The 57,671-nt window shown below is 54.6% G+C and carries 47 protein-coding genes (2 of these 47 only partly in view); 20 read left to right on the forward strand and 27 right to left on the reverse strand.

The genetic code is table 11. The features are described 5' to 3' along the window. Positions 1 to 18, forward strand: partial view of a GMP reductase gene (locus FDP13_RS12470; RefSeq protein WP_033575436.1) — the end only. The gene continues 1,023 nt to the left of window position 1, outside the view; 18 of the gene's 1,041 nt are visible here — the last part of the coding sequence; the start codon falls outside the window, past its left edge; its stop codon occupies positions 16 to 18. A 25-nt stretch (positions 19 to 43) separates the two neighbouring features. Here FDP13_RS12470 and hofC read toward each other — a convergent pair whose 3' ends face one another. The 5 genes from hofC to FDP13_RS12495 all read right to left on the reverse strand — a co-directional run bounded on the left by hofC (position 44) and on the right by FDP13_RS12495 (position 5,420). Continuing rightward, a complete protein-coding gene (gene hofC, locus FDP13_RS12475; RefSeq protein ID WP_143839558.1) occupies positions 44 to 1,249 on the reverse strand; it encodes a protein transport protein HofC in 1,206 nt (401 codons plus the stop codon). Between the two features lie 8 nt (positions 1,250 to 1,257). Continuing rightward, positions 1,258 to 2,679 carry a type II secretion system protein GspE gene (gene gspE, locus FDP13_RS12480; protein WP_143839559.1) on the reverse strand — a complete coding sequence of 474 codons (1,422 nt, stop codon included), beginning with the start codon at positions 2,677 to 2,679 and terminating at the stop codon, positions 1,258 to 1,260. 5 nt (positions 2,680 to 2,684) lie between these two features. Then, on the reverse strand, positions 2,685 to 3,128 hold the full coding sequence (gene ppdD, locus FDP13_RS12485) for a prepilin peptidase-dependent pilin (protein ID WP_012768390.1): 444 nt from the start codon (positions 3,126 to 3,128) through the stop codon (positions 2,685 to 2,687). Positions 3,129 to 3,391: 263 nt separating this feature from the next. Further along, the gene (nadC, locus tag FDP13_RS12490) at positions 3,392 to 4,282 is read right to left on the reverse strand and encodes a carboxylating nicotinate-nucleotide diphosphorylase (RefSeq protein WP_143839582.1); all 891 of its coding nucleotides are present in this window, start codon (positions 4,280 to 4,282) and stop codon (positions 3,392 to 3,394) included. Between the two features lie 274 nt (positions 4,283 to 4,556). Continuing rightward, positions 4,557 to 5,420 carry a nucleoside-specific channel-forming protein Tsx gene (locus FDP13_RS12495; RefSeq protein ID WP_033575439.1) on the reverse strand — a complete coding sequence of 288 codons (864 nt, stop codon included), beginning with the start codon at positions 5,418 to 5,420 and terminating at the stop codon, positions 4,557 to 4,559. Positions 5,421 to 5,823: 403 nt separating this feature from the next. Between FDP13_RS12495 and ampD the strand changes: the two genes are divergently transcribed. Both ampD and ampE read left to right on the forward strand, forming a co-directional pair. Beyond that, positions 5,824 to 6,384, forward strand: a complete 561-nt coding sequence (gene ampD, locus FDP13_RS12500; RefSeq protein WP_027710907.1) for a 1,6-anhydro-N-acetylmuramyl-L-alanine amidase AmpD — start codon at positions 5,824 to 5,826, stop codon at positions 6,382 to 6,384. A 6-nt stretch (positions 6,385 to 6,390) separates the two neighbouring features. After that, the gene (ampE, locus tag FDP13_RS12505; protein WP_012768394.1) at positions 6,391 to 7,245 is read left to right on the forward strand and encodes a beta-lactamase regulator AmpE; all 855 of its coding nucleotides are present in this window, start codon (positions 6,391 to 6,393) and stop codon (positions 7,243 to 7,245) included. Positions 7,246 to 7,293: 48 nt separating this feature from the next. Here the strand turns inward: ampE and FDP13_RS12510 are convergent, their stop codons facing one another. Next, complete coding sequence (locus FDP13_RS12510) at positions 7,294 to 8,640, reverse strand: amino acid permease (protein WP_143839560.1); 1,347 nt, start codon at positions 8,638 to 8,640, stop codon at positions 7,294 to 7,296. Positions 8,641 to 9,289: 649 nt separating this feature from the next. On the opposite strand from FDP13_RS12510, the gene pdhR reads away from it, so the two are divergent. From pdhR to FDP13_RS12535, 5 genes are all read left to right on the forward strand, one after another. Further along, on the forward strand, positions 9,290 to 10,054 hold the full coding sequence (gene pdhR / locus FDP13_RS12515; protein WP_012768396.1) for a pyruvate dehydrogenase complex transcriptional repressor PdhR: 765 nt from the start codon (positions 9,290 to 9,292) through the stop codon (positions 10,052 to 10,054). Positions 10,055 to 10,186: 132 nt separating this feature from the next. Beyond that, positions 10,187 to 12,850: a pyruvate dehydrogenase (acetyl-transferring), homodimeric type gene (gene aceE, locus FDP13_RS12520; RefSeq protein ID WP_033575440.1), complete on the forward strand. Its 2,664-nt coding sequence runs from the start codon at positions 10,187 to 10,189 to the stop codon at positions 12,848 to 12,850. A gap of 13 nt (positions 12,851 to 12,863) precedes the next feature. Then, positions 12,864 to 14,744, forward strand: coding sequence for a pyruvate dehydrogenase complex dihydrolipoyllysine-residue acetyltransferase (aceF, locus tag FDP13_RS12525; protein ID WP_143839561.1), 1,881 nt, complete (start codon positions 12,864 to 12,866; stop codon positions 14,742 to 14,744). Positions 14,745 to 14,958: 214 nt separating this feature from the next. Beyond that, positions 14,959 to 16,383, forward strand: coding sequence for a dihydrolipoyl dehydrogenase (gene lpdA / locus FDP13_RS12530; protein WP_033575457.1), 1,425 nt, complete (start codon positions 14,959 to 14,961; stop codon positions 16,381 to 16,383). A 189-nt stretch (positions 16,384 to 16,572) separates the two neighbouring features. Further along, positions 16,573 to 17,751 carry a dienelactone hydrolase family protein gene (locus tag FDP13_RS12535; protein ID WP_143839563.1) on the forward strand — a complete coding sequence of 393 codons (1,179 nt, stop codon included), beginning with the start codon at positions 16,573 to 16,575 and terminating at the stop codon, positions 17,749 to 17,751. 61 nt (positions 17,752 to 17,812) lie between these two features. Here FDP13_RS12535 and FDP13_RS12540 read toward each other — a convergent pair whose 3' ends face one another. Next, a complete protein-coding gene (locus FDP13_RS12540) occupies positions 17,813 to 19,144 on the reverse strand; it encodes an MmgE/PrpD family protein (RefSeq protein ID WP_143839564.1) in 1,332 nt (443 codons plus the stop codon). Between the two features lie 443 nt (positions 19,145 to 19,587). Here FDP13_RS12540 and acnB point away from each other — a divergent pair, with 443 nt between their 5' ends. The 3 genes from acnB to FDP13_RS12555 all read left to right on the forward strand — a co-directional run bounded on the left by acnB (position 19,588) and on the right by FDP13_RS12555 (position 24,481). Next, positions 19,588 to 22,185 (forward strand): bifunctional aconitate hydratase 2/2-methylisocitrate dehydratase, encoded by a 2,598-nt coding sequence (gene acnB, locus FDP13_RS12545; RefSeq protein ID WP_012768402.1) that lies wholly within the window; start codon positions 19,588 to 19,590, stop codon positions 22,183 to 22,185. A gap of 100 nt (positions 22,186 to 22,285) precedes the next feature. Continuing rightward, complete coding sequence (gene yacL / locus FDP13_RS12550) at positions 22,286 to 22,648, forward strand: protein YacL (RefSeq protein ID WP_012768403.1); 363 nt, start codon at positions 22,286 to 22,288, stop codon at positions 22,646 to 22,648. A 231-nt stretch (positions 22,649 to 22,879) separates the two neighbouring features. Continuing rightward, complete coding sequence (locus FDP13_RS12555) at positions 22,880 to 24,481, forward strand: methyl-accepting chemotaxis protein (RefSeq protein ID WP_231578062.1); 1,602 nt, start codon at positions 22,880 to 22,882, stop codon at positions 24,479 to 24,481. Between the two features lie 22 nt (positions 24,482 to 24,503). On the opposite strand, the gene FDP13_RS12560 is transcribed toward FDP13_RS12555, so the two are convergent. The 6 genes from FDP13_RS12560 to FDP13_RS12585 form a co-directional block, all read right to left on the reverse strand. Next, positions 24,504 to 25,187, reverse strand: a complete 684-nt coding sequence (locus FDP13_RS12560; RefSeq protein WP_033575446.1) for an SDR family NAD(P)-dependent oxidoreductase — start codon at positions 25,185 to 25,187, stop codon at positions 24,504 to 24,506. Between the two features lie 5 nt (positions 25,188 to 25,192). Continuing rightward, entirely contained in the window at positions 25,193 to 25,666 is a 474-nt protein-coding gene (locus FDP13_RS12565) for a YhcH/YjgK/YiaL family protein (RefSeq protein ID WP_033575447.1), read from the reverse strand. A 167-nt stretch (positions 25,667 to 25,833) separates the two neighbouring features. Next, positions 25,834 to 27,012: an exo-alpha-sialidase gene (locus tag FDP13_RS12570; protein WP_033575448.1), complete on the reverse strand. Its 1,179-nt coding sequence runs from the start codon at positions 27,010 to 27,012 to the stop codon at positions 25,834 to 25,836. Between the two features lie 6 nt (positions 27,013 to 27,018). Then, positions 27,019 to 28,437, reverse strand: a complete 1,419-nt coding sequence (locus FDP13_RS12575; RefSeq protein WP_143839565.1) for a sodium:solute symporter family protein — start codon at positions 28,435 to 28,437, stop codon at positions 27,019 to 27,021. A 37-nt stretch (positions 28,438 to 28,474) separates the two neighbouring features. Beyond that, a complete protein-coding gene (locus FDP13_RS12580) occupies positions 28,475 to 29,359 on the reverse strand; it encodes a dihydrodipicolinate synthase family protein (protein ID WP_012768409.1) in 885 nt (294 codons plus the stop codon). A 95-nt stretch (positions 29,360 to 29,454) separates the two neighbouring features. Continuing rightward, on the reverse strand, positions 29,455 to 30,591 hold the full coding sequence (locus FDP13_RS12585) for an iron-containing alcohol dehydrogenase (RefSeq protein ID WP_012768410.1): 1,137 nt from the start codon (positions 30,589 to 30,591) through the stop codon (positions 29,455 to 29,457). Positions 30,592 to 30,807: 216 nt separating this feature from the next. Here FDP13_RS12585 and FDP13_RS12590 point away from each other — a divergent pair, with 216 nt between their 5' ends. The 3 genes from FDP13_RS12590 to FDP13_RS12600 are packed head-to-tail and all read left to right on the forward strand — an operon-like array spanning position 30,808 to position 33,922. Continuing rightward, positions 30,808 to 32,094 carry a four-carbon acid sugar kinase family protein gene (locus tag FDP13_RS12590; RefSeq protein WP_027710921.1) on the forward strand — a complete coding sequence of 429 codons (1,287 nt, stop codon included), beginning with the start codon at positions 30,808 to 30,810 and terminating at the stop codon, positions 32,092 to 32,094. After that, a complete protein-coding gene (locus FDP13_RS12595; RefSeq protein ID WP_012768412.1) occupies positions 32,087 to 33,067 on the forward strand; it encodes a D-threonate 4-phosphate dehydrogenase in 981 nt (326 codons plus the stop codon). Before FDP13_RS12590 ends, FDP13_RS12595 begins: the two co-directional genes overlap by 8 nt. Positions 33,068 to 33,091: 24 nt before the next feature. Beyond that, entirely contained in the window at positions 33,092 to 33,922 is an 831-nt protein-coding gene (locus tag FDP13_RS12600) for a DeoR/GlpR family DNA-binding transcription regulator (RefSeq protein WP_033575450.1), read from the forward strand. 471 nt (positions 33,923 to 34,393) lie between these two features. Here the strand turns inward: FDP13_RS12600 and FDP13_RS12610 are convergent, their stop codons facing one another. The 7 genes from FDP13_RS12610 to FDP13_RS12640 form a co-directional block, all read right to left on the reverse strand. Next, a complete protein-coding gene (locus FDP13_RS12610; protein WP_234424406.1) occupies positions 34,394 to 35,803 on the reverse strand; it encodes a 4-hydroxyphenylacetate 3-hydroxylase N-terminal domain-containing protein in 1,410 nt (469 codons plus the stop codon). Positions 35,804 to 36,399: 596 nt separating this feature from the next. After that, positions 36,400 to 37,278 carry a metal ABC transporter substrate-binding protein gene (locus tag FDP13_RS12615; RefSeq protein WP_033575539.1) on the reverse strand — a complete coding sequence of 293 codons (879 nt, stop codon included), beginning with the start codon at positions 37,276 to 37,278 and terminating at the stop codon, positions 36,400 to 36,402. 41 nt (positions 37,279 to 37,319) lie between these two features. Next, positions 37,320 to 38,174, reverse strand: coding sequence for a metal ABC transporter permease (locus FDP13_RS12620; RefSeq protein WP_027710926.1), 855 nt, complete (start codon positions 38,172 to 38,174; stop codon positions 37,320 to 37,322). Next, complete coding sequence (locus FDP13_RS12625; protein WP_199886330.1) at positions 38,171 to 38,890, reverse strand: metal ABC transporter ATP-binding protein; 720 nt, start codon at positions 38,888 to 38,890, stop codon at positions 38,171 to 38,173. The genes FDP13_RS12620 and FDP13_RS12625 overlap by 4 nt, the downstream gene beginning before the upstream one ends. 343 nt (positions 38,891 to 39,233) lie before the next feature. Then, complete coding sequence (locus FDP13_RS12630; RefSeq protein ID WP_199886331.1) at positions 39,234 to 40,163, reverse strand: BadF/BadG/BcrA/BcrD ATPase family protein; 930 nt, start codon at positions 40,161 to 40,163, stop codon at positions 39,234 to 39,236. Then, positions 40,160 to 40,708 (reverse strand): glucosamine kinase, encoded by a 549-nt coding sequence (locus FDP13_RS12635; protein WP_143839569.1) that lies wholly within the window; start codon positions 40,706 to 40,708, stop codon positions 40,160 to 40,162. The genes FDP13_RS12630 and FDP13_RS12635 overlap by 4 nt, the downstream gene beginning before the upstream one ends. A gap of 31 nt (positions 40,709 to 40,739) precedes the next feature. Beyond that, positions 40,740 to 42,047: an ABC transporter substrate-binding protein gene (locus FDP13_RS12640; protein ID WP_033575560.1), complete on the reverse strand. Its 1,308-nt coding sequence runs from the start codon at positions 42,045 to 42,047 to the stop codon at positions 40,740 to 40,742. A gap of 499 nt (positions 42,048 to 42,546) precedes the next feature. Between FDP13_RS12640 and FDP13_RS12645 the strand changes: the two genes are divergently transcribed. From FDP13_RS12645 to FDP13_RS12670, 6 genes are all read left to right on the forward strand, one after another. Beyond that, positions 42,547 to 45,027 (forward strand): hypothetical protein, encoded by a 2,481-nt coding sequence (locus FDP13_RS12645; RefSeq protein ID WP_143839570.1) that lies wholly within the window; start codon positions 42,547 to 42,549, stop codon positions 45,025 to 45,027. A 1-nt stretch (position 45,028) separates the two neighbouring features. Continuing rightward, complete coding sequence (locus FDP13_RS12650) at positions 45,029 to 46,138, forward strand: glycoside hydrolase family 105 protein (RefSeq protein WP_143839571.1); 1,110 nt, start codon at positions 45,029 to 45,031, stop codon at positions 46,136 to 46,138. A gap of 47 nt (positions 46,139 to 46,185) precedes the next feature. Further along, the gene (locus FDP13_RS12655) at positions 46,186 to 47,286 is read left to right on the forward strand and encodes an ABC transporter ATP-binding protein (protein WP_033575544.1); all 1,101 of its coding nucleotides are present in this window, start codon (positions 46,186 to 46,188) and stop codon (positions 47,284 to 47,286) included. Between the two features lie 121 nt (positions 47,287 to 47,407). Beyond that, complete coding sequence (locus tag FDP13_RS12660) at positions 47,408 to 48,409, forward strand: carbohydrate ABC transporter permease (RefSeq protein ID WP_143839572.1); 1,002 nt, start codon at positions 47,408 to 47,410, stop codon at positions 48,407 to 48,409. A gap of 12 nt (positions 48,410 to 48,421) precedes the next feature. Continuing rightward, on the forward strand, positions 48,422 to 49,474 hold the full coding sequence (locus FDP13_RS12665; RefSeq protein ID WP_033575545.1) for a carbohydrate ABC transporter permease: 1,053 nt from the start codon (positions 48,422 to 48,424) through the stop codon (positions 49,472 to 49,474). Next, complete coding sequence (locus FDP13_RS12670) at positions 49,475 to 50,506, forward strand: LacI family DNA-binding transcriptional regulator (RefSeq protein ID WP_027710936.1); 1,032 nt, start codon at positions 49,475 to 49,477, stop codon at positions 50,504 to 50,506. Between the two features lie 183 nt (positions 50,507 to 50,689). Here the strand turns inward: FDP13_RS12670 and FDP13_RS12675 are convergent, their stop codons facing one another. The 7 genes from FDP13_RS12675 to FDP13_RS12705 all read right to left on the reverse strand — a co-directional run. Then, positions 50,690 to 51,475 carry a PhzF family phenazine biosynthesis protein gene (locus FDP13_RS12675; protein ID WP_143839573.1) on the reverse strand — a complete coding sequence of 262 codons (786 nt, stop codon included), beginning with the start codon at positions 51,473 to 51,475 and terminating at the stop codon, positions 50,690 to 50,692. Further along, positions 51,472 to 52,047 carry a pyridoxamine 5'-phosphate oxidase family protein gene (locus FDP13_RS12680; protein WP_033575547.1) on the reverse strand — a complete coding sequence of 192 codons (576 nt, stop codon included), beginning with the start codon at positions 52,045 to 52,047 and terminating at the stop codon, positions 51,472 to 51,474. The genes FDP13_RS12675 and FDP13_RS12680 overlap by 4 nt, the downstream gene beginning before the upstream one ends. After that, positions 52,040 to 53,269, reverse strand: coding sequence for an MFS transporter (locus FDP13_RS12685; protein ID WP_143839574.1), 1,230 nt, complete (start codon positions 53,267 to 53,269; stop codon positions 52,040 to 52,042). Before FDP13_RS12685 ends, FDP13_RS12680 begins: the two co-directional genes overlap by 8 nt. Further along, positions 53,269 to 54,519, reverse strand: a complete 1,251-nt coding sequence (locus tag FDP13_RS12690) for an ATP-grasp domain-containing protein (protein WP_143839575.1) — start codon at positions 54,517 to 54,519, stop codon at positions 53,269 to 53,271. Before FDP13_RS12690 ends, FDP13_RS12685 begins: the two co-directional genes overlap by 1 nt. Beyond that, positions 54,516 to 55,514 (reverse strand): cysteine synthase A, encoded by a 999-nt coding sequence (gene cysK / locus FDP13_RS12695; protein ID WP_072033774.1) that lies wholly within the window; start codon positions 55,512 to 55,514, stop codon positions 54,516 to 54,518. Before cysK ends, FDP13_RS12690 begins: the two co-directional genes overlap by 4 nt. Before the next feature lie 17 nt (positions 55,515 to 55,531). Next, positions 55,532 to 56,221 carry a TenA family transcriptional regulator gene (locus tag FDP13_RS12700; RefSeq protein ID WP_033575550.1) on the reverse strand — a complete coding sequence of 230 codons (690 nt, stop codon included), beginning with the start codon at positions 56,219 to 56,221 and terminating at the stop codon, positions 55,532 to 55,534. A 706-nt stretch (positions 56,222 to 56,927) separates the two neighbouring features. Continuing rightward, a protein-coding gene (locus FDP13_RS12705; protein ID WP_143839576.1) for a hypothetical protein crosses the window boundary here: on the reverse strand, positions 56,928 to 57,671 show its final stretch. It continues 1,716 nt past the right edge of the window; 744 of the gene's 2,460 nt are visible here — the last part of the coding sequence; the start codon falls outside the window, past its right edge; its stop codon occupies positions 56,928 to 56,930.

Consider the following 57,671-nt stretch of genomic DNA (forward strand, 5'->3'; position numbering starts at 1 on the left):
CCCGTATTTAATGGTTGATCGGCATGGTTATGTACTGACGGGCTCAGGTGGCTGCCAGTACATTGCCCAACTGGAAAATAGGCAGATACATGGCGATAACCAGTGTGCCCACCAACCCGCCAACGATGACCAGCAACAATGGCTCCAGTGTCTGCGTTAGCGTATCTGCAAATTGTCGTGTATGACTTTCATACCAGTCTGCCAGCCGGGCAAATAACTGATCGAGAGCCCCGGTTTCCTCACCAACACTGATAAGTTGGTGGCAGGGGGCGGGATAAAGCACCGGATAGTTATGGATGGCTTGCCCCAGCGGAATGCCTTGCTCAAGTTGCTTTTGGATTTCCGTTAGCGATTGCCGATATACCGGGTTGTTCAAGGTGGCTGCGGCGCTGAGACCCGATAAGAGCGTCAACCCCGCTTGCTGCGTCATCGCCAGTGTATGAAAGATCTGGCTTAGGCAATGGCCTTGTATCAGTGTGGAGAGCAACGGTAGCTTCAGTAATAGTCGCTGTTCTCGTTTTTGCCATTCGACTTGCCGCCGCCGCAATTTTCGGTAAGCCAGTAATATTACGCCGCTAAGGGAGATAAATAACACGCCATAGCGGCCCAAGACATCCGATAACGCCAGCAACGTTCGTGTTAGCCAGGGAAGCGGCGCGTCAAAAGAGGCGTATAGCTCAGCGAATTCAGGCAATACCAACATCAGCATAAGTAATGTAACCATCATCCCCACCGCAATCACAAACGCGGGATAGCGTAAGGCTTTTATCACTGCTCCCGTCAACTGGCGTTGCATGTCCTGATAGTTTGCCAATCTGGCGCAGCATTCATCCAGTTTTCCCGTTAATTCGCCAACGGAGATGAGTGAACTGCACATGACCGGGAAGGCGGCGGGATAATCCGATAGCACTTCCGAGAGTGCGCGCCCCTGGCTGACTTGCAGGCGAATTTCCTGTAACAGGCAGCGCCAGCCGGCCTTCTCGTGCTGGCGCCCAAGCAAGTCTAATGCATCCAGTAAGGGCAATCCGGCTTGCAGCAAGGTCGCCAGTTGCCGGATGATGATAGCGAGCTGGGGGCCTTGCCAGTAACGCTGGGTCAGGTATTGCCCGGTTTTCAGCCGTAGCGGCTGGTAGCCCAGTTCCAGCAGATACTGGTAAATCTCACTTCGTCCGGTACCGATACGTTCGCCTGAGCAGTGTTCGCCATTGCTGCGTAGCGCTTGCCAGTAGTAGAGCTTTTGTACTGCCATAAACGTCCCTATTCAATGTGATTGCCTACAACACGGTAGAGTTCTTCCAGTGAGGTGATACCTTCGTGAACCAACGCTAACCCGGCGGAGAGTAACCGGTTTTCCCGGTGCAAAGAGTGTGTCGGGTTGTTATCAGATGGCGATGGAGAACAAGATAAAGCCTGCTGAAGCTCAGGTGTGATCGGCAATAAATCATAAATGGCCGCCCGGCCGTAGTAACCGGAAAAACAGTGTTCACATCCTGTTGCCCGCCAATGTTGCAGTGGGCCTTGCCATAGACTGTCCGGCAGGGTTGTAACGTCTGCCACCCACTGCCGACAGTGTGGGCACAATCTTCTTACCAGCCGTTGGGCTATCACCAGTTTGAGTGCCGCAGCCAGCAGATAACCGGGAATGCCGAGGTGTCCTAGCCTAATCAGCGTATCAAGAGCAGAGTTGGTATGCAGGGTGGAGAGTACCAGGTGACCTGTTTGAGCGGCCTTAACGGCGATTTCGGCGGTTTCGGCATCACGAATTTCGCCGATCATGACAACATCGGGATCCTGGCGTAGTAGCGCGCGTAATACCCGGGCGAAATCCAACTGTCCCTGTGTATGGATAGCCGTTTGATTGATGCCGGCTAATGGAATCTCTACCGGGTCTTCCACACTGCAAATATTGCGGGTGACGTCATTTAGCCAGCGAATGGCGCTATACAGCGTAAATGTTTTACCGCTACCGGTAGGGCCGGTAACCAGAATCAGACCTTGCGGCAGGCTGAGTGTTTGCTTGACGTGTTGCAGCCATTGCTCAGACAGGCCGAGTTCGTCCAGTTCCAGCGCCTGTTGCTGAGTCTGCAATATCCTGAGCACAACTTTCTCACCGTTCTGGACCGGCAGGGTGGCAATGCGCAGCGAATAGGTATCTGTCTCCAGTCGGAGAGTGAATTGGCCATCCTGCGGCAAACGCCGTTCGGCGATATTGAGTTTCCCCAGGATTTTCAGCCGAGCGATCATACGGTTTGTCGGCAAATCCTGCTCGGATGGAATTTCATGCAACACCCCGTCGATACGCAACCTGACGCGATAACCGGCAGGCAGCGGTTCCAGATGGATATCGGAAGCACGGCGCTGGATCGCCAGTTTCAGCGTTTGATTGATAAACTGGACAACCGGCGCATCATCCTGTTCTTCGTATACTGCCGTATTGGTTTGATAAGGTGCCGTCGTTTCTTCGGCCTGTGGTGACGTCAACTGTTGTTCCAGTCGTGCAGCGGGCCATTGTTCTACCAGAACCCGCCGGTGGCTGGCGAAACGTAGCGCGGCGACCAGCTCTTCTGCAACCGACCCGGCTACGGCAACGGAAATTACTTGCTCGTCCATATCCAGCAGTAAGGCATGATAGCGACGGCAAAGTCTCTGTAGCTCCTGGTGTTGTTTATCTTGCGTCATGTTTATCACCCGGCCGTCGCATCAAAACGGAAGACATCTTCACATGCCTGCCGCAGGCTATCGGACTCGGTGCCGGTACGGCAGGTTCTTGTCCAGCGGGATGCTCCGTTTTGAGTATCCAGCGTCGGCGTCATAACCACGCTCAGCCCTTGCAAGGTCGACTGGCCGGTGAGGGTAATCACACCCTGGTTGATGGTGACAGCGCTGACATAACGAGATGTCGCCGGTGTGGGAATGCCCTGGTTACCGGCGTTGCATTCGCCCAATCCCGCATTGCTGAGGCTGCAAAGATCGACTGCGGTCTTATAGGCGCTCATAGTTTGCAGCATGTCGGTCATGGCGGCTTTTTGCAGATAGCCCTGATAGGCCGGAATACCTAGTGCACTCAAAATAGCGATGATGACGATCACGACCATCAGTTCAATCAGTGAAAATCCTTGTTGTGTCATGTTATTGGTTCCCTGGTGTGGCTTGGTGTCGGCAGGATAATGACCATCGACATGGCTGGCGATAGTGATGTTTTTAATCAGGAATCCGCTTGGTAAACGGCAGTGTTCAGCGGTATGTTGTTACAGAAAACAGGCGAGCCGGCTCGCAAAATGCGTGGTGCAAAGTGAACGGTGCTGGCGGAAAAGCAATAACGGCGCAAGGATAATCATCAACCCGGGCGAGGCCGGGCTGATGGAGCGAAATGATGGTGGAGCGGGAAGGATTAACTGAAGCGCATCGACAAATCGAGCGCCTGGATATGTTTGGTCAGCGCGCCTACCGAGATGTAGTCGACACCGGTGGCGGCGTAATCCGGCAGCGTTTGCAGCGTCACATTGCCGGATACTTCCAGCAACGCACGGCCATTGGTCAAGGTTACGGCTTCGCGGATAGCGGCCAGCGTGAAGTTATCCAGCATGATGATGTCTGCACCGGCGTTCAGTGCCTGTTGCAGTTCCTCCAGCGTTTCTACCTCGACTTCTACCGGTACGTCGTTGCGCAATTGGAGGGCGTTTTCAACGGCCTGTTTGATGGAGCCGGCGGCAATAATGTGGTTCTCTTTGATCAGAAACGCATCTGCCAAACCAAGGCGGTGATTGCTGCCACCACCGCACAGTACCGCGTATTTAAGCGCAGTACGCAGACCCGGCAGCGTTTTTCGCGTGTCCAGCAATCGGGTTTTGGTCCCTGTCAGTTGTGCGACATAGCGGCTGACTTCGGTTGCCACACCGCAGAGCGTTTGCAGGAAATTCAGGGCAGTGCGTTCACCGGTGAGCAGTTGGCGGGAGGGGCCTTGCAGCCGGCACAGCGGCTGGTTTGCTGTCAGGGCCTCGCCGTCACGGACCAGCCAGTCGATGGTCACGCCATGACCCAACTGACGGAAAACTTCCTCCACCCAGCGCCGGCCACAGAAAACACCAGCTTCCCGGGTAATAATAACCGCGTTGGCGACGGTGTCCGCCGGCAATAACTGGGCGGTAATGTCGTGTTCCGGGTTGAGTTCGCCCCCCAGATCTTCACATAAGGCCAGATGTACGTTGGCTGGGATATCTTGCTCAATACGGCTGAGCAGTTCGGCTTGGCGCTGTTCCTGACTATAACGACGTGTTGTCATCATGCTACTCCGACGGAAATCCGGAATGTCTATTATCCCGTTTAGTGAGTGATATCTTTTTAACGTTATTGTAATTCAGTGTGTTGTGTTTTTTCGGCGTTTGCCCGGCGTAACTGGCACCGCCGTTCAACCGGAGCGTACAGGCGTCGGCGGGGATGTCGAGCACAACCCTGTTTCCGGATGGCAAGTAACATAATCTATTGCGGTGGGTTTTAATATCCCGGCCGTAGCCGGGATACATAATCGTCATGATCAGAGATCAGAATAGTCACGATCAGAAGTTGTAGCCCGCGACCAGATAGTAGCCCCACCCTGTAGAGCGAACATTAAACGGACCGCGGCCAAAATCCAGCTCGGTGCCGTCTGCCCACTGGCCGCCATTATGGAAGTAACGGGCAACCACTGAGTAATGCCAGTGATCGTAGTTCAACGCCAGGATATGACTGGAAGCAATGGCGTTGCTGGTGCGAGAAGGGCCTGCTGCATTAGCCAGGTCTGAACCGAAGTCGAAGTTGGTAAAGCCGATATAGGTCAGCTTACCGCCCCACACTGAGGCGAGCGGATAGAAATACTTGATTTTGAAGCGATAACCATCCCACTGATCTTCATTCGGCGCGCCGTAGTTCTGCCATTGGTACTTGGCATAGATATTGGCGGACAGCGACAGGTCAGTACCGGTATCGATATCGGTGCCCAGACCTACGTACCAGGTGCTCTGACGTGAGTCATTATTGCGGCCCTGATCGTAGATAATATTGTTGGCAACGTACCACTCTTTGAACGGGCCGAAACCTAACTGTGTGTTGGTCAACTTATCAATCGAGAAACGAGGTTCGATCTCCATGAATAATGGAGAGCCTTTGTCCCAGATACCACGATCAGGCGTGTTGCCCGCACCAAAGCTTTTCGGTACGTCAATGTAGCCATAGAAGTCAAACCAGTCCTTACGGGCAAACGCTTCATATTCCAGATACACATCGTTGTTTAACTGAGGCCCGAAACGAGTGTGATAGCTGCCTACCACATTGATGCTCTGGTGCCACCAGTCGGAGAGATATTGCGGCGCGCTCTCTTGCGCAACGGTGGGCAGGCTGTATGACAATGTGCTGATGGCACAGGCGGCAAGGATTTTCTTCATGGCGATTCTCTATGTTGCCCGAAGCACAGTCAGCAGCACAATATGCTGGCTCGACGGAGAACGATTCGGGCTGTAATGACAAAATAAATGCTGAAAAGCTTTCCGGCGATGAATAAGCAACGAAAACGTTTGCCTGTGGCGGCAAACCGAACGCTGTTCTGCCGAAAAGAAGGGGCGCAGCATACCAGAAGAACAGCAGAACATCATGGGTTGTGCGTATATTTTGACAGGATATTCGTTGGTAAACCGAAATGGTTTTTTAACACGTCAGGAATAGGGCGGATGCGGTAAGATATCTGCATAATGAGCGCGCCAACCGGGCAGGCCTGGCAGTTCGACGGCAAGTCAACAGGCCGTGGTGTGGACGGTTTACCGAATGGTGCGTCAGATAACAGGAGCATTGATGAAAGTCGAACATGGCTGGCTGACCGATGTCAGACGCGTTCCGTCACCGCATCAGGATGCGCGTCCGGAAGGTGAACTCCCTTCATTACTGGTGATTCACAACATCAGTTTACCCCCAGGCGAATTTGGCGGTCCCTATATTGATCAACTCTTTACCGGTACGCTGGATGGGGATGCTCACCCCTATTTCGCGTCAATATGCCACCTGCGGGTATCTGCCCATTGTCTGATTCGTCGTAACGGTGAAATTGTACAGTATGTGGCATTCGGACAACGGGCCTGGCATGCCGGGGTATCGCAATTTGAAGGGCGAGAGCGTTGTAATGATTTCGCGATTGGTATTGAACTGGAAGGCACCGATACGCTGCCGTTTACCACTCAACAGTATGCCCGTCTGGCCGAGGTTACGCAGTTGCTGAGCGCGGCCTATGGCATTACGCCTGATCGCATTACCGGGCATAGCGATATCGCACCGGGGCGCAAGACCGACCCCGGCCCTGCGTTCGACTGGGATCGATATCAACGATTATGGCAGGCACCACCGGAACAAGGGGAGTAATTACTGATGACGCTGTTTAGCCTATTGTTGGTCCTGGGGTGGGAGCGGTTGTTTAAGCGTGGCGACCACTGGCAATTGGATCACCATCTGGAGCGGGTGTTCCGTCATCTTTCTGCGCCATCGCTGGCGCAAACATTGTTGTTGACCATCGTGGGTATGGCGGTGGTCCTGGCGGCGCAGTGGTTACTCAGTGGATGGTTGTTTGGTTTGCCGATTTTGCTTCTGTGGATTGCTGTCGGGTTGTTGTGCATCGGCGCGGGGGAAATACGCCGGCACTATCACCGCTATATTCAGGCTGCCCAGCGCGGTGAAGCGGATGCCTGCCGGGAAATGGCCGAGGAACTGGCATTGGTGCATGGCCTGCCGCGTGATGCCGGCGAGCGTGAGCGGCTAAGGGAACTACAAAACGCGCTGTTATGGCTAAATTTTCGTTTTTATTTGGCGCCGTTGTTCTGGTTCGTCGCCGCAGGTCCTTATGGCCCGGTGGCGCTGGTCGGCTACACGGTATTGCGCGCCCGACAGTGCTGTCTGGCTCGCCATCATACACCGCTGGAAAGAGCGAATTCCGGCGTTGATACTCTGCTGCATTGGCTGGACTGGATTCCTGTTCGGCTGGCGGGTGCCGCTTATGCGCTATTAGGGCATGGTGAGAAGGCGTTGCCGGCTTGGTTTGCCGCCATGATGGACGCCCGTTCTTCTCAATACTGGGTGTTGACCAAACTGGCTCAATTTTCTCTGGAGCGGGAAGTGCATGACGACCCGATTGCTACGCCGAGGGCGGCGGTGTCGCTGGCGAAGAAGGTAACGTTAGTGCTGGTGGTGGTGGTCGCGTTGCTGACTCTCTACGGTACGCTGGTATAACGGCTTGGAAACAGCATGGCCTGGCGGCCATGCTGACAATAGAAAGGATTATTGACGCGGTTTGAAACGATAGCCGATGGCCAGTACCAACAGCCAGACGGGTATCAATACCACGGAAATCTGAATGCCCGGCGTCAGGGACATAATAACCAGAATGCCGACCATAAAAGCCAGACACAGATAGTTACCGAACGGATACCATAGCGCTTTAAAGCGAGTCTGCACGCCTTCTCGCTCTTTACTGGCGCGGAATTTCAGGTGCGCCAGGCTTATCATCGCCCAGTTAATGACCAGCGCGGACACCACCAGCGCCATCAAGAGCTCAAACGCTCTGCCCGGAATCAGGTAGTTGATCAGTACGCACAGCGCGGTTGCCAGCGCAGAAATACCAATCGCGACTACCGGCACGCCGCGGCGGTCTACTTTCAGCAACGATTGCGGTCCGTTCCCCTGTTTAGCCAGGCCGTATAACATGCGGCTATTACAGTAAACGCAACTGTTGTATACCGACAGCGCCGCCGTCAGCACCACGACATTCAAGATGTTGGCGACCAACTCGCTGTTCAGCGCATGGAAAATCATCACGAACGGGCTACCGCCTTCGACGACTTTGCCCCACGGATAGAGCGACAGCAGAACAGCCAGTGAGCCGACGTAGAAAATCAGGATGCGATAGATGACCTGATTGGTGGCGCGCGGAATGCTTTCTTCCGGTTTGTCTGCTTCTGCAGCGGTAATCCCGACCAATTCCAGGCCGCCGAAAGAGAACATGATCACCGCCATCGCCATCACCAGGCCGCTGATGCCGTTGGGGAAGAAACCGCCCTGCGCCCAGAGGTTAGTAATGGATGCCTCTGGCCCGCCATGCCCGCTCAGCAATAACCAGCCGCCGAATGCGATCATACCAATAATGGCCACGACCTTAATAATGGCAAACCAGAACTCCAGTTCTCCGTACATTTTCACGTTGGCGAGGTTAATGGCGTTGATCACGACAAAGAACACCGCAGCGGAAACCCAGGTGGGAACACCCGGCCACCAGTATTGAACATAGATGCCGACGGCGCTCAACTCCGCCATGGCAACCAGTACGTAAAGCACCCAGTAGTTCCAGCCGGAAGCGAAGCCAGCGAAATTACCCCAATATTTATAGGCAAAGTGGCTGAATGAACCCGCTACCGGTTCTTCCACCACCATTTCACCCAACTGGCGCATGATAAAAAATGCAATCAAACCGCCGATAGCATAACCCAGTAGAACAGACGGCCCGGCCATTTTGATCGTTTGTGCGATACCGAGGAACAGCCCGGTTCCAACCGCTCCCCCCAGAGCAATCAACTGTATGTGACGGTTTTTTAGGCCGCGTTGCAGCGTACCGTCTTGTTGATCTTGCATGCTTTCTACCCTCTGCCGATGAAAAGACAAACCGTTCACCGACGGCGGGCGTTGGCGGGTTTGTTTGTCTTTTTACGTGTGTGTAATTTTATATTTACGACGCTGACGAACTTAAATCGCCGCCAACGCTATCGCGCGTCAGAGAATAGTGATAAGTGCGCAGAATTGCACTGATTTCTTACGGGGCACGACGTAAAAGTGTGATGTCATGATCCGCGTCATCTGTACGGTAAGGTTTTACGATTTTATTGAGATAAGGGGCCCAATCGACGTGGTTGCTTTTTCGCTGTCATACCGGTGCGATATGTTAGGAATATTATAGAATAAAAAGTTCCGACTTATTGTTGTGTTTGAGTTTATATTCTTTATTTGTGATTTTTTATTCATTTTGTCGACGGTTGAACGGTTCAGCTTTGCCTGATTAGGGTTTCAAAAAAGTTAAAACGAAGACCTTTCTAGAATGGTCATACCACTGACCGATTCGTGCTTTTGCCACAAGAATTGAGGCATTTGTTAAAAAGTGGGGTGATTGGTGATTTCGCGCAACGTCCGTATGGACAGAAGGTGAATACTTTGTTACTTTGTGCCTCACGTTTTTAAAATTGGTATTACCAATTGACTCCGCGCTTTTTCGCCGGGAAGAATTCACATGGCCTACAGCAAGATCCGTCAACCAAAACTGTCAGATGTGATTGAACAGCAACTGGAGTTTCTGATCCTTGAGGGAACCTTGCGCCCCGGAGAGAAGCTACCGCCGGAACGCGAACTGGCAAAACAGTTTGATGTTTCCCGCCCCTCGCTGCGCGAGGCGATTCAACGGTTGGAAGCCAAAGGGTTACTGTTGCGCCGTCAGGGCGGCGGTACTTTCGTCCAGAACAACCTTTGGCAGAGCGTTAGCGATCCGCTGGCGGAACTATTAAGTAATCATCCGGAATCTCAGTTCGACCTCCTCGAAACCCGCCATGCCCTTGAAGGGATAGCTGCTTACTATGCCGCTTTGCGTGGCACGGAAGAAGATCTGCAGCGTATTCGTGATTGCCATGCCCAGATTGAAACGGCGCGCGAAGCCGGCGATCTGGAAGGGGAATCCGAGGCGGTCATGCACTATCAGGTGGCGGTGACCGAGGCGGCGCATAACGTCGTGTTGTTGCACTTGCTACGCTGTATGGGACCGATGCTGGAACAAAACGTCCGGCAGAATTTTGAGTTGCTTTATCTGAGTCGCGAAGTTCTGACGCAGGTGAGTAGCCATCGAGCCAGGATTTTTGAAGCGATTGTCGCTCGTGAGCCGGAAAAAGCCCGCGAAGCATCACATCGTCACCTGGCTTTTATTGAGGAAGTATTGCTGGAACTTAACCGGGAACATAGCCGACGGGAACGATCGTTGCGTCGGCTCCAGCAACGCAAGGATTAGGCCGCCGACCGGCGGTCGTTTGCGGTAACAAGACGAAGGGCCTGTCTTCCTGTGCTTTCTCCTACAGGAACAGAGTACAAGAAGACAGGCTCCAGACAAATCCACTGATTAGAAACAGATAAGGAATACACCATGTCAGAACGTTTGAACAATGACGTGGATCCGATCGAAACGCGTGACTGGCTGCAGGCGATCGAATCGGTTATCCGTGAAGAAGGTGTTGAGCGCGCTCAGTTCCTGATTGATCAGGTACTGTCCGAAGCACGCAAAGGCGGTGTGAAAGTGGCTGCGGGCAGTGCCGGCAGTCACTACATCAACACCATCGCGGCAGAAGATGAGCCCGCTTATCCGGGGAACCTTGATCTGGAGCGCCGTATTCGTTCCGCAATCCGCTGGAATGCCGTGATGACGGTACTGCGTGCGTCTAAAAAGGATCTGGAGCTGGGCGGTCATATGGCGTCTTTCCAGTCTTCCGCCACCTTCTACGAAGTGTGCTTTAACCACTTCTTCCGTGCGCGCAACGCACAGGACGGCGGTGACCTGGTGTTCTTCCAGGGACATATCTCCCCGGGCGTTTACGCGCGCGCCTTCCTGGAAGGTCGCCTGACCGAAGATCAAATGAACAACTTCCGTCAGGAAGTTCATGGCAACGGCCTGTCTTCCTATCCGCATCCGAAACTGATGCCGGAATTCTGGCAGTTCCCGACCGTATCGATGGGTCTGGGCCCCATCAACGCGATTTATCAGGCCAAGTTCCTGAAGTATCTGAATAACCGCGGTCTTAAAGATACCACCAAACAAACCGTTTACGCCTTCCTGGGCGATGGTGAAATGGATGAGCCGGAATCTAAGGGCGCCATCACTATCGCGACCCGTGAGAAGCTGGACAACCTGGTGTTTGTCATCAACTGTAACCTGCAGCGTCTGGATGGCCCGGTTACCGGTAACGGCAAGATCATTAACGAGCTGGAAGGCATCTTCGGTGGTGCGGGCTGGGAAGTGATCAAGGTTATCTGGGGCGGCCGCTGGGATGAACTGCTGCGTAAAGACACCAGCGGTAAGCTGATTCAGCTGATGAACGAAACCGTTGATGGCGACTACCAGACCTTCAAATCCAAAAACGGTGCTTACGTGCGTGAGCATTTCTTCGGTAAATACCCGGAAACCGCCGCACTGGTTAAAGACTGGAGCGATGACGACATTTGGGCTCTTAACCGTGGTGGTCACGATCCGAAGAAAGTCTACGCTGCACTGAAAAAAGCACAGGAAACCAAAGGCAAGCCGGTGGTTATTCTGGCTCATACCATTAAAGGCTATGGTATGGGTGATGCGGCCGAAGGCAAAAACATTGCCCACCAGGTCAAGAAAATCAACATGGACGGCGTGCGTTATGTCCGCGACCGTTTCAATGTACCGGTTGCCGACGCCGATATCGAAAAACTGCCGTTCATTACCTTCGACAAGAACTCCGAAGAGTACAAGTATCTGCACGAACGTCGTCAGGCACTGGAAGGCTACCTGCCGTCCCGTCAGCCACGATTTGACGAGAAGCTGGACCTGCCGACGCTGGAAGATTTCAGCTCTCTGCTGGAAGAGCAGACCAAAGAAATCTCCACTACCATCGCGTTTGTTCGTGCTCTGAACGTGATGCTGAAGAACAAGTCGATCAAAGACCGGTTGGTTCCGATCATCGCCGACGAAGCGCGTACTTTCGGTATGGAAGGTCTGTTCCGTCAGATCGGTATCTACAGCCCGAACGGTCAGCAGTACACCCCGCAGGACCGCGAACTGGTCGCCTACTATAAGGAAGATCAGAAAGGTCAGATCCTGCAGGAAGGGATCAACGAACTGGGCGCAGGTTCATCCTGGCTGGCGGCGGCAACGTCTTACAGCACCAACAATCTGCCGATGATCCCGTTCTACATTTACTACTCCATGTTCGGGTTCCAGCGTATCGGCGACCTGTGCTGGGCCGCGGGCGACCAGCAGGCGCGTGGCTTCCTGATCGGCGGTACTTCCGGTCGTACCACACTGAACGGCGAAGGTTTGCAGCATGAAGATGGCCACAGCCATATTCAGTCGCTGACTATTCCGAACTGTATTTCCTACGACCCGGCTTTCGCTTATGAAGTGGCGGTCATCATGCATGACGGTTTGGTTCGTATGTATGGCGACGCGCAGGAAAACATTTACTACTACATCACTACGCTGAACGAAAACTACCACATGCCGGCGATGCCGCAGGGCGCCGAAGAAGGCATCCGCAAAGGTATCTACAAGCTGGAAACCGTGGCGGGCAGCAAAGGTAAGGTTCAGTTGCTGGGCTCCGGCTCTATCCTGCGTCATGTGCGTGAAGCCGCACAGATTCTGGCGAAGGATTACGGCATCGGTTCCGATGTGTACAGCGTCACCTCCTTCACGGAACTGGCCCGCGATGGTCAGGACTGCGAGCGTTGGAACATGCTGCATCCGACCGAAGCGCCGCGCGTACCGTACATCGCTCAGGTGATGAACGACGCACCGGCAGTCGCGTCTACCGACTACATGAAACTGTTTGCCGAGCAGGTACGCACCTACGTTCCGGCCAGCGATTATCGCGTACTGGGCACCGATGGTTTCGGCCGTTCCGACAGCCGTGAAAACCTGCGTCACCACTTCGAAGTGGACGCGTCCTACGTGGTCGTTGCTGCACTGGGCGAATTGGCTAAACGCGGTGAAGTTGAAAAATCTGTCGTGGCTGAAGCCATCAAGAAATTCGACATTAACCCTGAAAAAGTTAACCCGCGCGTAGCATAAGAGGGAAAGAGTAATGGCTATCGAAATCAAGGTACCGGATATCGGTGCAGATGAAGTTGAAGTCACCGAAGTGCTGGTTAAAGTGGGTGACAAAGTGGAAGCCGAGCAGTCGCTGATCACTGTTGAAGGTGACAAGGCTTCGATGGAAGTCCCCTCCCCGCAGGCGGGTGTGGTTAAAGAGATTAAAGTGGCGGTAGGCGACAAAGTCGAGACCGGCAAACTGATCATGGTCTTCGAAGCAGAAGGTGCGGCGGCTGCCGCACCGGCTCCGGCTGCTGCGCCAGCGCCTGTCGCGGCGCCGGCCGCTGCCAGCGCGGCGAAAGAAGTTGAAGTACCGGATATCGGCGGCGACGAAGTCGAAGTGACCGAAGTGCTGGTGAAAGTCGGCGACACCGTGGCGGCAGAGCAGTCGCTGATTACGGTGGAAGGCGATAAGGCGTCGATGGAAGTGCCGGCGCCGTTCGCAGGTACAGTAAAAGAAATTCGCGTCAAGACCGGCGACAAAGTGAAAACCGGCTCGCTTATCATGGTGTTTGAGGTGGCGGGCGCTGCGCCTGCTGCTGCTCCGGCCCCTGCCGCCAGTGCACCAGCCGCCGCGCCGGCCGTGAGCGGTGGTGCGAAAGACGTCAACGTGCCGGATATCGGCGGCGATGAAGTCGAAGTGACCGAAGTGCTGGTGAAAGTCGGTGATAAAGTGTCGGCAGAACAGTCGATTATCACCGTGGAAGGCGACAAAGCGTCAATGGAAGTGCCGGCACCGTTCGCGGGTACTGTAAAAGAAATCAAGGTTAGCACCGGCAGCAAGGTGAAAACCGGGTCGCTTATCATGGTGTTCGAAGTGGAAGGCGCGGCACCGGCTGCGGCTCCTGCGCCAGTTGCAGCCGCTGCGGCTGCCAGCGCACCGGCGGCTGCATCAGCTCCGGCTGTGGCGAAAGCCGACGGCAAGAGCGAGTTCGCCGAGAACGACGCTTACATTCATGCGACACCGGTGATTCGTCGCCTGGCACGCGAGTTCGGCGTCAATCTGGCGAAAGTGAAAGGTACTGGCCGTAAAGGTCGTATCCTGCGCGAAGACGTACAGGCGTATGTGAAAGAAGCCGTGAAACGCGCCGAATCTGCTCCGGCGGCGGGTGCGACCGGCGGTTCTCTGCCGGGTCTGTTGCCGTGGCCGAAAGTCGATTTCAGCAAGTTTGGTGAAATTGAAGAAGTGGAACTGGGCCGCATCCAGAAAATTTCCGGTGCCAACCTGAGCCGTAACTGGGTGATGATCCCGCATGTTACGCACTTCGATAAAACCGATATCACCGACCTGGAAGCGTTCCGTAAACAGCAGAACGTGGAAGCTGAGAAGCGTAAGCTGGATGTGAAGATCACGCCGGTCGTGTTCATCATGAAAGCCGTTGCCGCTGCGCTTGAGCAGATGCCTCGCTTCAACAGTTCACTGTCTGAAGACGGCCAGCGTCTGACGCTGAAGAAATACATCAACATCGGTGTGGCGGTCGATACGCCGAATGGCTTGGTGGTTCCGGTGTTCAAAGATGTGAATAAGAAAGGCATCGTTGAACTGTCTCGTGAACTGATGACCATCTCCAAGAAAGCCCGTGACGGTAAGTTGACTGCCGGCGAAATGCAGGGTGGATGTTTTACCATCTCCAGCATCGGCGGCCTCGGTACGACGCATTTCGCACCGATCGTCAATGCGCCGGAAGTGGCTATCCTGGGTGTGTCCAAGTCTGCCATGGAACCGGTCTGGAATGGTAAAGAGTTTGTTCCGCGTCTGATGATGCCGATCTCTCTGTCCTTCGACCACCGTGTCATTGACGGTGCTGATGGTGCACGCTTCATTACCATCATCAACAACACCTTGTCCGATATTCGCCGTCTGGTGATGTAATCGAAAAGCCGGCCTGACGGCCGGCTTTTTTCTGATAAGCTGTCATTTGTTACAGCTATCAGTGATTAAGGACAAATCGTTAGTCGCTTGTCGTTTCAAAGTTATTAACAATTTTGTAAACTACTGCGGCGAAGACACGTCCCGGTGGAAGAGGGCGTTAAGACTCAACAATAATGACGTCACAGACCCGCCGGAAATTAATTAAGAGGTCATGATGAGTACTGAAATTAAAGCTCAGGTGGTGGTACTTGGCGCGGGCCCTGCTGGTTACTCCGCGGCGTTCCGTTGTGCAGATTTGGGTCTGGACACCGTGCTGGTCGAGCGCTATTCCACGCTGGGCGGCGTATGTCTGAATGTAGGCTGTATTCCCTCCAAAGCACTGCTGCATGTGGCGAAAGTTATCGAAGAAGCGAAAGCACTGGCTGAGCACGGCATCGTGTTTGGCGAGCCGCAAACCGATATCGATAAAATTCGCACCTGGAAAGAAAAAGTCATTAATCAGCTGACCGGTGGTCTGTCTGGTATGGCTAAAGGCCGTAAAGTCAAGGTCGTCAACGGCTTCGGTAAATTCACTGGCCCGAACACCCTGGTAGTGGAAGGTGAAAGCGGCAGCACCACGGTGAATTTCGACAACGCGATTATCGCAGCCGGTTCCCGCCCGATTCAGTTGCCGTTTATTCCGCATGAAGACCCGCGCGTGTGGGATTCCACCGATGCGCTGGAACTGAAAACCGTTCCCGGCCGTCTGCTGGTGATGGGTGGCGGTATCATCGGCCTGGAAATGGGTACGGTGTATCACGCGTTGGGTTCGCAGATCGACGTAGTGGAAATGTTCGATCAGGTGATCCCGGCTGCCGACAAAGACATCGTTAAAGTCTTCACCAAACGCATCAGCAAGAAATTCAACCTGATGCTGGAAACCAAAGTGACCGCGGTAGAAGCCAAAGAAGACGGCATCTACGTGTCGATGGAAGGTAAGAAAGCGCCGGCGGAACCGCAGCGTTATGATGCGGTGTTGGTGGCTATCGGTCGTGTACCGAACGGCAAACTGCTGGATGCCGGTCAGGCTGGCGTGGAAGTTGACGACCGTGGTTTCATCCGCGTCGACAAACAGATGCGTACCAATGTGCCGCACATCTATGCTATCGGCGATATCGTCGGCCAGCCGATGCTGGCGCACAAAGGCGTGCATGAAGGCCACGTAGCGGCTGAAGTTATCTCCGGTAAGAAACATTACTTCGATCCGAAGGTGATCCCGTCCATCGCGTATACCGAGCCGGAAGTAGCTTGGGTCGGCCTGACCGAGAAAGAAGCGAAGGAAAAAGGCATCAGCTATGAGACCGCCGTATTCCCGTGGGCCGCTTCTGGCCGTGCGATCGCGTCCGACTGCGCCGACGGTATGACCAAGCTGATTTTTGACAAAGAAACGCACCGTGTGATCGGTGGGGCGATTGTCGGCACCAACGGCGGCGAACTGCTGGGTGAAATCGGTCTGGCGATTGAGATGGGTTGCGATGCGGAAGATATTGCGTTGACTATCCACGCTCACCCGACTTTGCATGAATCTGTCGGTCTGGCCGCTGAAGTGTTCGAAGGCAGCATCACCGACCTGCCGAACCCGAAAGCCAAGAAGAAATAATCCGTTGCCCCGTCGCCAGCGCGGCGGGGTGCGATACTTCTTGTCATTTCAATGTCTATCCGGCACTGGTTGCCGGATTTTTTTTTACCTGCCTCCCAGAATTCCGATCTCGTCATGCCCGTGTTATCTGCTTCACTTACAATTCAAATCACCGAAAAGAAACAGTGTTTTATTTGAGGGAGGAGAATAATGAAAAGATGCGGATTACGTCGTACCCTCTGTGTTCTGATGTGCTGTCTGGCGAGTGCCCCGCTTATGGCAAATGATCACTCCTATACAACGACGTCGGTAACGGATGACGCGTTGCCCACGTTCTACCCGCAACTGAAGCAGCAACTGACGTACCCTGATGCGTGGTCGTCCGGGCGTTATGACCACTTCGACCAATGGCGACGGCATTCCCGCCAGGTGGTGCGTTCATTGCTGCTGACGCCCGATTCCCACCGTGCTTTTGAACCGCAAGTTGTCGACAGGCAGGATCGTGAGAGCTATGTGGCCGAAAAGGTTGCATTCAACCTTACCGATGAAAGCCGGGTGCCGGGTCTGCTGTTGACGCCAAAAACGCCGGGGCCGCATCCGGCGGTATTGTTGCTGCATGATCACGGTTCGAAATTCGATATCGGCAAAGAGAAAATGATCCGCCCATGGGGCGACGATACGCGAGCCGCTTCCGCCAACGCGTGGGCTGACCGTTACTTCACCGGCCGGTTTGTCGGCGATGAGCTGGCGAAGCGGGGGTATGTGGTGCTGGCGGTGGATGCGCTGGGATGGGGCGACCGGGGACCGCTTAAGTACGAACAACAGCAGGCGCTGGCCAGTAATTTTTTCAATCTGGGGCGTTCACTGGCTGGCAACATGGCCTACGAGGATATGCGATCGTTGGATTTTCTGGCTTCGTTGCACTCGGTTGACCCGCAACGCGTGGGTGTCGTCGGGTTTTCGATGGGGGCTTACCGTGCCTGGCAACTGGCGGCATTGTCGGATAAGGCGGCCGCCACAGCGGCCATTTCCTGGATCGGCACCTATGAGGGGTTGATGGTGCCGGGCAACAATGTACTGCGCGGTCAATCCGCCTTCTATATGTTGCATCCCGGGCTACCTGCTCATCTTGATTTCCCTGATGTCGCTAGTATCGCTGCACCCCGGCCGATGCTGTTCTTCAACGGCGGTAAAGATAACTTGTTTCCACAACAGGCGGTGCAGGCGGCCTATGATCGAATGCATCAGGTGTGGCGGTCGCAACATGCCGATGAACGGCTGGAAACCCGTATTTGGCCCGAGTTGGGGCATGTGTTTTATCAGCAACAACAAGAGGCGGTGTTCCAGTGGTTGGATCGCTGGCTGGTGTCGCCGCCGGCGCAGCGGTGAGTACCGGGCGCCGACCAAACGGGCGCCCAGATGAAGAATAGCGCTGGAGTAGCGCCGCCGGTTATGACAGCAACTGAACCAGCGAGGCCAGAGAGCCGGGCGTACGTAACAGGCTGTGGCTGAGCACCTTGTCTGCCGGTAACCATGGCAGCAGGCTCAGCGTCTGACGCAGTTTGGCCGCGACATCTGTTTTTACGGCGGCGGTTTGCTGCCAGCTGACTCTGGCGTTAAAACATGACCCCTCTTTCATCAGCATACTGACGTCATGGAAGCGGGCGTCGGGGTTCTGCTCATCCGGCGGCGCGTTGGGGTCCACCCGGCGCGATACCTTGTCTGCCAGTGCGGCGATGCGAGGATCAACCGGCCCTTCGGTAAAGCGTTCCAACCGTAATTCCCCTTCCAGCAACGCGGCGGCAATCACGTATTCGAGGCTAAACCGCCCTTCAACGCCGGTGGCGGCTTGTCGGATAAACGGCGCCGCGTCGCCGCCGGCGGGAAACATCACGGTAATACCATCAACGGCGTCAGGCAGGTCGTCTGGCTGTCGTCCAGAACGCGTTAGCCACTGTTCTCGCAGAAGAAACGCCGCCTCCGCTGCGCTGTGGGTACCGCCGCAGGTCGGGTAACGTTTAAAGGTCAACCCGGGAGACGCCATACGCCACGGTGCACCCCAGCCGGTGACTAATGCGTCATCGTGGTGCCGTCCATCGCCGTGGGCGGCGAGAAATGCTTCCAGTACGGTATCGTGGTTGCCGTTGAAACCCGTCAGCGCCAGTTGCGTGGCACTTAACCCGGCACGCGCAGCCAGCCCGGCGTGCAGCGGCTTCATGGCCGAGCCGAACTGCGCGCGCAGCCCGGCGGCCTGTGACGCCGCCAAGCCGAGCGCATTCTCGGTTTGAGCGGTTGTCGCATTCATCAGACGGCAGCAGGCCGCCGCCGCCGCAATAGCACCTAACGTCGCGGTATTGTGATAACCCAGGCTGTAATGACGCGGCCCGGCCGCCAGCCCCAGCCGTCCGGCGGTTTCGACGCCGATAATATAAGCGGTGAGAAAGTGAGCTTCCGTCAGCGCGGTGTGATCGCCGGCCAGGGCCAGCAACGCCGGCAGGATCACCGTGCTGGGGTGGCCGCGAAAACCGGAGTGAAAATCGTCAAAATCCAGCGCGTGCCCGGCATACCCGAGCAGCAGGCTGCGAGTCTGGCTGTCGTGGCCGGGATAGACCGCTTTCAACGGCGCAAGCCCGCTGTCTACCACCGCGCCGTGCCAGACCGGCAGCGCACAGGCGAGAAAATCCGTCACGCCATCGCGAGCGAGTTCAAAGGTTGCGGCATCAGGTTGAGAAGTGGCAATCAGCTGTGCCAACGAGTGGGTAATAGGGCTATCGGCGGACATGATGGTTTCTGTACTGTGGCTAAAATGTGAAGAAAGACAATGCCGTGAATGGCGCGTAAAGCATAGTCATTTTTTCTGCTTTGCACCGATCGACTGACGGCGCAGTATACCCTGATGGTTGAGCCGGTAGCCGGTGTTGCGCGCGTATTTTCTTTTATTATCCTTATCATTTCTGCGGGGTAATCGGTGGTTGATTTTGCCGCCAACTGCTATGCTGGCCTCAAGGCAGAAGGTTCGGACTCGCGGCTAAACGCAACATACCACCTTAGGCGGCAAGCAGAAATGTTGCCTTAATGTAAACGAATTAACAAACGGTTCAAACTCTGGTATGGTGGACGGGCTGGACCGGGCACTCTGACCTTACCTATCCATACGCTGATAATCAGCCTAAAGCTGGAACTGAGCGCCGGGCATAATTAGACAATGAGAGCGAGGAGAACGTCGTGCTAGAAGATTATCGCAAGCACGTAGCCGAGCGGGCTGCACAAGGGATCGTACCCAAACCGCTAGAGGCTTCGCAGATGGCGGCACTGGTGGAATTGTTGAAAACCCCCCCCGCCGGAGAAGAAGAATTTTTAGTCGATTTGTTAGTTAATCGTGTTCCGCCGGGTGTTGATGAGGCGGCCTACGTCAAAGCCGGTTTCCTGGCTGCCATCACCAAAGGCGAGACTGTTTCTCCCCTCGTCACCCCTGAGAAAGCCACTGAATTATTAGGCACCATGCAAGGCGGCTACAACATTCAGCCGTTGATTGAAGCGCTGGATAATCCTGCCCTGGCTCCGGTTGCCGCCAAAGCGTTATCCCACACCCTGTTGATGTTTGATAATTTCTACGACGTGGAAGAAAAAGCCAAAGCCGGCAATGCCCACGCGCAGCAGGTGGTAAAATCCTGGGCTGATGCCGAGTGGTTCCTCTCCCGCCCGCAGTTGGCGGAAAAAATTACCGTCACGGTATTCAAGGTGACCGGTGAAACCAATACCGATGATCTCTCCCCGGCGCAGGATGCCTGGTCGCGTCCGGATATTCCGCTGCACGCGCTGGCAATGCTGAAAAACGCCCGCGAAGGCATCGAGCCGGATCAGGCTGGTGCGGTCGGCCCGATCAAGCAGATCGACGCGTTGAGCAAAAAAGGCTTCCCGTTAGCTTACGTCGGCGACGTCGTCGGTACCGGCTCTTCCCGTAAATCCGCGACTAACTCCGTGTTATGGTTCATGGGTGACGATATCCCGAACGTGCCGAACAAGCGCGGCGGCGGCGTGGTGCTGGGCGGCAAGATTGCGCCGATTTTCTTCAACACCATGGAAGATGCCGGTGCGCTGCCGATCGAAGTCGACGTTGCCCAACTGAATATGGGCGATGTGATTGATATTTATCCGTATAAGGGTGAAGTCCGTCACCACGACAGCAACGAACTGCTGGCCAATTTTGAACTGAAAACCGATGTCCTGCTGGACGAAGTTCGCGCGGGCGGCCGTATTCCGCTGATTATCGGTCGCGGTTTGACGTCTAAGGCGCGCGAGTCGCTGGGTTTACCGCACAGCGATGTGTTCCGCCAGGCGAAAGACGTCGTGCCGAGCAGCCGCGGTTTCTCGTTGGCGCAGAAGATGGTCGGCCGTGCCTGCGGCACCGACGGTATTCGTCCGGGCGCTTACTGCGAACCGAAGATGACTTCGGTCGGTTCTCAGGATACCACCGGCCCGATGACCCGCGACGAACTGAAAGATCTGGCTTGTCTGGGATTCTCCGCCGATCTGGTGATGCAGTCTTTCTGTCACACCGCCGCTTATCCTAAGCCGGTCGACGTGAATACCCATCACACCCTGCCGGACTTCATCATGAACCGCGGCGGCGTGTCGCTGCGTCCGGGCGACGGCGTAATCCACTCTTGGCTGAACCGCATGTTGTTGCCGGATACCGTCGGCACCGGCGGCGACTCTCATACCCGTTTCCCGATCGGCATTTCTTTCCCGGCGGGTTCCGGTCTGGTGGCGTTTGCCGCAGCAACCGGCGTGATGCCGCTGGATATGCCGGAATCGGTACTGGTGCGCTTTAAAGGCCAGATGCAGCCGGGGATCACCCTGCGCGATCTGGTACATGCGATCCCGTATTACGCTATCCAGCAAGGTTTGCTGACCGTGGAGAAGAAAGGTAAGAAAAACATCTTCTCCGGTCGTATTCTGGAAATCGAAGGATTGCCGGATCTGAAGGTTGAGCAAGCGTTCGAATTGACCGACGCCTCGGCGGAGCGTTCTGCGGCGGGCTGTACCATCAAGCTCAACAAAGAACCGATAATCGAATACCTGAATTCCAACATCATTCTGCTCAAGTGGATGATTGCTGAAGGCTACGGCGACCGCCGTACGCTGGAGCGTCGTATTCAGGGCATGGAGAAATGGCTGGCGGATCCGCAGTTGCTGGAAGCCGATGCCGATGCGGAATATGCCGCGGTTATCGACATCGATCTGAACGAGATCAAAGAGCCGATTCTGTGTGCGCCGAACGATCCGGACGATGCGCGTCTGCTCTCCACGGTGCAGGGCGACAAAATCGACGAAGTATTCATCGGTTCCTGCATGACCAACATCGGCCATTTCCGGGCCGCCGGTAAATTGCTGGATCAGTATAAGGGACAGTTGCCGACCCGTCTGTGGGTGGCGCCGCCGACCCGTATGGACGCCGCACAACTGACCGAAGAAGGCTACTACAGCGTATTCGGTAAGAGCGGCGCTCGTATCGAAATCCCCGGCTGTTCGCTGTGCATGGGTAACCAGGCACGCGTGGCCGATGGCGCGACCGTCGTGTCGACCTCCACCCGTAACTTCCCGAACCGCTTGGGTGCGGGTGCCAATGTCTATTTGGCCTCTGCTGAACTGGCGGCGGTTGCCTCGCTGTTGGGGCGTTTACCAACGCCGGATGAGTACCAGCAGTATATGGCGCAGGTGGACAAGACGGCGGATGACACTTACCGTTATCTGAACTTCGACCAATTGCAGCAGTACACCAACAAAGCGGACAAGGTGATCTTCCAGACCGCCGTGTAAACCGCTATAGTTCGTCGCAATAAAAGGAAGGGAGGCCGAAAGGTCTCCCTTTTTTTACGGTTGTGGCACGCGATAGTGAATCAGGCTGAGGGTAACGATCATGGACTATGAGTTTTTGCGTGATGTAACCGGACAGGTACTTGTCCGGATGTCGATGGGCCATGAAGCCGTCGGGCATTGGCTAAATGAAGAGGTTAAGGGCCAGCAGGCCGTGCTGGACGAAGTGGAAGCGGCGGTTCGTGAGCTCTCCGGCAGCGAACGTCAATGGGAACGCGCCGGCCATGAATACACCTTATTGTTGGATAGCGAAGAAGTGATGGTCCGTGCCAACCAACTGGCGTTTGAAACCGATGAGTTGGAAGAAGGCATGAGTTATTACGATGAAGAAAGCCTGTCGTTATGCGGTCTGGAGGACTTTCTGGCATTGCTGGAGAAATACCGGGCATTTGTGGATAAAGGGTGATTATTGAGGGAATACCGTCTGACGCGTCTTTTAACCAACCTGGCCTTAAACAGCCTGTAACTCGAATTATTTTGGTTATATGACAATTGTCTCCAATTGTATTAATAGTGTGAGTCGATGTTCTGAGCTATCGATTATGGTGTGCATTTGACTTAGTATGAACTGAATTATTTAGAGTATGCACAGTAAGCGGTTAAGTTGGCACCGGGGAAATATAATATGAAAAATACCATGACGGTAAAAAAGCAAATTGTCATCGGATTTATTATTCCAATATTAGTAAGTGTATTGTTAGGGGTTTTAGGGCTGCTCACCATTCGGTATATTAGTAATACATTAACTGAAATTAATGATGAGAATAGCGTTAAGCAATTTTATGCGGTGAATTTGCGCGGCAGCGTTCATGATCGGTCAATCGCTGTGCGGGATTTATTGATTGCCGATAAGCAGGAGCTTCCTGGAATAGTCAGTCATATCAATGAGTTGGCGGCATTTTATCAACAGTCGGATGTCAAGCTTGATACCATGCTGGGTCAACTGCCGACCGACAACCAGGAAAAATCGTTATACCAGAACATACAGCGCTCAAATGATAAAACCAGTGCGATTATTGCGCGGTTGATTGCGTTGAAAAATGAAGGTAATGCGGATACCGCCCGTAATATCTTGCTGAATGACGGGCGTGGCGCATTTGTGCAATGGCTGGCCGATGTGAATGCCTTTATTAATTATGAAGCCGCGCAAAACAATCGGCTGACACATACTGCAAGAGAAACCGCAAGATATTTTACCGTGGCAATGCCGATTATTTTAATCGTCGCTATATTATTGGGTGCGCTGGCGATGTTGACGACGCGACGCCGGATTTTCCAATCATTGGGCGCGGAACCCGCAGTATTACTGACGATGACCCGTGCCATCGCATCCGGTAATTTAGCCGAGAAAACCGTTATTCATGATCAACAACAGCACAGTGTCATGGCCGCGATTGAAACCATGCGCCAGTCATTAATCGCGATTGTCGCTAATGTGTTGGAGCACGCCGATGGCGTAACGGTGGCCAGCGAGAATATCAGCAAAAGCAGCGTGGCGCTGTCGCAACGTACCGACATGCAAGCCTCTGCCTTGCAGCAGACTTCAGCCGCAATGGGGCAAGTCTCGGAGTCGGTGAAGGACAATGCCGCCAGCGCCAGACAGGCCAGTCAGTTATCCGAAAATGCCGCTGGTGAAACCCATCAGGGTTACCAACTGGTGAGTAAAATCGTGAATACCATGGAAAACATCAAGCAGCATTCCGACAGCATTTCGTCGATCACCAAAGTGATTGAAGATATTGCATTCCAAACCAATATTCTGGCGATCAATGCGGCGGTAGAGGCGGCGCGGGCCGGGGAAGTGGGGCGCGGTTTCTCGGTGGTCGCAGCGGAAATCCGCACGTTGTCGCAGAAAACCACCGCATCGGCGCACCAGATAAAAAGCCTGATTGATGCGTCGTCGGGGAAAATTGGCGAAGGCTATAGTGAAATCAACCAGGCATCCGAAGTGATGCAGAAAATTAACCAGGCGGTGGATTTGTCGAGCGAATTCATCAGGAAGATTGCCGATACCTCGGCGGAGCAGTCCATCGCCACGCAGGAGATTGCCCGTGCGCTTGCCGAGATGGAGCGTACAACGCAACAAAACGCTGCGATGGTCGAGCAAACTGCGACGGATACCACCTATCTGGAAACCCATTCACATGAGCTGAAGCAATCCGTCAGCCGGTTTACCATTGCCGGTTCGATGGCGGCAGATACCATGCCGCGGTTGGCGTTGGGAAATGCCGGCCGCTGAGCGTGCGGCCAGCATAACTGCGTTATAACGAGGCGCCGCCGCAGATAACCAACTGCTGCCCGGTAATGGCCGACGCCGAAGGCGACAGCAGATAGGCCACCAGATCCGCCACTTCCTGCGGCTGGATGAACCGGCCAATCGGCGGCAGTTTCGGCGGCGAGCTTTGCCGCCCCGGCTGGTTCAGCATCGGCGTTTCGGTGGCGCCCGGCGCCACGATATTCACGGTGATGCCGCGCGGCGCCAGCTCTGCCGCCCAGCTTCGCACCATGCCGATCATCGCCGATTTGGTGGCGACGTACTGACTGCGCCCGGCGGCGCCGCTGGAGGTGCGGCTACCCAGCAGAACGATGCGCCCGCCCTGCGGCAGTTTGCTCACCAGCCGGTCGGCCAGCACTTCCGCCACCTGAATATGCAGCTTCCACAACTGCTCGCTGTCGGCGTAGGACAGCGCACCCAGCGTGGCGGCTTTCATTACCCCGGCGGCATGAATCACCGCATCGACGGCGGGCAGGCTGTCCAGTAGGGTGATGAGCGCCGGCGTATCGGTGATATCCAGCGGACAATGCGTGAAGTTCGGATGCTGATGCGGGCCGGGCTGGCGCGACAGTCCGATAACCTTCCACCCCGCCGCCAACAGCGTAGTGGTAATGGCGGCGCCGATCCCGGAGCTGCTGCCGGTGATCACCGCCTGTTTCTGTGCTGACATACGGCTTACCCCTGCGTGTTCAGTAATTCAACCGGTACTTTGAACACCGCTTTTTTCACTGGAGCCGGCTGGTCATTGATGGCGCACAGCGCCTGATGCGGTTCGCCCGGATAGAAGGTGACGAAATCACCGGCGGCCAGCCGAATGGCGTGCGGCACTTGCGGTTGCTCCAGAATGAACAGGTCCGGTTTGCGCTCGGTAGCAGGGCGCAAGCCGGCGTCGTTCAGGTCGTAGCCGATGATCTCTTCGCCTTCGAGAATCAACTGAATATCGAGAAAACGGCGATGGAATTCGGTATGGCGTTCGGCTTTCGGGGCGGTGGATACGGTGCCGATGGAATAGAACCAGTCGGCGTTGTCCGGCTGGTATTTGCCTTCCGGCAGTGCGTTTAACTGCGCGAGCGTGAAGCCGGACAGAATGCGAAACAGTGGTTCAGGCAACGTTGCCAGCGGCAGATGATTCAGATTACCTGCGATCATAAGCGGTTCCTTAGCAAGTAGTGAGCAAATAGAAGGGAGGCGGCGAGAGTCTCCCTGAACGGGAATGAACAGTGCGGCTACCCGCGCTATCTTGTCGGCAACGGGCCGGCAAGCTGTGGGTAGCCACTGATTACCTCCCCGGAAACGGGGAGGTGCGGGTAGCGGTATTAGCCTTTGACCCACTCTTCGCTGACGCAGACGTACTTAATCGCCTGGCGGAAGTAGGTGAAGGCGACGTGCAGCTTGCCGTCCGGCCCCTGTTTGATGCTGGGGTAGGAGAACTCGCGGTTGCGTTTGTCGGTCGAGTTGTTGGTCATGCAGTAACCGTCGCCCACTTCCAGATTGCGCTGCCACGGCCAGCTTTTCCCGCCGTCTTCGGAAATCGCCAGCGTCATCGGTGCACGCGGCGCCCCCCAGAAGGCGCTGCGTCCGGACGAGATATCCGGCATTTTGGCGTCGGTTTCTTCTTCGTCCTCGATTTCGTCATACAACGACAGGCGACGCTCGGTGGCGCCGTCGGCGTTCATGGCGTTGAACACCAGCGCCAGATGGCCGTTGTCCAGCGTGGTCACCTGAATCGACGAGTTGTTGTTCGGCAGCGTGGTCGCCTCCGGTTCGGACCAGCTTTCGCCGCCGTCGGTGGAGTGACTGCGGTAGATGAAATCGGCCCAGCGGCTGCGGAACAGCGCCAACAGGGTGCCGTCTTTGAGCAGGGTGATGTTCATGTGCACGCAGCCGGTGCTGTTCGGCACCACCGATTCACGCCAGGTTTTCCCCTGATCGCTGGAGATCTTCACCGCGCTGATATCATCGTTGCCCACCCATTTTTCACCCGGCTGGATGCGGCAGTAGAACACCGGCAGCAGCCAGTCGCCGTTGGGCAGCACGGTAATCGGCTGGCGGATAAAGGTGCCGGGCTGCTCCAGCAGTACGCCGATTTCGCCCCAGGTGTAGCCCTGATCCAGCGACTGGCGGTAACGCACGATGGCGGTATCCTGATTGCCGGATTTCTGCGCGGTATACAGCAACCACAGTACGCCGTCCGGCGCCAGGAACAACACCGGGTTCTGCTCGGAACGGGTCGGGTCGTCGGAGAGTTTAACCGCGGGCGTCCATTGCTCGCTGCCTTTCACCAGCCGCGACAGATAAATCGAGATGTCCGACACCCCTTCCTGGGTGCCGCCGAACCAGACGCACAGCACATCGCCGTTGGGCAGATGCAGCAGGTTGGCTGCATGGTTCTGCGGGCATTCGGACGGAATGTAGGCGTCAATACGCTGGTTATCGGCGTCTGCCGGGCGGACCAGGCCGTCACGTTCAATAGTAATGGTTTCTTCAGTCGTCATGACGGATTAGGCTCCTGTTTGAGAGGCGGATGTTTTCTTTTCTTGCTTTCCGGCGTTCTTGTTCGGGATCAGGCGATCCAGACACATCACGATAGCCGGGGTAGCCAGAGCGACATACATGTTGTCGATGCCGTACGGGTTGCCGAGCACATACCAGACCGAAGTCGCGACGCAGGCGGAAATCAGGCTGGCGTTCGCGCCGCGGGCACTGCTAAAGAATGGCATGTAGAAGGCGATCATCGCCACCACCGAGATGGACAGACGAATAGCGCGGGTGAAGAACGACAGTTTCAGCACTTCCGGCACCAGCAGTACGAAAATCAGCGGCAGGAATCCGATGATCAGCGAGAATACGCGCGTCATCTTCATCTCTTTTTCCGGTGTCGGCTTGTAGTACGGTACGTAGAAATCTTTCACGATCAGGGAAGCGATCGCCAGCGCTACGGTACTCACGCTGATGAAGATGGACGCGACCAGTGAAGTCGTCACCAGACCTGCCAGCCACGGATTCATATCCTGCAGGAAGACGGGCATCGCATACAGGCTTTTGATTTCCGGGTGCACGAACTTGGCGGCGACGCCGATCACCGCAATCGCCAGTGCGATAGGCATACAGAAGAAGAAGGCGATCCAGGTGGCGCGTTTGGCCGAAGCCGCGTCTTTGGTGGCCGAGATAGCCTGGATAACGAACTGAGTACAGAAGATGGAACCGATGGTGCCAATCAGCCAGGCGAAAATGGTGCCGGCGCCGATCGTACCGTCCCAGGTCCAGTAGTATTCCGGCATCTTCTCGACCATCGGCGTGATGCCGCCGGTCATTTTCAGCGCCACGTACAGGATGATCATCACCCCGATGTATTTCAGACCGCTGTGGATCAGGGTGACGTAGGCAACACCTTTCAACCCGCCGAAGTAGAAGTAGAAGGTACTGACGATCGCGGTGATCAGCGCGGCAACCGGCAGGGAGATCTTCAATACGGTGGCGATCGCCGCCGCGCCGCTGACGTAGTTACCCACGTTTACCAACAGCAGGGCGTAGATCATGATGATCGAAATAATGTTTTTGGTGGAGGTGCCGTAACGCTCGGCGATAGCCGCGGAAATGGTGACCTGGCCGGTGTTATAGATCTTCTTAACGAGGATCATGCCGAACAACAGGAAGCCGATGGCGGCGCCGATCACCGACCAGGAGGCCGCGATGCCGCTTTCGAAGGCGGCTTGCGCCGTACCTACCGTAGATTTTGCGCCGATAAATTCAGTCATCAGCAGGATGCCGACGATAAAGGCCGGCAGCGAGCGTGAGCCTTCCATGAACTCCGAGCTGGAGTTACTGCGTAACTTGAGCGTCAGCCAGGAAGTAAAGGCAATATAGAACACAATCATCCCGACGATGATCAGTGTGTCTGTCAGATCAAAATGGTTCATGGTTTTCGATCCTGTAAGAGTAAGGGTAAGTGTTCATTCACTCGGCGAACGGTTGAATAATCTGACGAATGGTTTCTTCGTCTTGTGCTGAGAACGCAATCGGGTAGCGGCTGACCCCCACGTCCTGTCCCATCAATACCAGCGCCTTTTTCACCACGGCAGGCGAGAACGCCACCGCGTACAGCGTCTTACGCAGTTCGCTCACTTGCTCTTGCGCCTGACGGGAGCCTTCGATGTCGCCGGCGTGGAAACGGTGCCAAATCTGGCTGATGGCTTGTGGCGCCACGTTGGCGAGACCGGAAATACAGGCGGAACAGCCGTCGACAAAGCCCTGATGAATCAATGAGTCCGGGCCGTTGAGCACGTCGCAGTTCGGCATATCTTTCACCGCCTGCAGGAAGCCGCTCAGGCTTTCATAGCTGCCGGCGCTGTCCTTGATGCCGATGATGTTCGGGTGTTCCGCCAGAATCCGCACCGTTTCCGGTTGCAGGGTGTTGCCGGTGCGCGCCGGGATGTTGTACATGAATACCGGCACCGGCAGTGCGTCCGCCACGGCACGGTAGTGGTCGATCAGTTCGCTTTGTTTGAGCGGCACGAAGTAAGGGGTGATTACGGAGACGGCATCCACGCCCAGCGCGGCGATGCGTTTGCCGAGCTTGATGGTTTCGCGGGTGGAGATTTCGCCGATGTGCGCGACGACCGGCACCTTGCCGGCGACTTCATCCACGCAGGTTTCGGTAACGGCGACTTTTTCATCGGTGTGCAACACAAAGAATTCACCGTTGGTGCCGTTACAGAAAATGCCGTTGCCGTAACGCATCTGGCGTTGAACCTGTTGGCGCATGGCGGTGGGGCTAAATTCCCCCTGATGGTCAAAAGGCGTGACGATTGCCGTCAGTACGCCTGTAATCGGTCTAGTCATCGTTATTGTTCCTCGGTATTTTCATCATCCAGAGCGACGTTGTTAAAGCAAACACTAGTTAAAAATCAGTTAAAACAATTAGTTAAAGCAATCTGTTAAAACAGTGTGGAATAAATGGCGTGAACGTCTTGCGCCGTCACGGCGGTCGGGACGTTCTTCATCAGCCGTTGTACCTGCAAGGCGGATTCCACCAGATACGGCAGGTGATCCGGGCTTATCCCCAACTGTTGCAGCGAAGACGGCAGGTTCAGTCGTTTCACCAGCGCGGTGAAGTAATCCACCAGCGCCGCGGCTTTCTGCTCGGTAGAGAGCGACAGGTCGGCGTCCGGCAGCAGGTCATAGGCTTGCGCGAATTTTTCTGCTGCTGCGTGCTGCACAAAGCGCATACACGGCGCCAGCAGAATGGCGTTCGCCACTCCGTGTGGAATGTGGTATTTGCCGCCCAACGGGTAAGACATGGCATGTACCAGATGGGTGCCGGAATGGGCGATGGAGGCGCCGCCATAGTAAGAGGCCCACAGCATATTCAGGCGGGCTTCCAGATTGTCCGGCTCGTTCACCGCGGTTTCGATGTTGGCGAACAGCTTTTTCATGCCGATCAGCGCATAGTTGTCGGCCACCGGGTTGGCGATGGTGGCGGTGAAGCATTCGATCAGGTGGCACAGCGCGTCAATGCCGGTCGACGCGGCGATGTGCGCCGGCATACTGGTGGTCAGTTCCGGCACCAGTGCGACGTAATCCGGCAGCATCACCGGGGTGATAATCCCGACTTTGGTTTCTTTCTCCGGAATCGCCAGAATGGCGTTCGGCGTGGCTTCGGAGCCGGTGCCGGCGGTGGTCGGGATCAGCAGTGAGGTGGTGCGGCGCGTCGGTTTGCGGCCTTCCAGCAGGCTATCGAGCGTGATGCCTTCCTCGCCGGAGCACAGCAGCGACAGCAGTTTGGCGACGTCCAGTACGCTGCCGCCGCCGACGCCGACGATCAGGTCCGGCTGTGTGGCGGGCAACTGTTGCAGCACGGCGGCTACATCATGCTGGCTGGGTTCGGCCGGCACGTTATCAATCAGGGAAAATTGCGGCACGCCGGCCTTCAGTTGTGCGATCAACGCCTGTACTCCGGCCAATCCCACGATATTCCTGTCCGTCACCAACAGTACGTGCTGCCTGCCGCGCAGGAGGTAGCTCAGATCCTGAAGTGCCTGATAACCGCTGATGAGGGTGCTGTTGATATTCATACTGATACCTTGTCTTTTTGCTGTGACTTCAGCTGGATAGATATGATTTTTTTCAATCACATTTCCATTTTGTGACGGAAAAAAATCGTTTTTCTCGCATTCTGTGGGGTAATTTATAGGTTAAATTGGTTTTGAATAATTTGATGTTGCTCACATATAATCAAACGTGATTCAATATAATCATTTTCAGGTAATCGAACTGATTGGAGAACGGCTATGCCGGACGGGCGTGATCTCACCCGCATCATGGTGGTGGCGGATGACTTTACCGGCGCGAACGATGCAGGCGTCGGGTTGGCGCTGCAAGGGGCGCGGGTGAATGTGATGTTTGATGCCACGGCGATCCATACCGGGCAGGCGGATGACGCGTTGGTGGTCAATACCGATAGCCGTGCGGTTACGGCGTCGCTGGCGGCGGAGCGCACCGCGCAGGCGGTGGCGCTGTGGCGTAAAACCGGCGCCCGCGGCTGGATCGTTAAAAAAGTGGATTCCACCCTGCGTGGTAACCCAGGTGCGGAAATTGAAGCGGCATTGAACGCCGCCGATTTATCGCTGGCATTGATTGCCCCTGCCGCCCCGGCGTTGGGCCGCATTACCCGCGACGGTCAGGTATGGGTGCATGGCGTATTGCTGACGGATACCGAGTTCGCCAGCGACCCGAAAACGCCGGTGCGTTCGGCATCTATCGGTGATCGGTTGGCGGAACAAACGGCGCTGGCTCAGGCGACGCTATCTCTGCACGAGGTGCGCGCCGACTCTCTGGCCGCGCAGCTGCAACAACTCAGCGATAGCGGAGTCAGGCTGGTGGTGCTGGATGCAGAGTGTCAGCAGGATCTTGAGCGGATTGTCGAGGCCGCCGTCCGGTTGGCAGAAAAGCCGTTGCTGGTCGGGTCGGCCGGGTTGAGCGAGGCGCTGGCGCAGTCGCTGGCGTTTCCGACGCCGTGCCGTGCTTTGTTGGCGGTCATTGGTTCGATGAGCGAAATCGCTCAATTGCAGATTAAGGCGGTCAGCCAGCGGCCTGATGTCGAGCTGATCGATCTGGATATCGCCGGGTTATTGGCGGCCGACGAAGGGATGCTGGCGCAGACCGGTCGGCAGGCGGCGGCGGTGCTGGCGGCGGGGCGTCACTGCGTGATTCGAACCTGCCGCGACGATAATCAGCGGTTTGAGGTAGACAGTCTGTGTCAGCGCTACGGCATGAGTCGCCAGCAACTGGGCGAGACCATCAGCCGTCGTCTGGGAGAATTGACGCGGCGTATTGTGCAGCGGCAACGACCGGGCGGGCTCTATTTATCCGGCGGGGATATCGCCATTGCAGCGGCGACCGCGCTACGGGCCAGCGGATTCCGCATCAAAGGACAGATTGCTTCCTGCGTCCCCTGGGGACGTTTGCTGGACAGTCTGGTGGGCGATATTCCGGTAATGACGAAAGCGGGCGGGTTTGGCGATGAAGCCACCCTGCTGAATGTATTGCGTTTTATTGAGGAGAGCGTGTGTGAGTAAAATTATTGCGGTAACCATGGGCGACCCGGCTGGCATCGGTCCGGAGATCATCATCAAATCACTGGCCGAAGGTGATCTGTCCGGTGCGCCGGCGGTGGTGGTGGGCTGCGTACAGACGCTGCGCCGTATTCTGGCGTTAGGCGTTGTGCCGCAGGTGGAGCTCAATGAAATCGAACGTCCTGCCGATGCACGTTTCGCGCCCGGCGTCATTAACGTGATCAACGAACCGCTGGACGACCCGCAGGGCCTGAAGCAAGGAGTGGTACAGCCACAGGCCGGCGATTTGGCGTATCGTTGCGTAAAACGTGCGACTGAGCTGGCGATGGCCGGCGAGGTACATGCGATTGCCACCGCGCCGCTCAATAAGGAAGCGCTGCACTCCGCCGGGCACCTTTATCCGGGGCACACCGAGCTGCTGGCGAAACTGACCAACAGCCGTGACTACGCGATGGTGCTGTACACCGACAAACTGAAAGTGATTCACGTCACTACCCATATTGCGCTGCGCAAATTCCTGGATACGCTGAACCGCGAGCGGGTGGAAACCGTAATAGCGATGGCGGATACGTTCCTGAAACGCGTGGGTTATCAGGCTCCGCGCATTGCGGTAGCCGGGGTCAACCCGCACGCAGGCGAAAACGGCTTGTTCGGTGATGAAGAAATTAAGATTGTCGGCCCGTCCATCGAGGCGATGAAAGCCAAAGGCATCGACGCTTACGGCCCGTGCCCGCCGGATACCGTCTACCTGCAGGCGTATGAGGGGCAATACGACATGGTGGTGGCGATGTACCACGATCAGGGGCATATTCCGCTCAAGCTGCTGGGCTTTTATGATGGCGTGAATATCACCGCCGGGTTGCCGTTTATCCGCACCTCCGCGGACCACGGCACCGCGTTTGATATCGCCTGGACAGGTAAAGCGAAGTCTGACAGCATGGCGATCTCCATCAAACTGGCGATGCAACTGGCCTGATAGAATCGTGGAGTCGAAAATCCGTTGAATTATGTCGTGGGGTACACATTGACTGATACGTTGCGTGTAAATGGAGAACGAGTAAAAGGACAAAGCCGTCTGGATCAGATTCTGGATTATCTGAAAAGCCATAATCTGGTGACGGTGGATGAACTTGTGACGGTCATTGATGCGTCTCCGGCGACGATTCGCCGCGATTTGATCAAGCTTGACGAGCAGGGCGTCATCAGCCGTAGCCACGGCGGGGTGACGCTCAACCGCTTTATTCCTTCCCAGCCGACCACCAATGAAAAGCTGCAGCGTAGCCTGGCGGAAAAACAGGCTATCGCCCGGCAGGCCGCCACACTGGTGCAGCCGGGCAACGCGGTGGTGCTGGATGCCGGCACCACCATGCTGGAGCTGGCGCGTAACCTGACGCATCTGCCGTTGCGGGTGATCACCGCCGATTTGCAGATTGCGCTGTTTCTCTCCGAGTTCAAGCAGATTGAAGTGACGATCATCGGCGGACGTATCGACGACAGCAGCCAGTCTTGCATCGGCGAGCACGGTCGCCGTTTGCTGCGTAGCGTCTATCCGGATATCGCGTTTATCAGTTGTAACTCCTGGAGCCTCGAGAAAGGCATCACCACGCCTACCGAAGAAAAAGCCGGCATCAAGCAGGATCTGGGCATGAACGCCAGCCGCCGGGTGTTGCTGGCCGATAGCAGCAAATACGGCGCTTACTCGCTGTTTTGCGTTTCGCCGTTGTCTGAACTGACCGATATCATTACCGACAGCGCATTGCCGCCAGACGTAGAACGTCAGTTACGGGCGCAGCCGTTCAATTTGCAACTGGTCAATGTAACAAGCCGCTGAACAGCGGCTTGAGGCTGTTGACAAACAGCCGGGTTGTCTTGTGAACGGTGAAGTTTGCCTATTCAGTGAATGGTTTCGTGCGGGATAAACGGTGTGGTTCCTCTGCTATTTCATCGCACGCACGACAAGGAGAGGTGCAAGCGCCACCTCTCCTTGACCACTGGCTGGTGGCTAAACTGCGGCGCTACGCGCTACCTTCGGCGTTCGACTTCGCGGTTCGGGCCGCCCGTGACGTGTTCCCAACACGGCACGGGCTTTCGCGACGTCCTGTCGCTCACCCGGCGAAGTCGCCCACCTCAGCGCAGTTTTTGACGCCGGAAAGATGCTTCATCCTGTAGTTAATGCGTTTGTCAGCAGTCTGACCACCTCCTCGGGAGGTGGTGACTGTTTGCGGTTTTCCCTGCGCTTTATTTTCGGGGGTTACCACTCACCATTGACGAGTCGGATAATCAATCAGACAGGCCCGCGTCATCATAATTTTTCTCCCGGTATGGAGGAATGCAGCAATTGATCGAGCGTGGTGAGCATCCCTCGGGTGTCATATTCCTGATGATGTTGAGCGGCAATATGAAGCGGATCGCCGGCGTGGTAGATTTCGTACACCATTTGCCGTTGCCCGAAGCCGTCGCCGGTCAGATCCCAGCCCAGATTCAGTAAGGTGGTTCGATGAGGGTCGAATAATTCGTCCAGTTGCTGCTGCGGTAGGGTACTTAGCGTAGCGGCATCAGGAATCGAGAGCATTGAACCGGCGCACAGGGATTGGAGCGTCTGCTGCATGTCTTTGTACCATAATGGAAAATGGTAACGAATCGCCTGAATGGCGCTGATGTCGGGGTTACAGACGCCGTAGTCATCGATAGTCGCGGCATTCTCAGCCAATTGGATAGCCCCTTTCAATAGCTCGAGACTGGTGGTCATGCGCCCCAGCTTTTCCTGTACGTGCAGGAACCGATCCAACCCCAGCGTTTGTGCGATACGGGTGGCGACGCCTGCCATTAACTCGGCTTTGGCTTGTCCGCGAATGATGCCCTGATGGCCGGTGTGATTGCGTGCCTTGGTGGTGTCATAGAACGCGTTGGATTTTTCCACATTGCGGAAAATCAGTACCCGTTCCCAGGGAACCTGAACATTGTCCAGCAGCAACAGACAGTCGATTTCATCAAACAGATTGGCGATAGGGTGGTCGAGCGTGCTGTGTTCCGGGTAGCTCATAGCCTTACGGCACAACATGCGGAGATTAGGGCTGGTGACATCAAGAGTAAACGCGACGGCAAAGTCTCTGTCATTCTCGGTCAGGCCGGGCATGTTAAAAATCAGTATTTCATCGGAAACCGGCGTTAGTGTGGTAATCATTTTAGCGCCGTTGACGGTAATCCCATTGTCGTCGTAGTGGGTGACCTTGACGCCGACGGACGCACTGCGCAATTCGGACATGACGCGGCTGCGGTCCACCTGCGGGTTGATGGCGGCGTGCGAAACATACAGATTATTTTCCCGACAGTAGTCGTAATAACGACGGGCGTTGTCGGCGTAATCACAATACTCATCGTGGCCCAGCGTCTGTGCATGGCTGGCGATGGCGGCAATCGCACTGTTGATAAAGTCAGGCGTTCTGCCCAACATGCCATAGGAGCTATCCGCCACGGCTTTATACGCGCGGCCTTTTTGTTTCAGATCGTCAATACAACGGGGGATCAGCAGGCTGGTGGCGTACGCGTGATTAACCAGATGAACGGCCGGGTCCTGCTGCTGTAACTCGTAATAACGATTGATGAACCGAATCGCCCCGCTGAACATAGGATGAAGAGGGAGTGTGTGAACCGGCTCGCCGTTAACATAAACATTTCGGGGGGTTTGCATCCGTTGTAGATAATCAGGCATAAATCCTCTGTTAAATTCCGTTTCGGCCATACCGTAAATAAGGGCGATACTCGCTCGACGGGCTGTTGCCGGCAATAATGCACCCTGCACTGAAGGGGGCCGCAACATACCTGCACCTGAAAGAGATAATTATCGCTAATAAATAAAATGCTCATATTCCATCATGCCGGCATGTGAGTTGCATGGCTGAATATGATCAGTCTAATTATTAAATATGGAGTTGATATATACCCCAAATAATTCGAGTTGCAGGAAGGCGGCAAGAGAGAGAATCCCGATGAGCTTACTCAGGTAAGTGATTCGGGTGAGCGAACGCAGCCAACGCACCTGCAACTCGAAGTATGACGGGTATAATGTCGTTCCACGTCGGACGGGCGCATACTACGCCTTTTTATTCGGAATGAAAATAATTGCTTTTTATATATGATAAGTAATCGAATAAATTTATTTAGGGTATAAGATCTTAATGAATTATATTTTTATTGCGTGGCTTTTATATTCTATTAATACGGTGTTAATTTTTATTATTATTTTACCCGGCGCATTCGTCGGGCAAAATAATAAAATAACGGCGGCGTCTTTACGCTGCCGGCCGGTTACTTCATACCGGCGGCAAGGGTATCGACATTGTGTTTGAACGCGGCCGTGTAGGTGGCGGCCGGGCCGTTGCCGTCGGTCAGGGCTTCCGGGTAGAGCTCGCCGCCCGGTTGCGCGCCGCTGGCGTCAGCAATCTGTTTCACCAGGCGCGGGTCGGTCTGGTTCTCAATAAAGTACAGCTTCACCTGTTCTTTCTTGATCTGCTTGATCAGTTTAGCCACGGTTTTACTGCTGGCCTCCGACTCGGTGGAATAACCGACCGGCGACAGGAAATGCACGCCGTAGGCAGCGGCGAAATAGCCGAATGCGTCATGGCTGGTCAGCACTTTACGTTTCTCTTTAGGAATGGCGGAAAACGTCTGGGTAGCATATTCATCCAGTTGTTGTAGCTGCTGGATATAGCTGTCGCCCTGTTTGCGGTAATCGTCGGCGTGCTCGGGGTCTGCTTTGACCAGCGCATCGACGATATTGTTGGCGTAGGTGATGCCGTTTTTCATGCTGTTCCAGGCGTGCGGGTCGGTTACCGTTTTGCCGTCTTCTTCCATTTTCAGCGTTTTGATGCCTTTGGAGGCGGTGATCACCTCGCCTTTGTAACCGGAGGCTTTAACCAGCCGGTCCAGCCAGCCTTCCAGCCCCAGCCCGTTGACGAATACCACGTCGGCCTGCGACAGGGTTTTGCTGTCTTTCGGCGACGGTTCGAATTCATGCGGGTCGCCGTTCGGCTGCACCAGGTCGGTCACGTGGACGTGCTGGCCGCCGATATGGCTGACCATGTCGCCCAGCACCGAAAAACTGGCCACCACATTCAGATCTTTTGCCATCGCCAGCGGGCTTAGCAGCAGGCTGGACAGCGTCATAACCAAAACAGAACGTTTCATTTTTTCCTCTTTGTCTCTTTGCCATGCAAAACCATCCGGTGTCAGCGGCGCGTACGCAACATGCCGCCATTGGAACCAAACAGTACCGAAAAACAGAACAACAGCGTGGTGGTGAGGATAACCGCCGGGCCGGCGGGCAAGTCGGCGTAATACGACCAGGTCAGCCCCACCAGACTGGCGCAGGCGCCGATACCCACCGCGGTCAACAGCATGACCGGCAGGCGCTGGCTCCAGAAGCGGGCACAAGCGGCGGGCAACATCATCATGCCGACCGCCATCAGCGTGCCGAGCAACTGGAAGCCCGCCACCAGATTCAGTACCACCAGTGATAAAAACAGGCCGTGGATCAGCGCTCGTGATCGGCGCGACAGGATCTTCAGAAAGGTGACGTCGAACGATTCGATCACCAGCGCCCGGTAGATCAACGCCAGCACCAGCACTGAACAGGAACTGATGATGCCGATGGTGAGAAGCGCACTGGCGTCGATCGCCAGAATAGAGCCGAACAGCACGTGCAGCAGATCGACGCTGGAACCGCGCAGCGACACCAGCGTTACCCCCAACGCCAGCGAGCCGAGATAGAACCCGGCGAAGCTGGCGTCTTCTTTCAGTTCGGTGTGGCGGCTGACCACGCCGGACAGCATCGCCACCGCCAGCCCGGCGATAAAGCCGCCCACGCCCATCGCCACCAGCGACATGCCGGAAATCAGGTAGCCGGCCGCCACGCCGGGCAATACCGCGTGAGACAGCGCGTCGCCGATCAGGCTCATGCGGCGCAGCAGCAAAAAACAGCCGAGCGGTGCGGCGCTCAGGGTGAGTGCCAGGCAGCCCACCAGCGCCCGACGCATAAAACCGAAATCGCCGAACGGTTCGGCCAACAGGTGTATCAACGTCATGGCACCAGCCTCAGTTGCGGCGGGGTCGCCGTGGAAGACGATGAGGAGGGCAGCACCTCGTGGCTGTCGCCCCAGCGATGGCCTTCCGGGCGGAGCATCAGTACGCGGGGGAAGTGGGCTTCCACCTGCTCCAGGTCGTGCAGCACCGCCAGAATGGTGCGCCCTTGCTGATGCAACTGGCGGACAACCGTCAGCAATGTACGGGTGGTCTGGGCATCGATACCGGTAAAAGGTTCATCCAGCAGGATCACCGGCGACTGCATCACCAGCAGCCGGGCAAACAGTACGCGTTGCAACTGGCCGCCGGAGAGCGTGCCGATGTGCGCCTGTGCGAATGCCGCCATACCGACGGTATCCAACGCCTCGAAGGCGTGTTTTCGCCACGCACCGGAGATACGGCCGAACATACCGCAATGCGGGGCGCAGCCCATCAGCACCAGGTCGTTGACGCTGAGCGGAAACTGACGATCGAATTCAGCCAGTTGCGGTAGGTAACCCAGTTGGCGGCGTGCCTGCGGCGCCATACAGAAATGACCACCGAGCGGTGGCAGCAGACCCGCCAGCGTTTTGAGCAGGGTAGACTTGCCGGTGCCGTTGGCACCGATAATCGCGGTTAGCGAACCGCTGTCAAAACAACCATCCAGCGTGCCTAACGGCGGCTGGCCTGGGTAACCAAACATCAGTGAATGCAGTGTGATCGTGTATGGTGCAATCATGCCAGCGCTACCGCCCAATGAATCAAACCCCATAACAGCACCAGTAAAACACCGGCGATACCCAGCCGGGCCACAGCGGAAAAAGCGTAAAGACTGGTCACATCGTCCTCCTATTTATTTAAATGTTATAACATAACAATTTTGATGAGGAGGCGGGAGAAGTAAAAAAGTGTGTCTGATACATCAGGGGAATGAGGCGTCTAACTTGCCGGGAGAGCGCGACCGGATGAGGTCATCGTCGTTATTCTGGTTTGATTTGAGCGGTGTCGGTATACAGGGGCGCGAGGCATGTAGCCGCTCGCCCCTGGGTGGCGCAGAAAAAGTGAAGGTCAGGGGCGAGGCATCAGGCGTAGAGCGCGTAGCCGTGCACGGCGATCAGCCGCGCGCCGTCCAGCGCATCGCCATCGGGCGGCGACAGCCGTTGTTGCCAGCGTTCGGCCAGCCAGGGGCGGATGTTCAGACCGATGCTGCCCATCAACGCCATCCGGGGCGGTGACTGCGTCGCCACCGCGGCCAGCAGCCCTTCAATTTCGTACGCGGTCTGCTGTAACAGGCTGGTCGCCAGTGCATCGCCCTGACGGGCGCAGTCAAACACCGGCCGCGCAAAGCGGGCGTAGTCGCCCGGCTTGGCCTGATCCAGCCAGACTGCGGCGTCCGCGTCGTTATCAAATGGTAACGCCAGTTGCTGACTTAATGCCGATGGCTCGGCCCAACCTTGCCTGACGCCCCACAGGTATTGCAGGGCGGCGAGCCCGAGGCGCGCCCCGCTGCCTTGATCGGAAATCGGAAATTCGTGGCCGCCGTAGGCGGTGATGGTGCGTTGGTGCCAGGCCAGCCCACAAGAACCGGTGCCGGCGATCACCACCCCGGCATCGTCACCCTGATTGACCGCCAGACAGGCACCCAACGCATCGGTATTTAATACCTGTACGGCATCAGGCGACGGCAGGGCCAGAAAGGCCCGATAAGCGCTACGGTGTTCGGCACCGGCCAGCGCCAGCCCAACGTGCAGGCGCGTACGGTCCTGTTCATGCAATCCGCTGTGCTTCAGTGCCTGCGCCAGTGCGTCATCCACCGCCTGACGCACCGTTTCTACCCCCAGCAACAGATTAGCGCGACCGCCCACGCCCTGACCGAGCGGCGTGCCGTCAGCCCGATAGATACGCGCCCGACAACCGGTGCCGCCGCCATCGACGCCGGCGTACAGCCTTTCATCGGTATAAGGCCTTTCTCCGGCATAAGGCCTTGCTCCGGCATAAGGTGCGGCGGTCATGAGCGTGCCTCCAGGGTAAAATAAGGAAGACAGGCCGCCGCCAGCGCGCCGCTAAAGCAGACCCGCTCCGGCGGTTGAACCTCCGGCAGGCGCAGCAGCGCCGCCAGCTCGCGGGCACAGCGTTGCAGTAACGGCACTGCCAGCGGGTCATCCGGCTGCGTGAGAATATCGTTTGCCCGTGCAGCGTAATCGTCGGCGTTGGCCTGTTTTGACCACTCGACGACCTGTTCGATATGGTTATTGAAACGGGTAAACAAGGTGCCGGCCAGCGGTGTCATCGGCGTTATGCCCTCTACCGCCTGCAACATCGCCTGTACGCCCCATAACCCCAGACGTGCCTGGCTGGCCGGGTCGCCTACCGGAAACAGGCTGCCGCCGTAGTGTTGCAGCCGCCCCTGCCGCCAGCACAGCAACCGGGTGAAGGTGCCGGTGACAACCAGAAAACGGTCTTCATTCGGCCACCGTTGCAGGCAGAGGGCGCTTTCCCTCTGCCAGTCAAACGGAGCATCGCCATCAATCGGCAACTGAATCAACGGGTGTTTCATACTTCTCCATTACTGGTCCATTACTGGTCCATTACTGGGCTTTCTGCTGCTGCCGGTTGGCGGCGATGGTTTGATTCAGGCGTTTCACGTCGTTTTCCGTCAGGCGCAGATACTCGTCGTAGGACACCTGATTGTTCAGATATTGGGTGAAACGGGTCAGGATAATTGGGTACAGCTCGTTGCCGCCCAGACTTTCCATTTTTTCCCAGTCGAACACGTAAGCCGGGATGTGGGCTATCTCGGTACGGGCGGTGTTCAGCCCGTCGATCACGTGCTGATCCTTGGTCTGATAGTGCAGATCGGGAATATCGGCGCCGACAATAATGTTGAAGCGCTCGCCGATTTCACGCTGGATGGCGTCGCTACCCAGCCATTCCATAAACTCCGCCACTTCTTTCGGGTGTTTGCTGGTCTTAAACGGCATGATAAAGGTGGCGCCGCCCATCGAAATACATTTTTCCTTGCAGGGCGCCGGCAGCATTTTCCAGTCGAAACCGTTGCCGATTTGCTTGCTGAATTGGTTTAACTGCCAGTTGCCGGAGAAGTAGGTGACGATGTTGCCGTTCACGAAGTCGTCCGCCATGCTCTTGTACTGACCGCCGCCGGCGGCGCCCCACATTTCACGCGGGAAAATGCCCTCGTCCGACCAACGTTTCAGATCCTTGATCCACGCCTGCGCGGCGGCATCCGGGAAGTTGATCAGACCGTCTTTTTCGTAGCGTGTGCCGTAAGAATAAGCCGGACCGGAGAAACGAAAGCCGCTACGGTCGATGGTAAAGGGAATGGCGACGCCGGTTTTGGCCGCCACCTGTTTTGACGCCTGCATCAGTTGTTCCAGGGTGTAACCCGGTTGCGGCAGCGGCACGCCGGCCTGCTGGAACAGCGTGACGTTAACGAACGGCAGGTCGGCCGTCCAGGAGGCGACGAAGCCGGGCAGTGCGTTATCTTTGTGTACCCCTTTGATGCGCATGATTTTTTCAATGCCGGCGCCGTAGCGTTTTTCAAAACCGGCCGGGTCGGCCAGATACGGGCGCAGGTCAAGCGTGTAGGAGAGCAGGCCCATCTGGGTGGTTTTGGCGATATCCGGCCCGAGACCGGCGGCCAGTTGCATCGGCAATTGCGTTTGCAGTGCGTTATAGCCGGTGCTGACGAAATTCACGTCGATGTGATCGTTGTTTTGTGAAAACGTCTTCACCTTCTGTTCCATGAAATGGACCAGTTCCGGGTCATCGTCGCTATATAAAAACGTAATCTGTGTTTTTTCGGCGATGGCGTTGCTGCTGGCAACGGCGCCCAGCGTCATGAAGGAAAATAACAGTGCGTGCTGATAGCGATTCATCATTCTCTCCCACCCATTATAAATAGCTGACCCGGCATGGGTCAGGCTGCAGGCGCGTTGGCATTATTGACTGATGGCCTCGGATATATCCGACAGTCCCTGATGTATCAATGCAAATTTGCATGAATGGTCCATTTTGCGACTCATCATGAACAAAAATAGCGTCCTTTTTTGTGAAGCATATTAAATATATTTCGACTAATCGCTGAGTCAATGTCTTTTTGTGATAAGAATCGCATATTGTTCACGCGATAATTTACTCTATAATGCAAAAATACGATGTTAACATGCAAATTACCAAATTATGCAAATTTGCATTAATTGCGTACTCATACTGAGTCTGGTATTGAAAAAGACGTTGCGCCAAATAAAGGCGCAGTGCGCACAATAACAGTGCAAATAAAGTTCATTAGGTATTTCTTAGCCATTGGTATTTTTTATTGGGTAATAAATTTTTTGATATTTCATTTATTCATTCGCTCGGTAACAAGGATTCACCATGAATATCGGTTGGATGTTAAAGAAAAACAGCGTGGTTAACCGGTTTATGATTACCGACCTGGAGGAGAAATATTATCCTGCAGAAGCGGATACCTTGCCGGATAATGTCAACTATCGCTTTATTAATGGCTTTGTCGATGTCGGCGTTTTGCCTTGCCGGGTACGTTTTTTGCGGGAAACGGCGCCGCGTGAAGTCAATCTGCCGGAGCAACTGCGTTTTCGCACCCTGTGGAGCGGCGGCGATGACAGCCAGTCGGTCAATTTCAGCGATTTCTGGCCGTGCCCTACCCATGTACAACGCTTCGCCCGGTGTTATCTGTACAGCGATAGCCTGCAAACAGCGCCCTTCCAGCTCTCTACCTGCGGCGGCGTGACCGTCTGGCTGAATGGCCGACGGATTTGCCGTTTTACCCCGTTCAGCCGCAACACCGAGCAGCAATGCGAGCTGACGCTGCCCTTACAACTGGGGCTGAACACGCTGGTGGTGCATACCGAAGAGCTATGCGAGCGCGATACCGACTATTTATTCAGCCTGCGCTATCTCGGCGAAACGCCGCTGCGTTGGCAGGTGGCGCCGGATGCGTCCTGCAGCGAACGCATGTGGGCGCTGGATAACTGGATCAACAACCTGTCGCTGGTCGAGAACCTGACCGACAGCGACACCCTGACCTTGCGTGCCGCCGCCCCCTTGCCGGAAGCGGTCGAGGTACATCATCAACTGGCGTGCAACGTTAACGAGTCGATGCCGCCCTGGCAGCAGGCGTTGTCGCTGGCGGCGGGCAATAGCGGCTGGCAGGTCGCGCTGCCGACGGGGCTGGTCGGCTATTACGACCTGGTCTGCCGTGTGCGGTGTGGCGACATGACCCTGACGCGCACGGTCAGTTTCGGGCGCCTGCCGACGCAAACGTTGTCTGCACGCGCCATGCCGGCATTGGCGACGCTGGACGCCCGGCGCGATTATCTGCTGCGCCACACCGCGTTGCACGGCTTTGAGCGCATCGGCCGGGTACTGGCGATGTTCGCCACCGGCGAAGGAACGGCGGACATGATGCCTATCCTCAATCAGGCGCTGCACAAAATCAGCCGCCGGGAAGACTGCGCCGACTTTCAACTGGTGCCGCTGATCTGGCTGTGGCAACGCTATCAGGGCCAGCGGCTGGCCGCCCATGACTGGCGGCGCGTACGCAGCGCGATCCTGGGTTTTCGTTACTGGATCGACGAACCGGGCAACGACACCATGTGGTTCTGGAGCGAAAACCACTGCCTGTGCTTCCACGTCGCGCAGTATCTGGCCGGGCAAAACTTTCCCGATGCGGTGTTCGTGTGCAGCGGCCGTAAAGGACGCGAACAGCAGGCCATCGCCCGTCAACGGTTGGACAGATGGTTCGACGCCATTCTGGAACACGGGCTGGTGGAGTGGAATTCCGCGGCGTACTACCCCATCGATTTAATCGGGCTGGTGGCGTTAGCCGAGCTGGCCTGCGACGACAGCCTGCGCGAACGCGCCCGCACGGTGATCGACCGCATTCTGCTGATGACCGCCTGGGTACATCAAAACGGTGTGGCGGTCGGCACGATGGGGCGCGCGTACGACAAGGAGCTGCGCTCCGGCATGTTGACCGAGTTGTCCGGGCTGTGCGCGCTTGTCTGGGGCGAGGGCTGGCTGATTCCGCATTGCGCGGCTTTGCCGTTGCTGTGCCTGAGTCAGTACCAGCCGCCGGAGGAAAGCTACGCTATCGCTGATTGGCGATCGCCGCAGGGGGCGCAGGCGCGTTGGGTGCAGGGGTTGAACCGTAGCGCCCGCGTCATCGCCTGGAAACAGCCGGACGTGGCGTTTTCTTCGGTATTCGACCACCACCCCGGCCAGCCGGGGCACCAGCAGCATGTGCTGGATATCCGTCTCGGCCGTCATTATGCCGCGCGGTTGTGGGTGAACCATCCCGGCGAGGATCGCCCGGACGGCGTGCATCGCCCGTCTTATTGGGCGGGTAACGGCCGCCTGCCGCATGTGATGCAGCACCGCAATCGCGCCTGGATTGTCTTCGACTTGCAGCAGGATCTGCGCCGCTGGACTCACCTTTACCTGCCGCGTACCGCGCTGGACGAGGTCGTCGTGGAGCCGAACTGGTGCTTTGTGCGCGGCGGCAACGGTTACGCGGCGCTGCACAATCCGGCCGGGCTGCAACCTTACACGCCGGACGGCGGGCAGCCGGACAGCGAATTACGTGCCGAAGGCGAGCGCAACGTCTGGTACATCGCGGTGGACAGCGGGCAGGGCACGGCGGATTTTCCGGCGTTTATCGCGCGCTTTCGCCGCCGTCAGGCACAGTGGACGGACGACGGCGCCGTACAGTTCGACGACCCGGATTACGGCCTGATGCGCTGGCATCCGGCGAGCGGTTTTGCCGTCAATCATCATCCTTTTGTTTTTCCCGACACGGTGTCGGTGATTCCCGAGCGTACCGAGGAGGATCGGTAACATGACAACACAAGCTATGAGCGCAGCCGCCGGCAGCCGGCAGATTGATGCGCTGCTGGATAAGGTGGCGCTGGCGTTCTGCCGCCTGAAGGCCATCGACAGCGTGAGCGTGAGCGACGGTGCACAGACCCGCGACGCGCTGACTATCCAGTTTGAAGAGTGGGACTGGGAAGTCGGCGTCGGGTTGTACGGCTTCTGGAAACTGGCGCAACAGCGGCAGGACCACGCCATGCTGGCGGCGCTGGAGCAGTGGTACGAACAAAAATTGCAGGCCGGGCTGCCGCCGCGCCAAATCAACTCCACCGCACCGATGCTGGTGCTGGCGTTGCTGTGTCGCGATAACCCGCGTCCACACTGGCTGGCGGCGGTGGAGGAGTGGGCCGACTGGCTGCTGCATTCGCTGCCGAAAACCGAGGACGGCGGTTTCCAGCACACGGTGAAAGAGCGCCCCAATACCGGGCAACTGTGGGACGACACGTTATTTATGGCCGGGCTGTTCCTGGTGGTCAGCGCCGGGGTGCTCAAACGCCGCGAACTGCTGGAAGAGGCGGAGTACCAGTTGCTGACCCATGCCCGCTATCTGGCGGATGCCACCACCGGGCTGTGGTATCACGGCTGGACGTTCCTGGGCCGCCATCACTACGCCGGCGCATTCTGGGGGCGCGGGAATGCCTGGGTCACGCTGGTGCTGCCGGAAATTTGCTCTCTGGCGGATTCGCCGCTCTCGGTGCCGGTACGCCGCACACTGGAGGCGATTCTCACCCAGCAGACGCGCGCGCTGGCGGTGTGTCAGCACCCGTCGGGGTTGTGGCACACGCTGCTTAACGATCCGGATTCACCGCTGGAAACGTCCGCCAGCGCCGGCTTCATCGCCGGTATTTTGACGGCGCGTCGGCTCGGTATGCTGGCGGATTTCCCGCAGGAGGTGCTGGATAAAGGGCTGGCGGCGGTAGTGGCGCAAATTGATGAACAGGGTGTGGTACAGGGCGTGTCGGATGGGACGGCGATGGGGCACGACCTACAGTTTTATCACGATATCCCCAATGTCGCCGTGCCGTACGGGCAGGCGCTGGTCATGCTGATGCTGCTGGCGCAGCGACATTCTGTTTGAAAAACAGAACTGGGTTTGAAAACAGAAACAGGTTGGAGGAAGCGGTGATGGCGAGTCTGGAACTGAAAAACGTCCATAAAAGCTATGGGTCGATACAGATTATCAAAGGCGTGGATTTGACCATCCGCGACGGGGAATTCATGGTGTTTGTCGGGCCGTCTGGCTGCGGCAAGTCCACGTTATTACGGATGATCGCCGGCCTGGAGCCCATCACCGACGGCGAGCTGTGGATCGGCGATCGCAAGGTTAACGACCTCAGCCCGGCGGAGCGAAAAATCGCGATGGTGTTCCAGTCTTACGCGCTGTATCCGCATTTGTCGGTGCGTAAAAATCTGGCGTTCGGGCTGGAAAACCTGCATTTCCCGAAAGATGAAATCGAGCGGCGCATTGAGGAGGCCGCCCGCATGTTGGGGCTGGAACCCTATCTGGATCGCAAGCCACGGGCGTTGTCCGGCGGGCAGCAGCAGCGCGTGGCGATCGGCCGCGCCATCGTACGCGACCCGGACCTGTTCCTGTTCGACGAACCCTTATCCAACCTGGACGCCAAACTGCGGGTGCAAACCCGTGGTGAACTGACCCGCCTGCACCAAAAGTTACGCACCACCATGATTTACGTCACCCACGATCAGATTGAAGCGATGACGATGGCGCAACGTATCGTGGTACTCAACGGCGGCCGCATCGAACAGGTAGGGACGCCGCTGGAGCTGTTCAACCGGCCGAAAAACAAGTTCGTCGCCGGGTTCATCGGTTCGCCGCGCATGAACATGTTTCGCGCCACCATCAGCAGCGCCTCGGACGACGGGGTGGAGGTGCGTTGTCCGTCCGGCGACCTGCTGCGCCTGCCGTTTCGCGGCGAAGAGGGCAAAACGGTGGAGTTGGGTATTCGGCCGTCGCACTGCCAACTGGTGAAAGAGCATGACGAGGGCGTGTCGTTGTGCATCGACCGCTGCGAAATGATGGGGCATGAAACCTTTATCTATGGCCGCTGTGCCGGCATCGAGGATGAGATGATCGTGCATCTGCCGGGGCATCACGAATTCCGTACCGGCGAGCTGGTGTTCGTTCGCTTCCCTGAGAGCTATTGCCACCTGTTTGACGCCGAAAGCGGCCAAACGTTGCCGCGCCTGGGCGAACAGGATGCCTGACGGCGGCGGCGCGCGGCGCGTGCAAGCCGCCGTGGGCGAAAGAACGAAAAACCGCTGTGAGCGAAAAACAGCCGTGAGCGAAAAAAAACCATGAGCAAAACATCATGATTGGGAGACAACCATGAACCGAAAATCGCTGATTCAGCCCGGTGCGTCATTGGTCGATACGCTGGTGACGCCGGTGGAAAGATCGGTCAATCTGCTGCAAAAATTCGGCGGTCGCCGGGTAATGCCGTGGTTTTTCATCGCACCGAACATGTTGTTGTTCGCCGTGTTCGTATTCATTCCGATTCTGCTGGCGGTGTGCTACGCCTTTACCGGCGGCACCAACATCCTGCTGTGGGACCGGCCGTACGTCGGGTTGCAGAACTTCGCCACTCTGCTGCGCTGCGAGCAGTATACGATGCCGTCGACCTGTGAGCAGGACCTGTTCTGGACCGGTATCTACAACACCGCCTCCTTCACCTTTTTCAATGTCGTCTTTACGCTCGGCGTCGCGCTGGTGACCGCGCTGATCCTCAATCGTAAGATCATCGCCCGCGGCTTTTTCCGCGCCATTTTCTTCTACCCGGTGTTGCTGTCGCCGGTGGTGGTGGGGCTGGTGTGGCAGTGGTTTCTTAACCGCAACGGGTTGCTGAATCTGGTGTTGTCGTCGCTGGGCGGTCAGCCGGTGACCTTTTTGCTGGAGCCGTCGCTGGCGCGTTTTTGGGTGGTGTTCGTATCGGTGTGGTTTCACGTCGGCTTTTATACCCTGATTCTGCTGGCCGGGTTACAGGCCATCCCCCGCGATATCTATGAGGCGGCGGCGGTGGACGGCACGTCACGCTGGCGCGGTTTCTATACGCTGACGCTGCCGCTGCTGGCACCCAATATTCTGGTGGTGGTTATCCTGTTGACCATTCACAGCGTGCAGATTTTCGATGAAGCTTGGGTATTGACCAACGGCGGCGGGCCGGGCACCGCCAACAACTTTATTGTGCAGTACATCTATCAGACCGCGTTTTCGTCCAATGCGTCGCTGTACGGGCTGGCGTCGGCGGCCTCGGTGCTGATGGGGCTGGTGTTGATGATCCTGACGGCGTTGCAGTTTCTGCTCACCCGCCGTCTGGAAGGCAAAAAATAACCGGGAGTCGGCATGATGAAGATCATCACGTTTCTTACCCGCACCCGTTATCCGGGGCGGATTCACATCACCGACATCCTGAGCTGGATGTGGCTGGTGGTCGGTACGTTGCTGGTGTTGATTCCGGTAATGTGGGCGGCGATGTCGTCGCTGAAAACGCCGTCGGAAATCAACCGTTTTCCGCCCAGTTTTCTGCCGGAGGCCGCCAGTACCGTCACGTTGCCCGATTACCCGAAACCGCTGGAACTGTGGCAGGCGAAGCAGGACGACGGCAGCAACAAGACGCTGGCGATGGTGCGGCGCATTGGTTTGCTGGCGCAAATGGTCGATCCTAAAGCGCCGCAAGAGGTGATACGGGTGCCGGTGCAAAACCTGACGCCGCAGAAAACCTTGCATCTGGAAACCGACAACTACACTACGCCGATGTCGAAATTCCACTTCACCACCTACCTGAAAAACACCGTGTTCGTGACGGTGATGGCGACGCTGCTGACGCTGCTGCTCAGTTCGATGGCGGCATTTGCGCTGGCGAAATACGAGTTTCGCGGGCGCGGCACGGTGCTGACGCTGTTTCTGTCTACCATGATGATCCCGCTGTCGGTGGTGATGGTGCCGACCTTTCTGGTGGTGATCGGCCTGCGGATGGGCGACAACTTGTGGGGGGTGATTATCCCGACGGTCGCCACGCCCACCGGGGTATTCTTGCTGCGTCAGTACATGCTGACGATTCCGGATGAGCTGATCGAAGCCGCGCGTATCGATGCCGCCAGCGAGTTTCGCATCTACTGGAAGATCATTCTGCCGCTCACCGCGCCGGCGCTGGCGGTGCTGGCGATCTTCTCGGTTATCTGGCGTTGGAACGATTTCCTGTGGCCGCTGATTGTGTTGTCCAGCCAGGATAACTTCACGCTGCAAATCGGTTTGAATGCGTTTCAGGGGCAGTTCTCGGTGCAGTGGCACTATATTCTGGCGATGACCATGTTGTCGCTGCTGCCGGTGACGGCGGTGTTTGTGTTCCTGCAAAAATACATCACCACCGGTATTGCCAGCACAGGAATGAAATAAATGACGACGCTTAAGGACATCGCCGAGCGCGCGGGCGTGTCGATCAGTACGGTATCGCGGGTGCTGAACGGCACTGCGCCCATCAGCGCCAAAGTACGCCAGCAGATTATGGCGATCGCCGTTGAGCAGGGCTATCCGCTGCATAAGACGAACAAAACGGCCGAGACCCCGGAGCCGCTGCGGCACATTATGCTGGCGACGCCACGGAATCTGATGCTGGAAAACGACCTTAATCTGGTGTCGCTGACGCTGATTAACCGGCTGAAAACCCTGTGCCAGCAGCGCAATATCCAGCTCAGTCCGTTTGTCGGCGAGCCGGACAGCATCAATGAACAGCAATTGTTGCAGGCGCTGCGGGGCGGCAAGGCCAACGGCATTCTGATCGTCAATGACGACCATCCGACGTTGCTGAACGCGGTGGCGGAAAGCGGCGTACCGGCGGTATTGATCAACGGCGAAGACCCGACCATGCGGCTTAACACCGTGATGCCGGCCAACTACTATGCGGCGACGGCGGCGGTGCGCTATCTGATAGCACAGGGGCATCGTCGTATCCTGCACCTGACCTGGCCTTCGCGTCAGACCATCCGCGAACGTGAGCGCGGCTATCGCAGCGCGCTGGCGCAGGCCGCTATCGCACCGGATGAACGGCTGATTCTGTCACTGCCGGATTTCCAGCCGTTGACCGCTCGCGACGCGTTGCTCGACTGGCTGGCCCGCCACCCGGACCGGCTGGGCGTGACCGCCATTTTCTGCGCCGCCGATAATCAGGCCATCGGCGTGGCCGATGCGCTCAGCCAGCACGGTCTGCGGGTGCCGGACGATATCTCGGTAATGGGGATGGACGACATCCTGCCGCTCGATATGCTGCCGCTGTCGCTCACCACGGTGCGTTTGCCGTTCGAAGAGATGGCGCGCGCTGCGCTGCACCTGCTGACTCAACAACTGCTGCCTGCACAGGCGCTCGGCGTCGCCCAGCGTATCGAGCTGGCCGGGCATCTGGTTGTCAGGGAGTCGGTGCGGGGGAATTAATGCGGCCTGTTATTATTGAGGGATAAAAATGCCTATACCCGGCATATTTCAAGTTGCAGGTGTGTTGGCTCTCCTTGCTCACCCCAGTCACTTACTTGAGTAAGCTCCTGGGGATTCGCTGCGTTGCCGTCTTCCTGCAACTCGAATTATTTTGGGTATAGGTATTTAAAAACTTACAAGAAATTATATATGGATCGTACCATTGGAAAAAAGACGGACACGCCCTCCAATGCGTGTAAACATATCTTTTACCTCAGCATGAACATATCCGCGCTGCCGTGAGTATTGTTCGGCAAGGAGCGTTTTTTTGTTAAGCTTTTCAGCCCAATATCTTGCTAAAATAGCATGAGAAGAACCTGTTACCGGGTCTTCAAGCACACCTAATCGTGGGCAAAAAAAACGACTAACGTAGTCAATGGAATCATACCCAGAGGCAGTTATTGCTAAGCCTCGTCCAGGTAATTCAAGTAGTTTTTCCGGGTTGGGTATAAATGAAATAACGTCATCAATATGTGGTAATATAATGATGGTGTCTGTACAGTGATAAGCATCAACACAATTTAGTGTAATGGATTTTAATATCTCTATGTTGGGTAATGGCGATAGGTTTTGGCAAGGGAAATCCATCCAATATATATCATCTTCTCTTGTTACATCAAAAATACCATCGCGCCAGGAGAAACTAATTCTTTCTTTTTTACCGGCGGCAATATGCTCATTTAAGGTATGTGCTGCTGCAAGTGTAGCATGACCTGCCATATACACCTCTTTTAGCGGTGTAAACCAGCGAATTTCACACTTTGTGTCCGTTGGGTATAAAAAGGTTGTTTCCGGCAGATTATTTTGGGCAGCAATTGCTTGCATCACGTCATCAGGTAACCATTTATCTAAAATAATGGTTGCAGCGGGGTTACCGCTAAATGAATGCTCACAAAAGGCATTGCTAATAATTTGAGTGTATTGTGTCATTCATGTTCTTCTCTGGAGGGAAATGATTCTTCATTTAGTCCTGTACTAAGTCCGTCCCACGAGCGAGTGTTATTTTTTATGGCATATTGACGCACTCCATCAAAGCCTTTTTTTATACCCCATTCAAGCAGCATAGTACGCTCCCCTTTATACTCATAGAAAGGTACAGAAAAACCACATGATGTTTGCACACTCGATATTTTTAAGGTAATAACCTGACGATTACCTGGCCTGGCTCCGCCGAAACGTTGCTCCCATTGACCCCAGTCTGGATTTCCCGGGTATATAACCTGCCCTTTACCATATAATCTCAGAATAAGAGGGTCTTGTTCAAAGCTACAAAACATAATTGTCAGCCTGCCATTTTCCAATAAATGTGCAGCAGTTTCATTACCACTGCCAATAAAATTCATGAAGGCAACATTTTTTTTGTCAATAACCAGAAAGGTATCCATCCCTTTTGGAGATAGGTTGATTAAACCATTATTTGGAGCACTAGCGACAAAAAATATCTTCTGATGTTGAATAAAGTGAATTAAATTTTCATCTAGTTGTTCATAAAAATTAGACATTCTTCGCCTTTTTACTTTCATTGTTTATAAAGTTGTCTGTTTTATCAACAGAATATAACCAGACTTTCCGAGAGAACCATAAAAATATCGACGTTATTATCATGAAAGATAATCCCATAACATAAAAGTATGCCGAAGGATCTTCCTGGGGATGGACAAGGTCGGACAAACTACCCGATAGAAAATAACCAATACCTATGCCAGCAGACATTAGACCCAATTTACTTGCCCGGTTGCGGGAACCGACAATATTAGCTGCGTAATTATAGACTGTCGGCAGTATCAGTATCTCCGATGCAGTAATCAGCGTCATAAAAATAGCCAGGTGAAATTTATTGCTTTCAACGACACCATTACCTAAAAATATGAATGAAGCAGCCATCATTGGTGCTGCCAGCCAAAGTTTTAATGTCACCGATGGTTTAAAACGACGCATAATAAACTCAGCGACAGGTGTCAGTAACATAAATAACAATGGATTAAGGCTGACTAATATTGATGCAGGTAGTTTCTCTCCTTGAAAACTAAAACCAATATCAGTGGTAACTTTAAAGAAAGTACTCCAGATTTGTTCAAATTGAGTTAAAAATAATGCCAGCATGATATTGACTGTAATGAGTCCTACAGTCATATTTGAATGAGGTTTAACATGAAGAGGCAAGGTACTTTCTTTAAACATCTCGTTGGGGTTAGATTTAAATGTTGTGCTGAGTAATACCAACAGTCCAGCTATACCCAAAATGCACAGCGTGAGAATCCCTTGCTGAGGGGGTGTCAAAAACACAATTAAAGGCGCAATGAAAGCCCCCATATTTACACAAAAAAACATCAATCTAAAATGTATGCCATTGTTATTTTTATCCATGGAGCCAATATCTGCCACACAAGTCACAGCGGCTGGGTCAAATATACCATGACCAACCGCCAGCATAATCAATGCCAATAAGAGAAAAATAGGGCTATTGGCTTGAAATATCAGCGCTATTCCTCCTATCAGCATCATGCTTAAACCTAATTTAGCTGCATGTAATGAGCCTGTTCGGTCAGCAATAACCCCACCTAAAATAGGAAGAAGTACGGCTGATGAAATGAAAATCCCATATACTTTTCCAACGTTTTGCCCTGCTATTACTGAACGTGATAATAACTCGGTAAATAACAGGGTGCGGAAACCATAAAACAGAGTTCTTTGCGTGAATATTGCAAATAGCAAATTTTTCATCAATCGGTATTAACCTTATAAGATATTCGTTTTCTAATGGTGTCTGCGACGCTTTCAAGAGAAAAGCTTGGTGCACCCGTTAACCAAATGCTTATTGGTAAGGTAAGTAAATCTACCGTAGGGGAAATATATTCACCTATTTTAACAGAGCAACTATGGCTGAAATAATGATTGATGTTTGAAATGTTATCTAGCCCTTCTATACCCAGAAGAGTACCACTTTCTGTATTCGGAATACTCACTATCCATACGGGATGGTTGTTTATTCCATCGTATATTTCTTTCTCTTGATTACCTAAATAAGAGAGAACTGTTTCTGTAAATACATCAAATGCACCCGTATCGGCAAAAATGGTTGCCATCCCTAATCCTGCCGGCCTGGCGCCTATTTCGACCATGACAGGGCCTTTGGCATCAATAAAAAACTCACCATGTACAGGGCCATATTTTATGCCGGTCGCTTTGACTACACCTTTGGCATATTCTTTAAGGGCTGCATATCGAGGATCATTGCACTCTACAGTAAACGTATCCTGATATAAATTTGATGCATATTGATTTTTTGTCTTTCTGTATTGCCAAATATCAGTTACATAAATATCATTACCATTTGCGAATAAATTCACTACATATTCAGTGCCATTGATAAACTCTTCTATGATGCAATCATTTTGTTTGCGTTGGAATGGATCGTAATTTCCAATGATTTTTAAAAATGCAATTTCAAAATCACTGTCATTGTTACAAATAAATACATTGAAAGAGGCTGCACCTGTTGGTGTTTTAACTACGACGGGATAACCAATCTGTCTTGAAAATGAAAGGCCACTAGTCAAATTATCTACGCGTTTATATTGTGCTACGCGTAAGCCTGCTTTGCTAACGGCGTCTTTCATCATCCCTTTATCACGACGAGCCATCGCTAAATCGGGATAGTTGCTCGGTAGATCTAATGCCGATGCGACATGATCTGCCAGTTCGACACCTGCGTCAGAACCTGGGATAACGGCTTTAATATTATTTTTATACGGTGCTAGTTTTTCTATCGCCTCTTTAATGTCATTAGCACAGATAAATTTTTCCACCTGTTCGTGAAAATAACCATTAGGAGAAACATAAGAAGCATGTAAATTTTTATATAATGATTCTGCTCGCGTCAGTAATACCAATACTTGGTAGCCAAGGTTTTTGGCTGCAAGAATATAACGCTCTCCTGCAGAGAGCGGGTCAACAATTAAAATTGCATTCATAGCAATTTACCAATAAATTTTTCTTCTACCGCGAGTGGCACTAACTCATTAACATAAGCGCGTGCTTCGTCAGCCAAACAAGTTGAAAGATAACGTTCCGTTTGACTGGTGGCGATGACTAATATTTTTTTCCCTTTATTTTCCGGGTTAGCAGCCATTTCCAATGCTGCTGCAATGACGGCACCTGAAGATGCACCTATCAATAGACCTTCTTTTTCAATAATACGTCGTGCTGTATCGTAGGCATGATCGACATTAACAATAGAATATCCATCGATAACGGAACGATCTAGCGTTTTTGGAATAAATCCGGGGCCTATTCCGATTAGGCCATGATTAGCCGTTGCTTCTCCTGGCGGAGTTTTACCAGAGAGTACCGCAGCCCCTTCTGGCTCAACAGCAATAACTTTTATTGCTGGTTTGCGTGATTTCAGGTAATTACCGATACCACTGATATGTCCTCCTGTTCCTGATGCTGCGATAAATATATCAATATCACCTTCGGTTTGTTCCCATATTTCCTCACCAGTACGAAGGTGTGCACCTGGATTATCTGGATTTCGTGTTTGGTCTACGACAAAAACATCCGGATTGTTCTCTACGTACTCCAATGATTTCGCCACCGGGCCGACAAGTCCTTGTGCCTCTGGGGTCAATATTAGATTGGCACCCATCATCCTTAGCAAAATCTTACGTTCTATCGAAACAAATTCTGGAAGAATGATGGTTAAATGATACCCTTTTGCAGCACAGACGGCGGCTAATGAAATACCTGTGTTACCACTGGTTGCCTCAACAACATGCCCACCCGGCTTCAAACGCCCATCTTGTTCAGCTTTTTCTATTATCTCTAATGCTATGCGATCTTTAATTGAGCCCCAGGGGTTAAGATATTCAAGTTTTACAAAAATACTTGCATAAAACCCTTCAGTGATATTATTGAGCTTAATGATAGGTGTTGAGCCTGTTGCTGAAAAAATACTATTTTCTTTCATGTTTATTCTTCATTTTATTAATAATTAAATTCACGAGAGAAATTTGTATAAACGTTCATAAACAATGAAGCGCCTAAGCGGATGCCACGAGCTATTAATTCTTTACTTTCTTCATCATTATTGGCCCAGTCTTCCTCTACTACTGCTAAAAAGTCTTCTGCATGTTCAATGTCTATTTCTTTATGCAGTGCATAATGGGTGATTTTCTCTTCTGGCAGCCAGTCATGCTTAATAATGGCCTGGCAAATTAGCGAGGATATCTCGACAAAAATACGTTCTATGCTGCTGAATACTGCAGCGGCTAACCGGTAATCTTCAAAAGTTGCAATCCCTTTAAGCGCCACATTGAATATTTCAATATTGGCGGAAATCGGTGTTTTTTCCAGATCTTTAGCATTGCCACCTAGTCTGTCAATTAGCGTTAAAATAGTACGACCATGAATTTTATCAGGTATGCCTTTACCATGTTCCTCCCAGAGATTCTCAACAATTTTCATTCTTCTCTGTGCATTGGGGATATTTGCAATCATAGAAGCCATTGGACGAGAGAAAAATTGAACTAAATGGGCGAATTGCATTTGTGAGTCAATGAACCCCTGTTTTGATATTTCCCCGTTGATTAATTTTGAAAAATAAGGATGTTCCGCAACATTCATTGCATAAGTTGTGGTCTCAAGGAGGTCTTTTAAGTCTACAGGTAATGACATTCTTACATTTCCTTTGTTTAATTGATTAAAATGCAATAAAAAAATAACTTCATTTTTTCATCACATATGGCGAACTGACTGAAATATGGGATGCAAGTTTTCCTATTACAATATACCCCTCATACGTTAAGTTGCAGGTGCGTTGGCTTTCTTACTCGGCCCATAAATGGGCCTTGCCCTACGGGCCGCAGCAGCCGCGTTCAAATCAGCTAATGCCGATTTGTCCTTCACCCCAGTGACTCACTTGAGTAAGCTCCCAGGTATTTGCTGCATCGCTGCGTTACAAGGCTCATTGAGCTTTGTAACGCGGTGCGTTGTTCAGCACATGGGCGTGTTGTCCTGCAACTCGAATTATTTTGGGTATATACAGAATTGCAACTTTAATAAGACAATATGGAAACATACTATTGTTTATTTTTGAAAACTGTCAATAGCGGTTATGGGCTAAAAGTAAATGTATCTTTATCTCAATACAGACATTTTCAGGTGTTAATTATTCCATTTTTAACAGAATTTAACTCCAGGTTTAATTTTAAATTCAATACACTCCACTAATTTTTTTGCTTTGTTGAATATCTTGAAATAAGATCATCGCCTTATTTTTTTGTAATTTAATTTTTATTTTATTGTTTTTGTTGAAATTAAATTCTTCAAATGTGAAAAATAAAAGTGTTAGTGATTGTTGGTCACGCGTGGTTGTCTGTACTCACGGATTTCGCTCCCGCCGGGTTTTTCGCAGGCGTTGCAGCACGGTAATGGCGACGACCACGGCGGCGAACAGCAGCAAGATTAGCGTTTGGTATTGCTGCCAGTACGGATCCGCCACCAGCGCCAGCATCAGCGTTGCCGCGAACAGCACCACAAACCCCGCGAACCACAGCGACTCGGTGACTTTGCGTACCGGAAACAGCCACAGGCTGACGACCCCGGTAACGACAATCCCCCAGAAGGTGATAAACAGGATCAGGCGCAGCACCCAGCGGTTGGGGCAGACGACGTCTATCACCGCGTTGGCGGCGGAAACCAACTGCGCCAACGGGGTCGGCAGGCTGGCGACGGGGTAGTAGGTGCGGCTGATGAGTTGTTGGCTGGCGTCGTCGAGCGGCAGCGGCCAGTATGCCGCACTGAGAAAACTCCAACTGCTGTAGCGCACCAGTTCCGTCAGTTCGGTGATTTGCCGGCGGTTGGCGTCGGTAATCAGAACAGGCACCATTTTGCGGTACAGCCCGGCAACGTCGGTTTGCGGTTGCTGACTGAGAAACTGGCGCAGGTCGCTCAACTGGTCGCGTGTCCGGCGCGATTCCCCCGCGCCATCGGGCGTATCCGATTGCAGAATAAACCGGTCGATATACGGCAGCAGCGCTTGCAGATTATCCAGCGTATAGAACCCCTGTTGCTTTAGCAGCGATTCCACCGGCACCAGCAGGTTAATGGCGTAGCGCGGCGGCGC

Origin of the sequence: Dickeya sp. ws52 (assembly GCF_007210685.1) — a bacterium.
Taxonomy (GTDB): Bacteria; Pseudomonadota; Gammaproteobacteria; order Enterobacterales; family Enterobacteriaceae; genus Dickeya; species Dickeya chrysanthemi.

Bases quoted from the DNA above. Each gene is read 5' to 3' on its own strand.
- hofC (WP_143839558.1), bottom strand. From the start codon at position 1,249: ATGGCAGTACAAAAGCTCTACTACTGGCAAGCGCTACGCAGCAATGGC.
- gspE (WP_143839559.1), bottom strand. From the start codon at position 2,679: ATGACGCAAGATAAACAACACCAGGAGCTACAGAGACTTTGCCGTCGC.
- ppdD (WP_012768390.1), bottom strand. From the start codon at position 3,128: ATGACACAACAAGGATTTTCACTGATTGAACTGATGGTCGTGATCGTC.
- nadC (WP_143839582.1), bottom strand. From the start codon at position 4,282: ATGACAACACGTCGTTATAGTCAGGAACAGCGCCAAGCCGAACTGCTC.
- FDP13_RS12495 (WP_033575439.1), bottom strand. From the start codon at position 5,420: ATGAAGAAAATCCTTGCCGCCTGTGCCATCAGCACATTGTCATACAGC.
- ampD (WP_027710907.1), top strand. From the start codon at position 5,824: ATGAAAGTCGAACATGGCTGGCTGACCGATGTCAGACGCGTTCCGTCA.
- ampE (WP_012768394.1), top strand. From the start codon at position 6,391: ATGACGCTGTTTAGCCTATTGTTGGTCCTGGGGTGGGAGCGGTTGTTT.
- FDP13_RS12510 (WP_143839560.1), bottom strand. From the start codon at position 8,640: ATGCAAGATCAACAAGACGGTACGCTGCAACGCGGCCTAAAAAACCGT.
- pdhR (WP_012768396.1), top strand. From the start codon at position 9,290: ATGGCCTACAGCAAGATCCGTCAACCAAAACTGTCAGATGTGATTGAA.
- aceE (WP_033575440.1), top strand. From the start codon at position 10,187: ATGTCAGAACGTTTGAACAATGACGTGGATCCGATCGAAACGCGTGAC.
- aceF (WP_143839561.1), top strand. From the start codon at position 12,864: ATGGCTATCGAAATCAAGGTACCGGATATCGGTGCAGATGAAGTTGAA.
- lpdA (WP_033575457.1), top strand. From the start codon at position 14,959: ATGAGTACTGAAATTAAAGCTCAGGTGGTGGTACTTGGCGCGGGCCCT.
- FDP13_RS12535 (WP_143839563.1), top strand. From the start codon at position 16,573: ATGAAAAGATGCGGATTACGTCGTACCCTCTGTGTTCTGATGTGCTGT.
- FDP13_RS12540 (WP_143839564.1), bottom strand. From the start codon at position 19,144: ATGTCCGCCGATAGCCCTATTACCCACTCGTTGGCACAGCTGATTGCC.
- yacL (WP_012768403.1), top strand. From the start codon at position 22,286: ATGGACTATGAGTTTTTGCGTGATGTAACCGGACAGGTACTTGTCCGG.
- FDP13_RS12555 (WP_231578062.1), top strand. From the start codon at position 22,880: ATGACGGTAAAAAAGCAAATTGTCATCGGATTTATTATTCCAATATTA.
- FDP13_RS12560 (WP_033575446.1), bottom strand. From the start codon at position 25,187: ATGTCAGCACAGAAACAGGCGGTGATCACCGGCAGCAGCTCCGGGATC.
- FDP13_RS12565 (WP_033575447.1), bottom strand. From the start codon at position 25,666: ATGATCGCAGGTAATCTGAATCATCTGCCGCTGGCAACGTTGCCTGAA.
- FDP13_RS12570 (WP_033575448.1), bottom strand. From the start codon at position 27,012: ATGACGACTGAAGAAACCATTACTATTGAACGTGACGGCCTGGTCCGC.
- FDP13_RS12575 (WP_143839565.1), bottom strand. From the start codon at position 28,437: ATGAACCATTTTGATCTGACAGACACACTGATCATCGTCGGGATGATT.
- FDP13_RS12580 (WP_012768409.1), bottom strand. From the start codon at position 29,359: ATGACTAGACCGATTACAGGCGTACTGACGGCAATCGTCACGCCTTTT.
- FDP13_RS12585 (WP_012768410.1), bottom strand. From the start codon at position 30,591: ATGAATATCAACAGCACCCTCATCAGCGGTTATCAGGCACTTCAGGAT.
- FDP13_RS12590 (WP_027710921.1), top strand. From the start codon at position 30,808: ATGCCGGACGGGCGTGATCTCACCCGCATCATGGTGGTGGCGGATGAC.
- FDP13_RS12610 (WP_234424406.1), bottom strand. From the start codon at position 35,803: ATGCCTGATTATCTACAACGGATGCAAACCCCCCGAAATGTTTATGTT.
- FDP13_RS12615 (WP_033575539.1), bottom strand. From the start codon at position 37,278: ATGAAACGTTCTGTTTTGGTTATGACGCTGTCCAGCCTGCTGCTAAGC.
- FDP13_RS12620 (WP_027710926.1), bottom strand. From the start codon at position 38,174: ATGACGTTGATACACCTGTTGGCCGAACCGTTCGGCGATTTCGGTTTT.
- FDP13_RS12625 (WP_199886330.1), bottom strand. From the start codon at position 38,890: ATGATTGCACCATACACGATCACACTGCATTCACTGATGTTTGGTTAC.
- FDP13_RS12630 (WP_199886331.1), bottom strand. From the start codon at position 40,163: ATGACCGCCGCACCTTATGCCGGAGCAAGGCCTTATGCCGGAGAAAGG.
- FDP13_RS12635 (WP_143839569.1), bottom strand. From the start codon at position 40,708: ATGAAACACCCGTTGATTCAGTTGCCGATTGATGGCGATGCTCCGTTT.
- FDP13_RS12640 (WP_033575560.1), bottom strand. From the start codon at position 42,047: ATGAATCGCTATCAGCACGCACTGTTATTTTCCTTCATGACGCTGGGC.
- FDP13_RS12645 (WP_143839570.1), top strand. From the start codon at position 42,547: ATGAATATCGGTTGGATGTTAAAGAAAAACAGCGTGGTTAACCGGTTT.
- FDP13_RS12650 (WP_143839571.1), top strand. From the start codon at position 45,029: ATGACAACACAAGCTATGAGCGCAGCCGCCGGCAGCCGGCAGATTGAT.
- FDP13_RS12655 (WP_033575544.1), top strand. From the start codon at position 46,186: ATGGCGAGTCTGGAACTGAAAAACGTCCATAAAAGCTATGGGTCGATA.
- FDP13_RS12660 (WP_143839572.1), top strand. From the start codon at position 47,408: ATGAACCGAAAATCGCTGATTCAGCCCGGTGCGTCATTGGTCGATACG.
- FDP13_RS12665 (WP_033575545.1), top strand. From the start codon at position 48,422: ATGATGAAGATCATCACGTTTCTTACCCGCACCCGTTATCCGGGGCGG.
- FDP13_RS12670 (WP_027710936.1), top strand. From the start codon at position 49,475: ATGACGACGCTTAAGGACATCGCCGAGCGCGCGGGCGTGTCGATCAGT.
- FDP13_RS12675 (WP_143839573.1), bottom strand. From the start codon at position 51,475: ATGACACAATACACTCAAATTATTAGCAATGCCTTTTGTGAGCATTCA.
- FDP13_RS12680 (WP_033575547.1), bottom strand. From the start codon at position 52,047: ATGTCTAATTTTTATGAACAACTAGATGAAAATTTAATTCACTTTATT.
- FDP13_RS12685 (WP_143839574.1), bottom strand. From the start codon at position 53,269: ATGAAAAATTTGCTATTTGCAATATTCACGCAAAGAACTCTGTTTTAT.
- FDP13_RS12690 (WP_143839575.1), bottom strand. From the start codon at position 54,519: ATGAATGCAATTTTAATTGTTGACCCGCTCTCTGCAGGAGAGCGTTAT.
- cysK (WP_072033774.1), bottom strand. From the start codon at position 55,514: ATGAAAGAAAATAGTATTTTTTCAGCAACAGGCTCAACACCTATCATT.
- FDP13_RS12700 (WP_033575550.1), bottom strand. From the start codon at position 56,221: ATGTCATTACCTGTAGACTTAAAAGACCTCCTTGAGACCACAACTTAT.